Annotated in this window: 43 protein-coding genes; 22 read left to right on the top strand and 21 right to left on the bottom strand. The window is 55.3% G+C overall.

Annotation, left to right across the window (positions count from 1 at the left end):
- Positions 1 to 482: 482 nt before the first annotated feature.
- Both WCO56_06775 and WCO56_06770 read right to left on the bottom strand, forming a co-directional pair.
- Complete coding sequence (locus WCO56_06775; protein ID MEI7729256.1) at positions 483 to 1637, bottom strand: deoxyguanosinetriphosphate triphosphohydrolase; 1155 nt, start codon at positions 1635 to 1637, stop codon at positions 483 to 485.
- 18 nt (positions 1638 to 1655) lie between these two features.
- A complete protein-coding gene (locus WCO56_06770) occupies positions 1656 to 2888 on the bottom strand; it encodes a 4-hydroxy-3-methylbut-2-enyl diphosphate reductase (protein ID MEI7729255.1) in 1233 nt (410 codons plus the stop codon).
- A gap of 198 nt (positions 2889 to 3086) precedes the next feature.
- Between WCO56_06770 and WCO56_06765 the strand changes: the two genes are divergently transcribed.
- Entirely contained in the window at positions 3087 to 4415 is a 1329-nt protein-coding gene (locus WCO56_06765; protein MEI7729254.1) for a Gfo/Idh/MocA family oxidoreductase, read from the top strand.
- Here WCO56_06765 and WCO56_06760 read toward each other — a convergent pair.
- The 6 genes from WCO56_06760 to WCO56_06735 all read right to left on the bottom strand — a co-directional run bounded on the left by WCO56_06760 (position 4376) and on the right by WCO56_06735 (position 11735).
- Positions 4376 to 4537, bottom strand: coding sequence for a hypothetical protein (locus tag WCO56_06760; GenBank protein MEI7729253.1), 162 nt, complete (start codon positions 4535 to 4537; stop codon positions 4376 to 4378). The two genes, WCO56_06765 and WCO56_06760, sit on opposite strands and share 40 nt — an antisense overlap.
- Before the next feature lie 1003 nt (positions 4538 to 5540).
- Positions 5541 to 8954 (bottom strand): sugar-binding protein, encoded by a 3414-nt coding sequence (locus WCO56_06755; GenBank protein MEI7729252.1) that lies wholly within the window; start codon positions 8952 to 8954, stop codon positions 5541 to 5543.
- Between the two features lie 361 nt (positions 8955 to 9315).
- On the bottom strand, positions 9316 to 9684 hold the full coding sequence (locus tag WCO56_06750; GenBank protein ID MEI7729251.1) for a hypothetical protein: 369 nt from the start codon (positions 9682 to 9684) through the stop codon (positions 9316 to 9318).
- A gap of 110 nt (positions 9685 to 9794) precedes the next feature.
- A complete protein-coding gene (locus WCO56_06745) occupies positions 9795 to 10085 on the bottom strand; it encodes a hypothetical protein (GenBank protein ID MEI7729250.1) in 291 nt (96 codons plus the stop codon).
- Positions 10082 to 10660, bottom strand: coding sequence for an RNA polymerase sigma factor (locus WCO56_06740; GenBank protein ID MEI7729249.1), 579 nt, complete (start codon positions 10658 to 10660; stop codon positions 10082 to 10084). The genes WCO56_06745 and WCO56_06740 overlap by 4 nt, the downstream gene beginning before the upstream one ends.
- A 232-nt stretch (positions 10661 to 10892) precedes the next feature.
- Positions 10893 to 11735 carry a hypothetical protein gene (locus WCO56_06735; GenBank protein ID MEI7729248.1) on the bottom strand — a complete coding sequence of 281 codons (843 nt, stop codon included), beginning with the start codon at positions 11733 to 11735 and terminating at the stop codon, positions 10893 to 10895.
- A 198-nt stretch (positions 11736 to 11933) separates the two neighbouring features.
- Here WCO56_06735 and WCO56_06730 point away from each other — a divergent pair, with 198 nt between their 5' ends.
- Positions 11934 to 12581 (top strand): Spy/CpxP family protein refolding chaperone, encoded by a 648-nt coding sequence (locus tag WCO56_06730; GenBank protein ID MEI7729247.1) that lies wholly within the window; start codon positions 11934 to 11936, stop codon positions 12579 to 12581.
- A 25-nt stretch (positions 12582 to 12606) separates the two neighbouring features.
- Here WCO56_06730 and WCO56_06725 read toward each other — a convergent pair whose 3' ends face one another.
- Entirely contained in the window at positions 12607 to 13671 is a 1065-nt protein-coding gene (locus WCO56_06725) for a dipeptide epimerase (GenBank protein MEI7729246.1), read from the bottom strand.
- Between the two features lie 250 nt (positions 13672 to 13921).
- On the opposite strand from WCO56_06725, the gene WCO56_06720 reads away from it, so the two are divergent.
- The 11 genes from WCO56_06720 (at position 13922) to WCO56_06670 (ending at position 26753) form a co-directional block, all read left to right on the top strand.
- Positions 13922 to 19435, top strand: a complete 5514-nt coding sequence (locus WCO56_06720; protein ID MEI7729245.1) for an RHS repeat-associated core domain-containing protein — start codon at positions 13922 to 13924, stop codon at positions 19433 to 19435.
- Entirely contained in the window at positions 19432 to 20481 is a 1050-nt protein-coding gene (locus WCO56_06715) for a hypothetical protein (GenBank protein ID MEI7729244.1), read from the top strand. Before WCO56_06720 ends, WCO56_06715 begins: the two co-directional genes overlap by 4 nt.
- A gap of 6 nt (positions 20482 to 20487) precedes the next feature.
- A complete protein-coding gene (locus tag WCO56_06710; protein ID MEI7729243.1) occupies positions 20488 to 21663 on the top strand; it encodes an RHS repeat-associated core domain-containing protein in 1176 nt (391 codons plus the stop codon).
- A 23-nt stretch (positions 21664 to 21686) separates the two neighbouring features.
- Positions 21687 to 22130, top strand: coding sequence for a hypothetical protein (locus WCO56_06705; protein MEI7729242.1), 444 nt, complete (start codon positions 21687 to 21689; stop codon positions 22128 to 22130).
- 111 nt (positions 22131 to 22241) lie between these two features.
- Positions 22242 to 22766 (top strand): hypothetical protein, encoded by a 525-nt coding sequence (locus WCO56_06700; GenBank protein ID MEI7729241.1) that lies wholly within the window; start codon positions 22242 to 22244, stop codon positions 22764 to 22766.
- Between the two features lie 27 nt (positions 22767 to 22793).
- Positions 22794 to 23183 (top strand): hypothetical protein, encoded by a 390-nt coding sequence (locus WCO56_06695; protein ID MEI7729240.1) that lies wholly within the window; start codon positions 22794 to 22796, stop codon positions 23181 to 23183.
- A gap of 449 nt (positions 23184 to 23632) precedes the next feature.
- Complete coding sequence (locus WCO56_06690) at positions 23633 to 24142, top strand: hypothetical protein (GenBank protein ID MEI7729239.1); 510 nt, start codon at positions 23633 to 23635, stop codon at positions 24140 to 24142.
- Positions 24143 to 24385: 243 nt separating this feature from the next.
- On the top strand, positions 24386 to 24895 hold the full coding sequence (locus WCO56_06685) for a hypothetical protein (protein ID MEI7729238.1): 510 nt from the start codon (positions 24386 to 24388) through the stop codon (positions 24893 to 24895).
- Positions 24896 to 24910: 15 nt separating this feature from the next.
- Positions 24911 to 25447, top strand: coding sequence for a hypothetical protein (locus WCO56_06680; protein MEI7729237.1), 537 nt, complete (start codon positions 24911 to 24913; stop codon positions 25445 to 25447).
- Positions 25447 to 25764: a hypothetical protein gene (locus WCO56_06675; GenBank protein ID MEI7729236.1), complete on the top strand. Its 318-nt coding sequence runs from the start codon at positions 25447 to 25449 to the stop codon at positions 25762 to 25764. The genes WCO56_06680 and WCO56_06675 overlap by 1 nt, the downstream gene beginning before the upstream one ends.
- Before the next feature lie 365 nt (positions 25765 to 26129).
- On the top strand, positions 26130 to 26753 hold the full coding sequence (locus WCO56_06670; protein ID MEI7729235.1) for a DedA family protein: 624 nt from the start codon (positions 26130 to 26132) through the stop codon (positions 26751 to 26753).
- A gap of 7 nt (positions 26754 to 26760) precedes the next feature.
- Here WCO56_06670 and alr read toward each other — a convergent pair whose 3' ends face one another.
- The 5 genes from alr to WCO56_06645 are packed head-to-tail and all read right to left on the bottom strand — an operon-like array spanning position 26761 to position 30643.
- Positions 26761 to 27903 carry an alanine racemase gene (gene alr / locus WCO56_06665; GenBank protein MEI7729234.1) on the bottom strand — a complete coding sequence of 381 codons (1143 nt, stop codon included), beginning with the start codon at positions 27901 to 27903 and terminating at the stop codon, positions 26761 to 26763.
- Positions 27904 to 27909: 6 nt separating this feature from the next.
- The gene (tsaB, locus tag WCO56_06660; GenBank protein MEI7729233.1) at positions 27910 to 28560 is read right to left on the bottom strand and encodes a tRNA (adenosine(37)-N6)-threonylcarbamoyltransferase complex dimerization subunit type 1 TsaB; all 651 of its coding nucleotides are present in this window, start codon (positions 28558 to 28560) and stop codon (positions 27910 to 27912) included.
- Positions 28541 to 28981 (bottom strand): tRNA (adenosine(37)-N6)-threonylcarbamoyltransferase complex ATPase subunit type 1 TsaE, encoded by a 441-nt coding sequence (gene tsaE / locus WCO56_06655; protein MEI7729232.1) that lies wholly within the window; start codon positions 28979 to 28981, stop codon positions 28541 to 28543. Before tsaE ends, tsaB begins: the two co-directional genes overlap by 20 nt.
- Positions 28959 to 29891 carry a thiamine-phosphate kinase gene (thiL, locus tag WCO56_06650; protein MEI7729231.1) on the bottom strand — a complete coding sequence of 311 codons (933 nt, stop codon included), beginning with the start codon at positions 29889 to 29891 and terminating at the stop codon, positions 28959 to 28961. The genes tsaE and thiL overlap by 23 nt, the downstream gene beginning before the upstream one ends.
- On the bottom strand, positions 29888 to 30643 hold the full coding sequence (locus tag WCO56_06645) for a type II CAAX endopeptidase family protein (GenBank protein ID MEI7729230.1): 756 nt from the start codon (positions 30641 to 30643) through the stop codon (positions 29888 to 29890). Before WCO56_06645 ends, thiL begins: the two co-directional genes overlap by 4 nt.
- Before the next feature lie 121 nt (positions 30644 to 30764).
- On the opposite strand from WCO56_06645, the gene WCO56_06640 reads away from it, so the two are divergent.
- The 6 genes from WCO56_06640 to WCO56_06615 all read left to right on the top strand — a co-directional run bounded on the left by WCO56_06640 (position 30765) and on the right by WCO56_06615 (position 38183).
- A complete protein-coding gene (locus tag WCO56_06640; protein ID MEI7729229.1) occupies positions 30765 to 31703 on the top strand; it encodes a glucosamine-6-phosphate isomerase in 939 nt (312 codons plus the stop codon).
- Between the two features lie 125 nt (positions 31704 to 31828).
- On the top strand, positions 31829 to 33412 hold the full coding sequence (locus WCO56_06635; protein MEI7729228.1) for an MBOAT family O-acyltransferase: 1584 nt from the start codon (positions 31829 to 31831) through the stop codon (positions 33410 to 33412).
- Between the two features lie 5 nt (positions 33413 to 33417).
- A complete protein-coding gene (locus WCO56_06630) occupies positions 33418 to 34404 on the top strand; it encodes an SGNH/GDSL hydrolase family protein (GenBank protein MEI7729227.1) in 987 nt (328 codons plus the stop codon).
- A 95-nt stretch (positions 34405 to 34499) separates the two neighbouring features.
- A complete protein-coding gene (locus tag WCO56_06625) occupies positions 34500 to 35351 on the top strand; it encodes a MotA/TolQ/ExbB proton channel family protein (GenBank protein MEI7729226.1) in 852 nt (283 codons plus the stop codon).
- Entirely contained in the window at positions 35341 to 35775 is a 435-nt protein-coding gene (locus WCO56_06620) for a biopolymer transporter ExbD (protein MEI7729225.1), read from the top strand. The genes WCO56_06625 and WCO56_06620 overlap by 11 nt, the downstream gene beginning before the upstream one ends.
- A gap of 8 nt (positions 35776 to 35783) precedes the next feature.
- On the top strand, positions 35784 to 38183 hold the full coding sequence (locus WCO56_06615; GenBank protein MEI7729224.1) for a hypothetical protein: 2400 nt from the start codon (positions 35784 to 35786) through the stop codon (positions 38181 to 38183).
- A 41-nt stretch (positions 38184 to 38224) separates the two neighbouring features.
- Here WCO56_06615 and WCO56_06610 read toward each other — a convergent pair whose 3' ends face one another.
- Positions 38225 to 39391, bottom strand: coding sequence for a 3-dehydroquinate synthase (locus WCO56_06610; GenBank protein ID MEI7729223.1), 1167 nt, complete (start codon positions 39389 to 39391; stop codon positions 38225 to 38227).
- Between the two features lie 264 nt (positions 39392 to 39655).
- Entirely contained in the window at positions 39656 to 39793 is a 138-nt protein-coding gene (locus tag WCO56_06605; GenBank protein MEI7729222.1) for a hypothetical protein, read from the bottom strand.
- An 865-nt stretch (positions 39794 to 40658) separates the two neighbouring features.
- On the opposite strand from WCO56_06605, the gene WCO56_06600 reads away from it, so the two are divergent.
- A complete protein-coding gene (locus tag WCO56_06600) occupies positions 40659 to 41165 on the top strand; it encodes a hypothetical protein (protein ID MEI7729221.1) in 507 nt (168 codons plus the stop codon).
- A 330-nt stretch (positions 41166 to 41495) separates the two neighbouring features.
- The gene (locus WCO56_06595; protein MEI7729220.1) at positions 41496 to 42338 is read left to right on the top strand and encodes an NYN domain-containing protein; all 843 of its coding nucleotides are present in this window, start codon (positions 41496 to 41498) and stop codon (positions 42336 to 42338) included.
- A gap of 20 nt (positions 42339 to 42358) precedes the next feature.
- On the opposite strand, the gene WCO56_06590 is transcribed toward WCO56_06595, so the two are convergent.
- Entirely contained in the window at positions 42359 to 43174 is an 816-nt protein-coding gene (locus WCO56_06590) for a PTS sugar transporter subunit IIA (protein MEI7729219.1), read from the bottom strand.
- A 2-nt stretch (positions 43175 to 43176) separates the two neighbouring features.
- Positions 43177 to 45753: a magnesium-translocating P-type ATPase gene (mgtA, locus tag WCO56_06585; protein MEI7729218.1), complete on the bottom strand. Its 2577-nt coding sequence runs from the start codon at positions 45751 to 45753 to the stop codon at positions 43177 to 43179.
- 8 nt (positions 45754 to 45761) lie between these two features.
- Between mgtA and WCO56_06580 the strand changes: the two genes are divergently transcribed.
- Positions 45762 to 47285 carry a sulfatase gene (locus WCO56_06580; GenBank protein MEI7729217.1) on the top strand — a complete coding sequence of 508 codons (1524 nt, stop codon included), beginning with the start codon at positions 45762 to 45764 and terminating at the stop codon, positions 47283 to 47285.
- A gap of 69 nt (positions 47286 to 47354) precedes the next feature.
- Here WCO56_06580 and lpxA read toward each other — a convergent pair whose 3' ends face one another.
- From lpxA to WCO56_06565, 3 genes are all read right to left on the bottom strand, one after another.
- Complete coding sequence (lpxA, locus tag WCO56_06575) at positions 47355 to 48122, bottom strand: acyl-ACP--UDP-N-acetylglucosamine O-acyltransferase (protein MEI7729216.1); 768 nt, start codon at positions 48120 to 48122, stop codon at positions 47355 to 47357.
- Between the two features lie 15 nt (positions 48123 to 48137).
- Positions 48138 to 49538 carry a UDP-3-O-acyl-N-acetylglucosamine deacetylase gene (lpxC, locus tag WCO56_06570; protein ID MEI7729215.1) on the bottom strand — a complete coding sequence of 467 codons (1401 nt, stop codon included), beginning with the start codon at positions 49536 to 49538 and terminating at the stop codon, positions 48138 to 48140.
- 90 nt (positions 49539 to 49628) lie between these two features.
- Positions 49629 to 51206, bottom strand: a complete 1578-nt coding sequence (locus tag WCO56_06565; GenBank protein ID MEI7729214.1) for a sulfatase-like hydrolase/transferase — start codon at positions 51204 to 51206, stop codon at positions 49629 to 49631.
- Between the last annotated feature and the right edge of the window lie 221 nt (positions 51207 to 51427).

Genomic DNA, 51427 nt, shown 5'->3' with positions numbered 1-51427 from the left:
TTTGGGACGGACAGGGTCTTGTTTGGGACGGACAGGGTCTTGTTTGGGACGGACAGGGTCTTGTTTGGGACGGACAAGGTCTTGTCTAAGCCGGACAAGGTCTTGTCGCTAACCGAAAGGGTTTTGTCCGTAACCGAGAGTGTCTTGTCCACGGCGGACAAGGTCTTGTCCGTGGCATTTTCGGTTGCAAACGGCTTGTTTTAAGTGACTTGGGGATGGTTTTTGGGTCCATGGCAGGTTTTGGCGGGGCCTTCCGGAGCCGATGCTCCCGGCGCAAAGAAGTGTAGCCAGGGCTCCGTCCGCCGGGGGAATCGTGCCGGGATGAAATGCCTTTCTGCCCTGACGTGGTTCGGTGGATGGTTTTGGACGGGTCTCCCTTTGTAAGAGGGCATCACTTTTGATCAAGCAAGCGGGGTTGCCCGGTCAAATTAGACGGCATTCTTTCGGTGCTCGGGACTCGCATTTCGGCTTTTCCACATGCTTCACCACAAACGCAGGCCGAACAGGCGTTGGTGATCCTGGATGGCGTAGCGGTCAGTCATGCCGGCCAGATAATCGCAGACCGCGCGGGGCCAGCCTTCACGCTTGGCCCGGCGTTGCGAGAGTTCGCCGATTTCCTTGGGATGCCGCAGGTAGTATTTGAACAGTTCTTCCAGCATGCGCACGGCGCGCATGTTTGGCTCATGCACCGCCGGGTTAAAATACAGGTTTTGATAGAGGTAATCGCGCAATTCAAGGTTCAGCTTGCGCAGTTCCGCGCTGTATTGCACCAGCGGCTTGGGATACAGGCGCACTTCATCGGCTGACTTGACGCCGGCTTTGAGCAGGAGCTTCTCGGTGGTCTCCACCACGTCATGCACCTGGCGGTCAATGAGGCAGCGGATGATGAAGTAGCGGCGGCATTCGTCCGGCTGATTACCGTGCTGCTTCTTGATGGTGCGGGTGGCTTCCGCCCAGATCTTCACGTCGCGCGCGAGCTTCTTTTCATCGAGCAAGCCGGAATCCAAGCCGTCATCCAGATCATGGCTATAGTAGGTGACTTCATCGGCGAGGTTGGCCACCTGGGCTTCGAGGGAACTGGACTTGGCCTCGAACCCTTTGCGTTTGCTGGGATGATCGTAACTGGTGTAATGCTTGACCAACCCCTCGCGGACTTCCCAACTGAGGTTGAGTCCGGCAAAGCCGGGATATTTCTGCTCCAGCACTTCCACGATGCGCAAGCTCTGGCGGTTATGCTCAAAGCCGCCGTCGTTCTTCATGAGCTTGTTGAGGGCGGTTTCACCGGTGTGGCCGAAGGGGGAATGCCCCAAGTCATGGGCCAGGGCAATGGTTTCCGCCAGGTCTTCATTCAAGCGCAGGGCGCGGGCGATGTTGCGGGAGATGCCGGCGACTTCCATGGTATGCGTCAACCGGGTGCGCAGATGGTCGCCGGTACCGTTCAAAAACACCTGGGTCTTGTATTCCAAGCGGCGAAAGGCGCGGGAGTGAATGACGCGATCCCGGTCCCGCTGGTAGTGGGTGCGCCACTCCGGCGGGTCCTCCGGATATTTGCGGCCACGGGTGTCGGCGCTGAATTGCGCGTAGGGGGCGAGGATTTGACGTTCCCGAGCTTCCAGATCCAAATGAGTGCAAGGCATAACCAGTTTTTCCAAGGTTTAACGGACGGAGGCGATCAAGTCCTGCACGGAAATGCCGCGCAGTTCAAACAACCGCCGGATGGTTTCTTCGATGAGGTTGTTGGGGCACGAGGCCCCGGCGGTGATGCCGATGGTGATGGGTTCACTGGGCATCCAATCGCTGGTTTCCACTTCTTTTTGCAGGTGCAAATTCCAATGGATAATCAATTTGTCGGAAACAATTTTGGCGGCATTCTTGATGAAGTAGGTCGGCAGCATCGCTTCCGCCATTTCCGCCAGATGTGAGGTGTTGGAGGAATTATAGCCGCCGATCACCAGCAACAGGGCCATGGGTTCCTGAAGCATTTTCCCGAGCGCGTCCTGCCGTTCCTGCGTGGCACCGCAAATGGTGTCGAAATATCGGAAGTGGTGAGACAATGCCGCCGAGCCGTGTTTCATTTCCATGGCGGCTTTGAAGCGGCGCTGCACGTCCTCCGTCTCTCCGCGCAACATGGTGGTCTGGTTGGCCACGCCCACGGCTTGCAGATGCAGATCGGGATCGAACCCCGGCGAATACGCGCCCTTGAATTTATCCAGAAACTCCTGACGGTGGCCGCCGTGGAGGATGTAGTTGCAGACGTAATCGGTCTGCGCCAAATCATAAACCACCAGGTAATGGCCGGTGCCGTAGGCGGTGGCCTGGGACGTGGTGGCCTTGGTTTCCTCGTGCTTGGCCTTGCCGTGTATGATGCTGGTCACGGTTTCCTTGGAATATTGCCGCACCCGTTTCCACACGCTCATCACGTCGCCACAGGTGGTATCCACAAAGATGCAGCCTTTTTCCTCCAGCTTGCGCCGCGTGTTGACCTCGGTGCCAAACGCCGGGATGATCACCACATCCCCCGCCTTAAGCATCTCCAACTCCTGATCGTTCGGACGGCTGGAGATGGTGTGAATGCCCATGTTATGGATCTGGTCGTTCACCTCCGGGTTGTGAATGATCTCGCCCAGCAGGTAAATCGGCGTTTGCGACGGAAATGATTTGCGGGCCGCGTAGGCCAGATCAATCGCGCGCTCGACGCCGTAGCAGAAACCGAACTCCTTCGCCAATTTGACAGTGAGCCCCTCGGCAGTGAGCACCGCGCCGTTGGCGCGGATGCGCTCGACGAGTTCGCTGCGATAATGCGAAAGCACCTGGGCCTGCACCACCGCCATGATATCCGGGCGGCGCAGGTTGACCTTTTGTGCTTCATTGGAATGTTCCAAAGCCATAATGAAATACTGTAGCACGCCCTTGCCCGGCGTCGAGTGGAAAGCCAAATCTCAGGAAAAATGCGCGCCGCGCCTCTCGCGGTCCCTGTTTCCACGGTTCCGGTAGCCAGCCCTGCCGTCCGTCATCCCGGATCGTTTCCGATTGACTTTGAAGCGGGGGACCTTAGTTTCGTTGAAAACTAACCGCCGCGATTGATTATGATGAATACATCCGAGACCCCGGTCGCTTCGCTGGCCGCCACCCGGCGCCAGTTCTTGAAAACTTCCACTGCCGCCACGGCCGCGGTGGCGCTTGGCACGCTGGAGACGGCCCGGTTCGCACATGCCGCCGGCAGCGACGTCATCCGCGTGGGGATGATCGGCTGCGGGGGACGCAATTCCGGCGCGGTGGTCCAGGCGCTGAGCGCGGACCCCGGCGCGCGCCTGGTGGCGATGAACGATATCTTCATGGATCGCATCCAGGATAAGTTGAACCGGATCAAACAGCAGAAGCCCACGCAGGTGGAGGTGCCGCAGGACCGCTGCTTCCCCGGCCTGGACGGTTATAAAAAGGTCATCGAGTGTGCGGATGTGGTGTTGATCGCCAACGCGGCCAAGTTCCATCCGTTTCATACCAAAGCGGCCATCGAGGCCGGCAAGCATGTGTTCACGGAGAAGCCGCACGGCATTGATCCGTATGGCATCAAGATGATGAAGGCGGCGTGCGACCTGGCCAAGGAGAAGAAGCTATCGGTCGTCTCCGGCCTGCACAGCCGTTATCATCCCGGCTACCAGGAGATCATCCAGCGCATTCATGACGGCGCGATTGGCGACGTGGTGTCCATCGAGGAGAACTTCCTGCGCGCCCCGTATGGCGTCACGGAACGCAAGGCCGGTTTATCGGAGTTGGAGTATCAGTTCAGCACGCAATATCATTTCACCTGGCTTTCCGGGGATGACGTGGTGCAATCGCTGGTGCATAACCTGGATCGCGCGAGTTGGGTGTTAAAGGAGCAGGCCCCGGTGAAGTGCCACGGGTTGGGCGGGCGTTCAACGATGGTGGAGGAGGTTTACGGCAACGTGTTTGACCATCATTCGGTGGTGTACGAGTTTGCGAGTGGCGTCCGCCTGTACGCCTTGTGCCGGACCACCACGGGCTGTTACAACGAAGATTCGAGCATCCTGCTTGGTTCCAAAGGGCGGGCCTCCATCAAGGCCTGCCGGATCTGGGGCGAGAACGCCTGGCAATGGAAACCGCAAGGCAAGGTAGACGCCTACCAAATCGAGCATGATAGATTGTTCGCCTCGATTCGCTCCGGGGTGCCCATCAACAACGGCGATTACATGGCGCGCAGCACGATGATCGGCATCATGGGGCAAATCTCCTGTTACACCGGCAAGGAAGTCACCTGGGAACAAATCAACCAATCCAACTTTGCCTACGCCCCGAAACCGGAAGAATGCCACGACGGCATGGAGCCGCCGGTGAAACCTGGAGCGAACGGGAGCTATTCGGTGTATATCCCCGGGCAGACGCGGTTGCTGTAGCCGGCGTCGCCCTGGGCGGCATCCCCAACAAGGTCCAGGTCGGCGATATGGGCATTGATGGCCGTATCTTCCCCATGGGCGCGGAACCCAAAGCCTTTGGCGCGGGCGAACTGGCGCTGCAAGACCGTTGTATCCTAACCGTTGGAAGACTGCTTCGCGTAGGCTAATACTGCAACGAATCACTCGCATAGGATACCTCGATTCTTTCATTTCGAAGTAACAATCTATTTCAGGACGGGACCGCTTGGACGGCCTCCCCTTCGGTGGTCATGCTGGCGGAAGGGGTGGATTACCTGCCGAAACTTCGGAAACTGGCCTTGTCGGCGAAAATCACCGGCCCAAAAATTCATGATGCCCGAATTGACGCGTTGTGCCTCCACCATGGGATAAAAGAATTATGGTCGGCGGATCGCGACTTTACCGCCTTTCCACCTTTACGGATCAAAAATCCGTTGATTCAGTAAGGCCGGTCAAAGTCCATGTTATCGGTCCCATCCTGTCCCATTTATCTTTTAGCTTCATACTCCCTGCCGGTCCCTCCCGTCCTCATTTTTGCCATGTCCGGTCCCCTCATTTTTTACCCGCCATTTTTATGCCAATAATTTGTTCTGCTAAACGTTTCCCGCCCGCCTCATGCCGTCATTTGGCGCGGTACTTGCTGGTGACAGCAACCGGAATTGAGGGTGATTGGTGTGGCAGGTATAAAACTACACCAAAATTACACCGTTGCGGTAACATTACGATGTAGTTTGATTGGATAGTTGGGTTCTTCGCTGTTTTCAGTGGAATAGGGGGCCAGCTAAATCCGAAATCCGAGGGCCGAAAACCGAAAGAATACCGAATCCCGAATTCCGAATTCCGAAGCCGAAATCCGATGGCAAGCGCGAGGTTTGCGGTGGGGTCGGTTTTCACGTTGAAACGCGGCGATGTTCGAGTCCGGCGACGGCCAGCGGCGGCGGTGGGTACCCTCATGGATTTGGCGTGTTTTCGGACTTCGGATTTCGGACTTCTTTCGGTTCTCGGATTTCGGATTTCGGCGCCTTCGGATTTATTATGGCGTACTAGTTTTGTACTAGTTTTCCAAAACCGTCCGGTCGCTGAAAATATTGAATCCGAAATACGATGCTACCGCCCAAACACTGCCCGCCCCCACACTGTGCGATCCCCGGAATTACGTGCCGTGCCGTTCCACATGAGCTGCCGCACCCGGGCTTTGCCATCGGCGCTGTCATCCACCGCCAGATCAAAAAGGATTTGCTGGCCATCCTTCGGCGTGAAACCCAGTGCCTTGAACGGAATGGCGACTTCGAGCGTGTAACCCTTGCCGTCCACATCCGCCGCGACGGCCATCTCGCATTGCGGTTGGTCGGTAACCCGGGCGAAGTGGCACTGATTGCGGCCATCCACCTGGCCCGCGCTGAGCAGGATTTGGCGGTCGGAGAAAATCATGGGCCCAGCCTGATCCAATTGTTCGGAGCCGATGAACAGCTCGATGCCGTCGGCACTCCAGATCATGTCGCCCTTGTAGCTGTTCTTCATGGGCGTCGGGTCCGAAACATGCACCAGCAAATAGAGGTTGGCCGCATCCCAACACAGCTTGAAGCTCGCCTCCACCCCACCGGCATCCGCGCCCTGCACCAATCGGCTGGAGGAAATGGTTTCCGCCGGCACCCCCGGCCAGCCGTCCGCCAGTCCATTGATCTTCATCGGTCCATCCGTGCGGTAAATCTTGGCCACCTTGCGCCCGGTGCCGGAAGCGGCAAAGCGCGGGTCATTGAAGGTGAAGGGCGGCCGTTCGCTCAACCATACTTTATAAATGTCGTAATTGCTCTTCATCATCTCGGCGAGCATGACTTTCCACGGCCGATCCGTCGCCGCAATCAGGCCGGTATTGCCGTTTTCACCGTTGAGCTTCTCGAAAAAGCGTCCGGTGAACGACTGATCCACCAGGGTGAACCATTCAATGCCCACGATGTAACCGAGCGCAGCGGCCTGCTCGACGTAATTGCGATAACCCAAGCCGCGCTCCATCTGGCTGGAGACATCTTTGCCGCCACCGGGCAGACCGCTGTCCTTGGGCGAATTGTAATAAAATTCGCTGAGGAACATCGGCTTGCCGCCGGTCCATTGGTAAATGCGGTTGAGAAAATCCTTGTCGAGATAATAGGTGTAATAGTTAAAGGAGATGACATCCATGTATTTGCCGCTGATGCGGCACAACTGTTCGTTGTTGATGGTGCCGGATTGAAACCGGTTGCCAATGAGCATGTGGTGTGCGTCATATTTGTGGAATGTCTCGGTCACCAACTGGAAATACGTTTCCAGGAACAACCCGGTGAATGCCTGAATATCCGCCGCTGCCGCCCGGGTTTTGACCGGCAACCCGCGATCAGCCACTTCCGGGAACGAAGCAAACGTGGTTTCCCACGCCTGATTGAACGCGGCGATGGTTTTGTATTTTTCCTCCAATACCTGGGCCAAGCGCCGCTTGCAAGCGTGCTTGCTGTTCAGCGCCGGGATGGAGCGCGGAAGATCCTCGTACAGCGGCTCGTTCACCAGGAAATAGCCGATGATCAATGGATCATTAGCGCGCGCCGGCAGTTTCTCCGACAGGACCTTTTCGCAGTGCGCACGGAGTTTTTCATCAAAGGGATCAAACGCCCCATGCGCGCCCGGCACTTCCGGGAAGCCTTCCCAGATGCTCAACGGCAGATGCGCCACACTGGGAAACTGCGCTTTCTCGCGCGCCCCGGCATCCGCGCCGCTGAACGCGCCAGCAGAATTGAAGCCCCACTTGCGCACGCGCTCAATCATGCGGGCCGTGTACGCGGCGATGTCGAATGGCTGTCCGTACTTGCGGATCTGGTTGACGAGGTTGAAGGACACCGCATCCGGATTCCAGAAGGAGTTGGGGTGATACGCGGATTTGAATTCACCACCGTGCGGGGGCAGCCATTCGTAAATCTGCTCGCGCCCCTTGATGTAGGTGTAGTCGTCGCTGGGGCCCATGCCGCACACACCCAGGTGAAAGAACGCATTCCCCTCGGGATCCACCAGCACCCAGCGAGGACCGATTTTCTCGACGTGAAAATAGCCGGTCTTTTTCAGACCGTATTTCTCGCGGCTGCCCGGCAGCCCGCCATAAACGTCCCCGGCAGGCGGCTGCAGACTGGCCAGATACGCCGCCTCCGCCGTCACATCCTGTTTCAGGTCCGCCTCGGATTTGACCTTGTCCGGATATTCCATCCGGGTGTTCTGGCCGAATTTATCCACCAGCGGTTTGGCCTGTGCCGCATCACCGCCGGACGGGGCAGCAATGGAAACTTTGACCTGCATGGGGTTGCCGCCAGCCTGGTATGGCGTGGCGAATTGCCAGTTAAAGATTTTCCAGCCCCATTCCCGGTTATCCGTCAGTTGTTGGAAACTATACTGCGGCACGTTGAACGTCAGCGCGGCCCCGTCAAAGTTCCGCAGCGTAAACTGATCCGCCGTGCCCTGGTACAGGAACGGTTTGGGTTGCTTGTCCGCCGGGAACGGGGTTTCGGAGCCACCGATTTTCCAAGTGCCGCCGGTGGCGTAGCTGAAATCAATGTGCATGTCCATCCGGATGCTGCGGACATCGCCGGGGATACTGGCGGGCGTCAAGGTGACGATGCCGGTTTGAGGTTGCAGCGCCAGTTCAATGCGCGCCCCGGCATCAAACTTCAGCGCCACCGTATTGCCGGTGATGATTTTTTCGATGGGCTTGCGCACCTTGTCATAACGGTCGCCGACAAGCACCGGGTAAAAGAGCGTGAAATGCCCCATGCCGCCGGCATCCATCGCCACCCCCTCGTTGGACAACTGGAACGACAGTTTGGTTTTGGGTACCGCCTTGGGAGCGGGTTTAGCGGCCACTACTGGCGCGGTTGCCGGCGCTTCCTTTTCATCGCCAGCCAACACCTTGAAACTGTGGTAACACTCACCGGCACCGGCGCGGGGCAACTCGCAACTGGTCATGTAACCAAACCCCTCGCCATTCCATTTGCGGTTATCCTGCACCTGCTGCCAGCCATGGGGCATGACCAGCGTAAACGGCACCCCTTTGGGCGTGATGATTTTGGTCGGCTCGGGATTGCCTTTGAAGACGAACTGCTCACCGGCAAACGGTTCGGGGAAAGGCTTGGCGGCGGCGCTGCCCACCTGCCATTGGCCACCATCTTTGAAAGACACCGGAATGGTCATCTCCATGCGCAACCCCTTGGCGGTGGCAGGCAGCGCGGTGAAATGTGCCACAATCGTGCCCGCTTCCAGCGTGGCGGTCATTTTCGCCCCGTTCGGATATTGCATGGTGGCCTGGTTCTTTTTCACCGTCACGCCGGTGGGCCGGATCATTTTCTGAGCCGGATCCAGCAGCGATGGATATTCGAGCACGAGTTGGCCCTCCGCAGGCGTGCTGATGCAGATGCCCTGCGGCTCAAGGGTGATCTTCGCATATTGATCCGCAGCGCGGCCTGACTGCCCAAACAGCATTGCCGCAACCACCAACAAACCCATCATAACCCGATTTATTTCCAAATTTTTCATATTGCTCATTCGCCTTGCATGTTTGCAGTCCAACTCTTGACCCTTGGGGTGACGTGGCATGGAAACAACCCCATGCGTTACGCGATAACCAAGGACAAATCAGGGGTGAATGTAAATTTTGTAGGGCGGGATGCAAGGGCAATTCCATGCCGCACAAAGGCGCGCAGGGTTACATCAAGCGTGTTGGTGCGTTGCGAATAATACGAGATGGCAGGGTCTGTGGTTCCGTACCCCCTCCATGAACCCCCACTTTCAGCTTGAACCAAACCGAGCTTGGGGCAGCTCTGGCACTTCCTGAGCTAATCCCGACCGGCTAAAGCTGGGACTTCAAACCTTATTTGGTCCCAGAATCCAGTTTTAAATCCTTGCGGAATTTATCCCCGCGCTTTTGGTTCAACGTCTCAAATTTCGCGGCTTGTTCCGGGGTGAGTTCCGCTTTGACATCGGCGTTTACGCGATTCATCACGCCGGCAAATTTGAAGATGGCCTCATTGCGAGCCTGCAACATTTCCGGGCGGTGTTTTTCCAAAATGCCACGGATTTTTTCGACCTGCGGCGGGGTCAGATGCAGGTCCCGGCGATAGTCCTTCACGGTGCGTTCGGGCCAATGTTCAAAGTTGATGGCTTGCATGAGTAATTTGCCCACCGAGCCGGCAGTCATCACCACCCCGGAAACCAAGCCACACAAGAATATGACAACCATGATCACGATAATCTTCCAACGCTTGCGCGGTTGGGCAAACGGTGCAGGCGGAGGCGCCACCGGCGTTGGAACTTGCGGTAAAGGGGAAACGGGAAGGTTATCAGAGGTGTTCATAAGGCGTGCAGGACATCAAAAAACGGCTCCACTCCGAGGAGGGTATCCCATAGCCCACTGAGCCCGTAATAGTTCAGCGCCACCAGCATCAGCATCACCGTGGCCGCGCCAAAAACCCCGCGGCGGCCAAACAGCATCCATAATTCGGCGGCATCCTCCGCCGGATTGGCCAGCCAGCGTGCCACCACCCGGCCTGAGAAACCATACGGCACCGACGGTATCGGCGGTAGTTTAGAGCCCCGAGATGCCGCCGCCAGTTCCAGCCACACTTGGTCCGCATTTTTCATATCATTTCGTGTTTTTGCAATCGTTCCAGATGTTTGCGCAGCTTGCGCCGGGCCCGGAACGCCCGTACTTTCACCATGGCCTGCCCCCAACCCGTGATCTGGCTGACTTCCGCCACACTGCGCTCTTCCAGGTCCAACAGGCTGATGACCAGCCGATCCGCCGGGACCAGGCATTCCAATATTTTATCCACCACATCGCGTGCGCCCTCGGGATTCGGCGCGGCCTTTTCATCGGCCAAGGTCGCCTCCAGAACCGCCGCTTGGTCTTCACTCAGATCAGCCCAACGCAATTCAGGCCGTGCTTTTTGCGCGCGCAGGATGTTCAGGCAAGTATTTACCGCCACCCGCGCCACCCAATGCTCGAACGGCACTTCCCCGCGATACTGCTCCAACCGCGTGAACACCTTCAGGAAAATTTCCTGGGCCAGGTCTTCTTCCGCGACCCGGGGCGAGCGATGCGACCGCACCACTCGAATGACGAGAGGGTACAAATGCTCGAACAACCGCCGGGCAGCCGCCTCGTCCCGCTGGCGCACCAAGCCAAGGCATACCCCCAAATCAAATCGTTCGTCCATGGTTTGGCGCGGCAGACCGCATGTTCATTAAAGAGTGACCCGCAGGCTTCGCGGATGGTTACAGTTTTTGTTTATACTGATAGTCGGTGGTGGCGTCGAGGTAAGGAGACGACAATTCCGAAATCTAAAATCAGAAATCCGAAATTTTTGTGGTCCGTCTCCTTACTCGACGGCTACGTGGGAGGGGGGAGACCGCCGAACTGAGTTGGATCAAACCAGTACTCTTCTGTCGCTATTTCTGCATCGAAGGCAGTATGGGCAGCATTGGTGGCGATGGAATAGGGCGGCCATTCAGTGTCAGCTTTGGTTTTTTCTGGTTCTCAAGCTCCTGAAACAGAGCCATCGCTATTTGTTCTTCATAAGTCAGTATGCCGGGATTCGGGTTGGCGTTGTACACCGGATTCTGCTCGCTCTTATCAAACTTGAAGTTGATTCCAGCCACAGGGCTGCCGACCGACGCGCCGACCGGCTGATGGACGCCTGGTGCAAAACCGGCACCACCCGCAAAAGGCGTGCCAGCAGTATTGTTCCCATTATTGGCATTGCCAAAAGACCGGGCCGCCATGGCATTGGCGGCAGCGTTCATCGCCGGATTGGGAATCGCAGGGAACGGGGTACTACCCGGCGCTCCGCCGGGGACGGCCGCAGTAGCGGGTGCGCCAGCGGCCGGGCCGGCGGCGGGAGTCACTCCGTCTTTGGAAAGGCTGATGGTCATCTCGCGGCCATTATTGACGATTTTCGCAGTCCCTCCGGCCGGATCAATTTCCTTGACCTCGATTGCTCCGATGGTCTCCCCCTCCTTGAAAATCTTGGATTCAGGCTGTTTCCCCTGCTCCTGAACCAGGAGAATTGCGCGCTTGGTCCCCATGAGTTTCATGGTTCCGGTAATCTTGACCGTGGTGGTGGGCGGCGGCTCCGGCGGGGGTTCCGGTGGCGGAGGCGGGTCTTTGAGTCCGAACATGTTGCGCTGCTTGATGGTATTGAACCGTTCATCAATATCCAAGTTGGCGCTGGCCACACCGGCCACGCCGATCCAAACAGCCACCCAACCCCAGCTTTTCAGAAATCTGTTCACGTTAGTAATATACCGATTTTAAGGTAAAACACCAGTCCCGACAAAAAGTTTTTCGGATTTAAAAAAATGGGCAAGCATTGTCAGTGGCGGCCAGGTGAGATTGTTAAGTCCTTTTGCAGATCTTATTCAGGGGTGCCTCAAACTAAATCGGCTGACGAAAACCCTGTAATATTTTTTAATTCATGTTATATTGCCCCTATGAAAACGTACGACCCAACTAAAATCATTACCCTAGCGTGCATCACCGCCAACTTTCTGTACGCCGCCCCACAGCCCACGCCTTCTCCCCGGCCTGATCCAGCTCCCCAGCGCGGACGGCCCGATCCGTTCGGCGAAAACCTTTTCCCGCCAGACCTGATTATGCAGGCAGCCCCAATGCTGGACCTCACCGAAGACCAAAAACAGCAACTCCAAAGCGAGGTGCGCCAGATGCATGACCAGATGCCGGGATTACAATCACAGCTCAAGGAGGATAACGAAAAACTGGTGGACCTCACCAAAGATGCGCGCCCCAACGAAGCGGTAGTGCTCGCACAGGCCGACAAAGTATCCGAGAGCGAGAGTGCGGTTAAACGCCTGCAACTGGGCATGTTAATACGCCTGAAAAACCTGCTCACACCCGAACAACAAGCCCAGCTCAAGGAACTTAAGACCAAGATGACTGGCGTGCAGGCCAAAATGGCGCGCGCGCAAATGGCCGCCCAACGCGCCCGACAGGAAGGCCGGGATATATCCTCCTTGGAAGACACTCGGTCACAACTAGGCACCCTGATTGGCCAAGGCAAATTCAAAGAAGCCGAAGACCTGCTCGATAAAGTCACCGAACAATTGGAGGCCAAGAAATAGATTCCACGGGACTATCCACCATCAGCTATTTGGAGCAACTTCCGCTTCTCATCCGAACTCGCAGCCCCTTTGGTTGCGCACACCGGGCAAAGGATAGTTGGCCCTGCTCCGCAGTCACCCCTTCAAACGGATCATTGGCAATCAACAGGTTGCCATCCAGATCGAGATAATCCGCCAACTCCGCCAAGTGCGCAGCGGCGCTGATCAATAAACTGGATTCAATCATGCAGCCCAGCATGGTTTTCAGCCCGGCCCGTTGAGCGGCTTGCAGCATTTTCATGGCCCAATAAATTCCCCCGCACTTGACCAGCTTGACATTGACGCCATGAAAACCAGCGGCACACGCGACAATATCCGATTCAAACCGACACGATTCGTCCGCAAACAGCGGCAGCGGGGTACGTGCTTTTAGCCAGGCCAGATCAGCAGTGGCGGCTGTGGCAGGCATGGGTTGCTCGACCAGCAGTATGCGACCATCATCCGCCAGCCATTCCAGATTGTTCAACGCCGCTTCCTTCGTTTGCCACGCCTCGTTCGCGTCCACCATTAGCGGTTTATCAGGCGCGGCAGAGCGCAAGGCCGCCAGGTTTTCGTGATCCCGCTCGCTGCCCAGTTTCAGTTTCAAGATCGGGAACGCCGCCGCATTCAACACTTTCTCACGGATACGCGGGGGGGAGGAAATGCCAATGCTGAAGGCGGTGCGGTGCCGTCCCTCGGAAAAGCCAAGTCCCAGGAGATCATGAACCGGTTTTGCGACCGCCCGCGCGGCGCCATCCCACAATGCCACATCCAGCGCGGCTCTGGCCGCATGATGACCGGGTGCCAACGCGTCAAGATACTCCAAACTGGCGGGAATATCCTGGAATGACAAGCGGGTGGCATCCACGCGGTGCAGAAACTCCACCACCGTATCCACCGTCTCCAGATATCGGTGGGACGGCGCGCTTTCGCCATACCCCTGCAGCCCATCCGGAGCGGTTAATTCGACAAACACCACCGGATGGGCCGTCTTGCCGCCGGAATCCAGATTACTGGCAATGCGCCAGGTATCTGTCAGCCGCAACTCATACCGCCAATACTTCAAATCCATGGCGGAACTGTACGAAGAAAACCGGGAAAAGTCACAAGTTTTTCTCCATCCAACGCTTTTACGGGCGCGTTACGATTTCCATTTTTTCCCTTTGCATCTTAGAAAAGTAATGGTTATAGATCACCCATCCTTAAACGAAAGGCTGTTGAGAAGCAGTTTTAATCACACCATCGTTTTACGTCGCTGTTAGCGACGGCCTAATGGACAAGAGGCTGCCGTTGGCGGAGCAAGACCGGTTGAAAGAAAAACTATGAAAAATAATCGCCGCCGACTCGGGGTCGCTCTGATAATGGCCGTCTCTTCTGTGGTTTTATTGCTTCAAGGGCAAGTCACGCTGCGCACACCCATTCTTACCCCCAGCAACACGGTCAAGCTGTCGGTCATCGGGCCGGCCACCAACATCCGGTACGATATTTACTTTACCAATGCGCTGGCCACTACCAACTGGCCCTTGCTGGTCACCGGCGCTTTGAACCAGGTGGATTTTGAATTGGTGTTGCCGGACACCAATTGGGGTTTCTTCCGGGTGTCCTCCAATTATGTGGCGAATTCCAATCCGCCACCCCAAGTGGCCATGCCGGTGTTCTCGCCCGCCGGGGTGACCAATAACAGCAACGCCATGGTGACGGTTACCTGTCCCACCGATTACGCCTATATCTATTATACCACCGATGAATCCACTCCCACCACCGCCAGCACCTATCTGTCTCCCGGTGGCAAGATTGCCATTGCCCGCCGCACGGTGTTGAAGGCACGGGGAATCCGGGATGGTCTGCTGGATAGCGAGGTAGCCACCGGCAATTTCTTTGTCAACACGCCGCCAGCAGTCTATGGCGGGCCGCAGCAAGTCACCAATGGCGGGGACACCGTGACCCTGCAAGGGGTGGCCGCCGATGACGGCTTGATGAATGCCACGTTGAGCAACTATTGGCGGCAGGTCACCGGGCCGGGCACCGTCACCTTCGACAACGTCAATGCCACCAACCCCGCCGCCACGATGTCCGATGACGGGATCTACACGGTACAACTGGAATCCTATGACGGCTACTGGACCTCCACCGGCACTGTGACCATTGCGCGGAATCCCACCATTTCAGTTTATTGGAATCAGCCGACCTACGCGGCCACCTTCACCGTGCCCACGAATATCCTGCTGCAAGCCACCGCCACCACCGGCAGCGGCGGTATCACCCAAGTTTTGTTTTACGCGGGCAGCACGCTGATTGGGACCGCGACGAACAATAACAGTATGTATTCGCTGGAATGGAAGAACGTCCCGGCGGGCAATCATTCCCTGTCCGCACTGGCCTTTTGCAGTGACCCGACGTATGCCAGCCTATCTTCAACGACGCTGGCAGTGACGGTGAATTTCCCCACCAACATTGGCCAGTTCACCCTTGCGACTACCGACCTGCAAATTCCGGCTCCCGGCTTGCCTATCATCATCAATCGCAGCCACGACCCGCGTTTTGAAAGTACTAATAGTTTTGGTAGGAATGGGCGACTGGATTATGACACCGCCCGAATTGAAAAACGTTTGGATTTGTCCAGTGGCTGGACCGGCACCAGAAGCGGTATCAACTATTGCATGGTGGAAGGGTCGGACCACTGGGTGGTCGTGTCCATGAGCCAAAGCGAGCAATACTATTTCAAACCGCGCTTTATTTTCACCAGCAGCAGTAACGAGTGCAAAACGGCTTCCCAAAGTCCGAGTGGTTACAATTTTCACACTATCCGGCTGGAGTTCCTATCCGCCAACGGGCTCGGCCAGTTGTCGGTGCCGACAGTGGCTGACCTAGGCATGGATGATGACTTGGATGGATGGGCGGGCGTGATAACCCCCAAAGTATTCGTGGATGGCTGGCCAGATACGCTGTACGAGCCGGACTTGTCTGAATTCACGTTCACCGCCACGGATGGCCTCAAGTACAAGTTCAATACCGATGGCACGCTGTACCAGAAAACTGACCGTAACAACAACAGCCTGACCTATGCGCCCGATAGCATCGCCCATAGCAGCGGTCAAACCGTCATGCTTACCCGCTCCAATGGGTTCATCGCTGAAATCTATGATCCCATTGCGATTTCCAGCAACGGCGCACCTGCCTTGAAATACAGCTACGCTGGCAACGGGAACCTGACCAACGTGGCTCGGCTGGTCAATCGCGCCGGTTCCGGCACCTATGTCAATACCGGCTATGCGTACGATGATACCCGGTTCCCATATTCCATTACCCAGGTGATTGATGGCCGGGGCATTACGGTTATCAGCAATACCTATGACAGCAGCGGGCGTTTGCAGCGGCAATACGATGCTTTGGGCAACTACACCAGCTACAGCTATGAGCAGAACGGGCGGCGGCAGGTGGTGACCGATAAGAACCAGCGCACCACCTATCAGGATTACACGGATGCGGGTTTGGTTTCGCGGGTGCAGGATGGCGCGGGGGCGGTAACCTCGTACCAATACGACTCTATGGGGCGCAAACTCGCCCAAATCAATGCGCTGGGGGCCACCAGCCTCTTTGCCTATAGCGATAACGATGATTTGATCGGGGTGACCAATGAGATCGGGGCGTCGGCCAGTGCCACGTATAATAGCTACGGCCAACCGTTGGTGGTGCTGGACAACCTGGGGTACGGAACCACGAACGCGTATGACATCAAAGGCAACCTTACCGCCGTGACGAATGCGCTGAAAATCGTCAGCCGCTATAAATATGACAGCAAAGGCAATCGCTTGACGGAAACCAACGCCTTCGGCTTGACCGAGGCGGCCTGGACCACCAATGGTTACAACTCCTCGGGTTACTTGACCAACGTTACCGACTCTTTGGGCAATCGAAGCACCTACATTCGTGATAACAACGGCAACCGTATCATTGAACGACGCGAGCGCACGCTGCCCAGCGGTAGCAAACAGGCCCTGTGGACCACCAATGTTTTTGATGCCGCCAACCGCATTATTGCGGTAATTGAACCGGACGGGTACCGCAGTGCCACCGTTTATGATGCCGCCGGGAAAGTGGCCTATACCACCAATAAGCTGGCGTTGGTGACCCGTTTTGATTATGACGCACGGGGGTTGCTAACCAACACGGTCTTTGCCTTGGGGACGGCCCAACAAGCCAGTGAATCGGTGGGGTACGACAACGAGGGGAGGCGCACCCGCAGCACCGATCGGGCGGGACGTACTGTTTCCTATGCGTACGACAAGGCCGGGCGACTGACCAAAACCAGCTTTCCCGACGACGCCTACACGGAAAATCGTTATGATCAGGCGGGCCGGTTGGCAACGACGGTGCAATGGTCCCAGCCGCTGCCCTCCAGCATGAGTCCGGCTCCGCGCAATACCCAGGCGACCACCTTCCTGTATGACGCGGCCGGGCGGCGGGTTGGCTTGGTAAACGCCTTGGGGCAGACCAATCTGTTTGCATTCGATGCCAACGGCAACCAAACCAATACGGTGGATGCCTTGGGCCGGGCGGTAACCTATACGTTCGACCGGTTGAATCGCCAAACCAAGGTGACCTACCCGGATACCACCAGCGAGCGGTTCGGGTACGATGGCTTGAACCGGCGCGTGACGGTGACCAATCAGGCGGATGTGGTGGCTCGGTTCGGTTTTGACAAGGTGGGGCGGCTCGTGGCCGTCACCAATGGTTTCGGGGCCAGCGTGAGCCAATGGGCCACCTATGCGTACGATGAGGCGGGGAATCAAACCAACCAAGTGGACGCCCTCGGGCGGATGACCCGGTTTGAGTTCGATGCCCTGGGCCGGAAAATCCGCACGGTGCAGCCGGGTGGCCAGACGGAGGGCTTTGCATTCGATGCCGGAGGCAACCAAATCCGCTATACCAACTTTAACGGCGTTATCCTCACCAACCAGTATGATGCGCTCAACCGCCTGACCAATAAAACCTCGGGCAGTTATTTCGTCCGCTTTACCTATTCCAGCACTGGCCAGCGCGCTACCATGGCTGATGCCAGTGGCAATTACAGTTACCTATATGACTGCCGTGACCGGCTGACCACCAACAGCGGTCCGGTGGGAACTTTGGTCTATGCCTTTGATGAATTTGGACGCCTCACGACGTCGGCCTCGATGACGGCCAATGGCGTGTCGCTCACCTATCAGTACGACGCCCTGAATCGGCTAACCATCGTAGCGGACAGTGTGGCCGGAACCAGCGGCTATGGATTCGACGCCGTGGGCAACCTGCAAAGCCTGCGTTATCCAAATGCCGTCACCAACACCTATAGTTATAGTTCCCTGAACCGGCTGACCAATCTGACGGCCAAAAGCGCCAGCGGAACTTTGGCCAGCTTCGCCTACCAGTTGGGCACGGCGAGCAATCGCACCAACTTGATCGAACTGGTGAACGGCGTGAGCCGCACTTCGGCCTGGCAATATGACGCGCTCTACCGCCTCACCAATGAGACCATTACCGGCACGGCTCCTATTGGCGCAGTGGCGTACCAATACGATGCCGTCGGTAACCGCACCAATCGAACCTCGACGCTCAGCGGTCTGACCAACCAAACCTTGGCTTATGTTACCAACGACTGGTTGGCCAGCGATGTCTATGACAACAACGGTAACACCCGCACCAACGGTGGGAATGTGTACCAGTACGATGTCGAAGGCAGGCTTACCAATGCCACCGTGGGTGGCGTCAGTGCCAGCTACACCTATAATGCCGATGGCACCCGCGTAAGTAAAACCACGGGTGGCACAACCACGCTTTACCTTGTGGATGATCGAAATCCGACTGGTTACGCGCAAGTTCTCGAAGAGTTGACCAGTAGCGGTGGCGTCACAAATTTGGCAATGGTGTACAGTTATGGCCTTGACTTGATCTCGCAGCGCAACCTTTTGACGGGCACCCAGAGCTTTTTTGGTTCTGATGGCAATGGGAATACGCGATACCTTGCTGGAGCCAATGGCGTCATCACCGACACCTATGGGTTTGACGCTTTTGGCACAGTAATCACATCCAGTGGCTCGACCACGAACAATTATCTTTATGCAGGTGAACAGTATGACCCAACTCTTGGGCTGTATTATCTGCGGGCGCGGTATTTGAATGCGGGAATGGGGAGGTTTTGTACAAGGGATGTTTTCGAAGGGTTCCAAAAGAGCCCCCTAAGCCTGCATAAATATCTATATTGCCAAGCAAACCCTATTAATGGAGTTGACCCGTCTGGGCATGAGTTCAATATTATTTCGATTCAGACGGTAACCATGCAGTATGGAGTTCTGGCCGCCCGATTAGCACCGGCAATAGCAGCGGGCGCAAAGTGGGCAAAAAATACCCTTGCCGGTGCCCAACGGGTGGTAAACCTGGCGCAAACCGTCGTTGCTAACGGCGGCGATATTGTCGCGTATGAGGACCAGGTGCAACGTGCTATCCAAGGAGGCGTTCAATTAATAGGAAAAGCTCGGCTTGATCTTGTAGTGCGTTTGCCCGGGCGTGACGTAAACACTTTAATTGAAAGTAAGGGGGTTCCATGGAATCTTTGGGGCACATCTGGATGGCAAGGGTATATCGATCAGCTTGTCAATCAGGCCTCGAAATTCGCTCAGGCAAACCAAGCGGCTAATGGCGCTACGATTGGAGAGCGGGTGATTTCCTTTACAACTCGAATCCCCCCAGGACTTGAAGAAGCAGGGGCCGCACTCAATGGTATTATGCGAACGTACTACAACCAGGTCTTATTTGGAGACCAGGCTTTGCAGCAGTTTTTGAGTCAAGGCTTATGAATATTTTTGAAATTACCGGATGGGATTTATCTACCAGCGCTGCGGGAACAACCAGGCTGTTGGAGTTGTTGAGCCTGCTTTCTGGAGGTGCTGATCGTTTATGTGTGGAAGCACATTTTTTAGATTTTGAAAGCATGGAGGCAGTGGCAGCCAAACTTCCTTCCCCACGTTTCGCCTTGTATGGTTGGGGTAAAATCGCGGATGACTCGTGTTTTTCCAGGAAGGATTTTCGGTTAATTCAATCGGCAAGAATACTTTTTGGGCTGCAGTCATTGACGGTGATTCCAGACGAGCAAATGCCGGGTTACGATTGGCATGGGAATCCGAGCGGCTCTTTTGGCGTGACTTATGCTGAACGTAATCAGGAACCCGTTCAGGTAGGTGCCCAGAAGCCGGATGCGATGATGGTGGCTTTGATTTCAGAGATGGCGGTGAGAGTTGTTGGACCGGTTGCGAAAGTAACAACATCAACGACAATGACCGGTGATTACCGTGAACATGCCTACACAGTTTCTGTTCCCTCCGTCTTGGTGATCCCCTTCGTCCAAGTTCTTAGTCAGCAGCTTGGCCTTCGGAATGGTATCGGCTCGTTTGAATTTTTGGGTACAACGGAATCTATAAAATCTGTTTATGCCAGTGAGTATTATGCTTTCACTGAATTCCCAAATAACTGTTGGAGTTGGAATGGCGGTGTAGGGAAGACGACATTTGCCTTGGAACGTGCTAGTTATTTGCGTCCGGTGTTCAACACAGACGCTATTCAACTTACGGCCATTGCATCCATAATCGATTCATTGGGAAGCCGGATTGCCCGATACAGCGTGATAAGGAAGTACTTGTCTTGGAATTTAACTTCCGGGGCCACCTCGCCGAGGACGCAGGGCAACTTCGCGATGCTCTCAAAGCAGAAGGCTGGATATGCCATTTTACTCGGTTACGAACAATACGCCGATGAGGATCCGCCCGTGAAATTATTTAAGAAGGCCATTGAGCCGATCGTGAAATGCATGGGCGGAGAACTCAAGCGGGTTCAGTACATCAAATAAACATCCATGGCCTTATTTATAGCCTTAGTTGCGGCGTTGCTATTCAGTTCAGATAGTACTTTAGGCAGCTTCGCGCAGCAAATACGTCCTATTACCTATGTCTATGATGGCAACGGGAACCGGGTATCCCTGACCACCAACGGCGTTACCGTGCTGTTCCTGGTGGATGACCGCAATCCGTCCGGTTATGCCCAAGTGCTGGAAGAATTGATTGTCTCCGGCGGCGCAACGAACTTAGCCAAGGTGTACAGTTACGGGTTGGACCTCATTGCCCAGCGGCAAATTGGAAGCGGAACCGTTAGCTTCTACGGCTATGATGGCAACGGAAATACCCGCTACTTAGCCGGTGCCAACGGCATCATTTCCGATACCTACGCCTTTGACGCCTTTGGCACCCTGCTTGCCAGCAGTGGCAGCACCGCCAATAACTACCTTTACACCGGCGAGCAGTATGACCCGAATCTTGGTTTCTATTATCTCCGAGCACGCTACCTGAATCCGGGGATGGGAAGGTTTTGGACAAGGGATATTTATTGGGGTTCGTTTGAAGAACCACTTTCACTTCATAAATATAATTATACCCGAGGAAATCCAGTCAACATGATTGACCCAAGTGGATTGTTCGGTATATTTAAATATTCTCGCGATTTTGGCATTGCGGCGCATCGCATCATTGAGTCTGAATATCAAGCGGAAAATCCTGGGGCGATTGTCGGTCCAACAACTGGTGTGCTCGGCACTGGTTTGAAGCCTGATATATTTGATGGAATCAAGCATACTTATCAGGAAATTAAACCACTATCATTAAGTGGTGTTGCCAAGGGAATGACACAAATTGCAGCGTATGATTTAACATTCACTGCCTTAGGTCTGGGTTATTCGAGAGGAACTTGGCCGGATGGAGTACGTGGGTCCAACGTTGGACTCGATCCTATTGCTTATTTTAATGTCGCTGGGGTAATCTTTTATACGGATATGGTTGATAATCTTGACGATCTCGCCGGTATTACAAGTTTTGCATTAGCTCGGGAGTATATTCGCCGGGGGCTAGTGGGACGGACGCTCACCGGAGCAATGGCAAGAATTCCAGGTCTGATAACAGCCCGTGGTGTCGCAGACACTGGAAGATTAGAAAGCTATATGGGAATTGCCGGACTTTTAGGTATTATGGGTGGTTTTTAAAATCAATAACCTTGAAAACAATTATGAATTCTGAAGTACTACGATTGTTCCATTCAAATGGAAGTCTTCGGATTGAAATTCAACGTCGAAATGGACGAGCGCATGGCATGAACAGGGAATATTATCCCAACGGGCAATTGGCAAGCGAGATTCCATATGAGGATGGATTTCAAAATGGAACGGCCAAGTTTTGGGCAATGGATGGAAGATTTTTAGGAGAATACACTTTAAACTGCGGGTCGGGACTTGCGAAAAAATGGTATGATAACGGTGTTCTTTGTGCGGAGGTAACGCTTGCAAAAGGCCTTCCTCATGGACGTCAAAAAACCTGGTATGAAGATGGCAAGCCTGCCCCCGACAGTTATTGGATCAAGGCAAAAAAGGTTTCTCGAAAAAAGTATTTAAAAGCATGTGAAATTGACCCTGCGCTTCCCCTGTATCCTGAAGAAAACGACAACCCAATATAGGAAGTCAAAGCATCACAGAACAAATTCACGACTCCACGCGCAAGCTCGTAGAATGTGGGATTCCATATTTTGAGTGAATCTGCAAAAAGCATGGGCTTGTGAAATATTCCAATGAGCACTCATCCTTTACAGACAACACAAGTTTTAATAATTTTGCAGCGTTGTCATACGCTGCTGAATCACGGATGGCGCAAACCCGGCGCACTTGAGCCCCCATTTTCACATTTGTTCATAGGCACAAAACCATTCAAGCTCGTGGAAGATTATATGAATCAAATTTCCGAAGCCCAAGCAATTGGTACGGCTGCGTTCGGACCAGTCGCCGATGAATGCAAAGCAGCCATCAGGTGTGCATGTGAGGCTATAAAGTGGCTCAATAAGACTGGTCGCCAAAATCCCATGCCGGAAATTGATGCGGTTTTTAATCTCTTGTATTTGGGAACCGGAGTGTTATGGCATTGCTTGGCTAGTTCCATAAACGAACCTGTCGTTTTGGATGATACAGCCTCTCCGGTTGAAGACTATTCATTATTATTGAGTAAGTGCATGGCTAAACAAATGGGTGGCCCAGGAATTGTGCTGAAGCTATTGGTCATAGATTTGAACGCCCTTATTTGTAACCATCCATCAGAATGAATTCTGAAGTTCTATTTCAACTTGTGAATGAAATCCATACTGACAAAAAAACTCAACAAGATTGCCAGTACAACAATGGCAGAAGTGTTTCCTGAATCTTCGCTTTGTAAGGATAAGACGATACCACCGGGCATTCCGCTATGGGTATTAAACGCAACGGGTGATATCCACTATCATATCATGCTCATGATCTCTCCAAAGGAAGACCGATTCACCTTTGAAATCGCGTGGACCAGAGGTAATGACTATCCTGTTGAGCAAGACAACGAAATCACCAAGCATTTGGTGGTGGAACTGCCACCGCGCGGTGCAGAACGCAAACGTGTCTTTGCGTGGGCTGGGGCCTTGGCACTGGAATCCGGATTTGACCCCGATGAGGACTGGGGGCAAACCGAATTGTATGTGATGCTTGATTGACGGTTTTGCCGCGTTATTGCCTGGTCAACAACAACAATTATGAATTCTGAGTTTCTATGATATTTCAACCAAGTTTTGCCTTTTAAGATTACCCTGCACGCCTTATGCACAAAGCTTATTACATTTTGGCAAACTTGAACAAGCGATTCAAAGTGTCGGCCGCCATCTACAACCTATCGCAGTTGATGCGGAAACTCTTCGGAGTCGGCACGCCAAAACAGTGGGCGGCGATGGGGAAAGCCCTGGTTCTCGTTGGGCGAACCATGTTGGTCGTCGTGGGTGGCCTGTTGCGTATGGGCAAGACAAACCCGCCCGAGCGACAAAGCTCATTATACGAGCGCACACGGTTCAGATTAGCGCGCTGGGTAACGAATGGGACAACCGGAACCCTCGGCCGGATTTCGCCTTCTTTCAAAAAGATCATTATTTCAACAGGCTGCTAGACTCTTATGCGAAAAAAAACAACAGAGCTAATAGATTCCTTTAATAACGCACCATGGTTCCAACGTGTTGGAATGCCCACCAATGCTTCAGTTAAGCAAGTTTTCTCGTGGCGGGAAGCCCTGGATGGATTGCGCTCAAGAAAATGGGAATCGTTTCAGCTTCAGATGAAAAATGTACTTGTGGAACAGGTGAATCGCGCAAATTACGAGCGTTTTACCGAGTGGAACCATAACGTTGGGCAAATAAACAAAGCTTTGGAGGGCGTGCTTGCTGGGCCAATACAAGAGTACGTTGAAAAGAATGATTTAGGAGTGGCAATTACCGACGATTTACGATGGAATTTACTGCATATTTGTTGTGAGTCGGAATACGATGATGTGGTGAAGCCGCTGTATTTTTTGGATAATGTGTGGCCTTGGTATCAGAGCGGTCACTTTCCCTGCGGCTGGGATGGTGTTGAACTAACCGAGCATTTTGATGGGGAGAATTTGGTTGGACGACTCATAATTTTTTGATGATCTCGTTTTGCTCGATGGCACAGTGAACACTAGTGTCGGAAGACACCTCCAAGCAGAGATAGAAAAGCTTGGTTTATCAAGTGGAGATACAATCGACGGAGTTGAAGTTATTGGCCCGCAATAAACACATTATTATGCCAGTCTATCCAGTTGAACAAGTTGTTGAATTGCTGCAACGTACAGCAGCCAAAGGCTTGGCACCTCAGATTCCCCAGCGCATGCCATTACCGAGGTAAAGATATGAGTCCAAGAACCCGATTATTACTCGATCAACTTCGGACATTTCCGTGGTTTCGCCATGTCGGTGAACCCATCATAGGCGCCGTGTTCCAAGTTCCAACGTGGAAACATGCGATGGAGGCTTGTGCTGACACAAAATGGGAATCGGTTGAGTTGCAGGTTCGAAACCGCTTAAATTACGAGGTGAACACGTTAAATTATGACCGTTTCGTTGAATGGAATATCATCACAATTGAAATAAACAAGGAGATCGATGCCATCTGCGACAATTTGTTTAAGGACCTGACAAAAAGGCATGGTCTTGGAAAGCGTTTTCAAGAGTGCGTGTCATGGGACTTAACTGTTTCTTGCCAAGAAATCGAATTCAGTGATGTGTATTCGCCTGTTTTTTTCCTTGAGCAGGTTCTTCCCTGGTATCGGAATGGGCATTTTCCATGTGGATGGAAAGGACCTCAGTTAAAGCCCGGTTGGGAAGGGCCAATGCCAAATGGAACGCTCTGTGTTTTTTGAAGGAGAGAAAACCATATGGCCAAAACCCTATCAAAACAGTTGGACAAGCTCTATACTGGCACGGAAGAATCGCAAATCGACGCCACGCTTGAGCTGGCTCTTTTGTTAGAAAGAACTTTGTTCCCTGGACGGCACGATGCGACGCACCAATTGATCCTTTCAAAAGAGTTAATGAATCTTCAGATTTCACCTCATGAAAAAAACGAAATCGTGCGGAGCATGTGTGCAGAAGTGCTTGGCAATCGGGTTTGCCACGAAGCCCGAATGTCGCTTATCGGAAGCCTTGGGAATTTAATTGAGACCTGCTGTTTGGAAACAATCGTAGAATTTCTCGAAGCCCATGCGGATTCATTAAATGACGAAGACGCCTACACTGTGCTGGTTTCGTTAAATCTATGGCATTATCCAGAGCAATGCATGGTTGAGGTGAAAAATCTGCTCGCCAAACACCATACAGTTAATGTGTTGGAAAAACTAACGGAGCGCCGTAGCGAACGCCTGGAAGAACCAATTAAGCGGGTGGTTGCCACCATCACGAAATTCAACTCATAATGGTAATGTGGGCAGGGTTGGAGGAAATGCAAAAGCGAGGGCTTGACATTGTTTTAGAAAATCTCAAGTCGTTCGGCACTGGAGAAGAGGGCTGTGAGTTAGGTAAAATGTCACCGCACAACGCAGCAAATTTCATCGTACTCATGTATCCATCGGCGTTTACATGGAATCTTTTTGCGTCATGCTTCTACAAAAAATGGAAAAATTTCGTGTTGACGGCGGGGTTGGTAAACCGGAAGGCCGGATTGCCTTGGATTTGCCTTGTGCTCACGATGATTTTGTTAGTACTTAAGCAGATTTTGGAAATGGTTGTTTAATCAAGTGCGTGCCATACATAACATAGCGATGGGAACTTCTTTTTAGCTATCATTGAACATGGTTGTTCTGGTCAGAGCATACCTTGGCCCCCTGCCTGCCAGCAGTGGCAGCACCGCCAATAACTACCTTTACACGGGAGAGCCATATGACCCGAACCTTGGCTTCTACCCCGATGAAGATTGGGGACAAACCGAATTGTATGTGACGCTTGACTGACGGTTTGGCGCGCGGCCTTGTTCGAGTGGAGCATTGCGGAGCAACAAATCGCCAGTGTTATTTGCGTCTTGTGCCACGGTAAGCGGTAAACAAATTGCCTCAAAAAAACATTGCGTCGAGTCAGGGATTCAGACCAATGTATGCGGCCATGTTAACGCAAATTATATCTGAAACGGCGGTTAAAATATTGGACACCACCGGTTACGCCGGGGCCGGCTTCCTGATGGGGTTGGAAAGCATGATCGCGCCCGTGCCGAGCGAAGCAGTGATGCCCTTTGTGGGGTTCCAAGTGGCGGATGGAAAATGGGTGCTCTGGATCGCCATTGCCGTCACCAGCGCAGGCTCGCTCGTTGGGTCCCTGTTGTCCTATCTCATGGGGTATTATGGCGGGAAACCGGTCGTCTTGAAAGTGGGTAAATACCTGCTGCTCAACCAGCATGACTTGGAATGGACCGAACAATTTTTCCACAAACGCCAGGGGACTTGGACGATTTTTCTCAGCCGCTTTATTCCCGTCGTGCGACATTTCATCTCCATCCCTGCCGGCATGGGCAAGATGCCGATTGTGCCGTTCATGCTGGTATCCGTGATTGGCGCCACCATTTGGAACAGTTTTCTGTTGTGGTGCGGGATGCGGTTGCGTGACAACTGGAAAGTGGTGCAAAAGTATTCGCACCAGGCCGACATTGTGATCGTGCTCGGGCTGGTTGCCGCAGTCGCCTGGTGGGTCATGAAGCGCCGCAAAGAGGCCCGGCAAATACTCGGGGCCTAAACCCGATTCACGCCGCGTAGCCGCCCCTGTAAATGCGGGGCACGCGATAGCTGATATTGGTTAGCACCTCCCAAGGGATGCTGCCAGTCCAATGCGCCAGCTCCGTGGCGGTGATGACTTCGCGGCCTTGCTGACCGATCAACACCACTTCATCGCCACTGGCAATTTTCGGCAGATGACTGGCATCCACCACCATTTGATCCATCGTCACCCGGCCCAACACCCGGCATCGTTTGCCGCCGACCAACACTTCCGCACGGTTGCTGCCCGCCCGCATATAACCATCGCCATAGCCGGCGGATACCGTGGCAACCCGCATTTTCTTGGGAGCGGTAAAGGTGTGTCCGTAACTGATCGTAGCGCCCGGCAACACGGTTTTGACCAGGCTCACGCGCGACTTCCAAGCCAAAGCGGGACTAAGATGCTTTTGCAAGACCGAAGAAACCCGGCGGTTCCCTGGCGGCAAAATGCCATACACCAACAACCCGGGCCGCACCACTGTAAATATGGTTTCCGGCTCATGCAACAACGCGCCACTGTTGGCAGCATGTATCCAGGGAATGGTAATGCCCGCCGTTTCCAGCGTGCGCAACACGTCGCCAAACACATCGCGCTGACGCTCGGAAAATTCCAGATCATCCTCGGCGGCGCAAAAGTGCGTCATGAGCCCGACCAATCGCAGGCCGGCCATGCGGGTAATGCGGGTGGCCAGTTCCAACGCATTGCCAGGCGCAATTCCCAAACGGCCCATGCCGGTATCCACCTTCAGGTGAACCTCCACCGTGCGTTTTAATTTGCGGGCGGCCAGCGCAAACCGGTGGGCTTCCTCGAGGGACGAAATGGTGGGCATGACGCCATCCTTGACGGCCAGTTCCGTCTCTTGAGGCAGACAGGAACCAAGCATTAAAATGGGCCAGCCAGCCCCCACCTCGCGCACATGCCGAGCCTCAACCAGGTTGGCGACCCCAAAGACATCCGTGCCGCTTTGCATCAGCAGCGCGGCGATCTGGCGTAACCCATGCCCATAGGCATCCGCCTTCACGACGGTGATGATCTTGACGCCCGTACCCACTCGATGTCGCAGCCACGCCAGGTTACCACGTAACGCGTTTAAATCCACTTCCGCCCAACTCCGATAAATCGCATCCATACTATTTTACCCAATCACGCGCAACGGCGGCGCTTTCACAAAGTCCGTCTGCCGTAAATAAATGGGTTTCAACTCCTCTCCGGTAATAAAGTCGGTGCGCCCCGCCGCCAATTGGGCCAACGTCACCGCGTTGGGATAAACCGCCTGGGTACCAGGAATGATATCCGCCACTTCCGGCCCCAGCACCAACCGCCCCGCCGCATGACGCTGTTTTAATTCCTCCAGACTCGCCAGATGCAACGGTTCCACCTCGCGATATTCCCCTTTTAATAAGGCGTAACTGGCCAGATAAAACTCACCCCGCTGGGCGTCCACCGCGAAATCCACCAGCCCTTCCCTACCCTTCTGAGCGGCCATGAGGACCATGCACTCCACGCTGCTGATGCCGAGGATTTTGACGGGCAGGGCAATACTCCAGCCCTGCGCGAACGAGATACCCAAGCGGATGCCGGTATAACTGCCCGGGCCAATTCCAATGGCCACGCACTCCACCGCCTCGCGCTCGAACCCTGCCTCCCGCAGCACCTGCTCCACGAGTCCAAGCGTGTGCGCGGATTTACCGCCCGTTTCACGGGCTGACGCCGCCGCCCCAGTGTTGGCATCCAACACCGCCACGCTGCGCACGTCCGAGGAAAGTTCAAGCGCCAATATCTTCATAACAAATCTTCCGCACCCCTTCTTCCAAAACCTCGAGACGCACCCGGCGCAAATTAAAACGCGCGGTCCACGCCGAGTCGGCCCACCATTTTTCGATCCACTCCACCACCACCAGCCCGGTGGGCCGGGTCAAATACGTCTCGAGCCCGGCCCCGATGACGTCCTCACGGGAATTCAGGCGATACAGGTCCAGGTGATGCATCGGCAACCGCCCACCAGTATATTCATTGATTAACGCAAACGTGGGCGAGTGGACCCGGGCTGGCGAACCAAGCCCACGCGCCAGGCCGCGCACCAACTGCGTCTTCCCCGCCCCCAAGTCACCGCTCAAACCGATCAATATCGGTGAGGCGATAGCCTGCCCCCAACGTTCACCCAGAGCGACGGTGTCGGCGACACTATGCGAAATGAGTGTATCCATGAGCTTGTAATTCCATCACTCCGCGATGGTTCCGAATTTTTAAACCGGGCCCGGTGGTGATTTTTCCGATGCAACTCAGCTTCAATCCCGGAAAAGCCACCTTCCAGGCGTCACAGAGCGGCACCGCATGTTTGGATGGCAGGGTGAACAGCAATTCAAAATCCTCCCCATCCGACAATGCCGCACTCAGCGCAGTTTTGGCGCCCGGGTGCTGCCGGGTTTGCAATTTTGCGGCCCGGCTGATCGGAATAGCCGGGGCCAGCAGTTCTGCCCCCACCTGGCTGCCGTTAAGAATGTGCCGCAAATCTCCCGCCAATCCGTCGCTGAGATCAATCATGGCGTGAATGGAAAAGTGCTCCTTTAGCCAGCGCGCCTCCGCCAGGCGCGGCTCAAATTCCAAATGCTTTCCCGCCAGTGAACCGCCCAGTTCGCCCGTCACCATGATGGCATCGCCCGGCTTGGCGGTAGAACGTAACAATGCCCCGCCCTTTTCCACCGTGCCGAGCAGCGCCACCGATACCAACAGCCGTTCCGGATTGGTCGTGGTCTCGCCGCCAACAATGGCGACTTGGTACTTTTCCGCCAATGCCGACATGCCCGCGTAAAGCTCACCGAGATAAGCCGAATCATACGTTGTCGGCAGCGCGAGAGTGATGACCGCGTGTTTCGGCACACCGCCCATGGCCGCCACATCGCTGAGACAACGCGCCAACGCTTTATACCCCACCTTCCGCGCCGGGGTAGCGGGAGTAAAATGAATCCCCTCCACCACCGCGTCGGTCTTGAGCAACAGCCAGGCATCGGGCAACCCCAGGTCCACCACGGCACAATCATCCCCCGGCCCGGTCACCACGGAAGCAGTGGCGGGCAGTGAACGCGTCAACTGCGCAATGAGTTCAAATTCATTCATGTCATGGTCGGAAAATACCGGTGTAAGAGCTGCTTTAACTCCGCCATGTATAACAGCGTGGCCAGATTCGCGGCATTGAACAGGGAGTGCAACAGCACCGGTGCCAAAAGATTATCCGTTACCTCGTACAGCCACGTCAATACCATCGCCAGCATGAAAAGCGGAGGCAGCGTCATCAGGTTTCCGTGAATGGCCGCAAAGAGCAGCGTCGTGCTCCAGATCGCCATCCTGGGATAGCCCATGCGCTTGACGGCGTGGTACAAGATGCCGCGGAAAAAGATTTCCTCCACCAGCGGCGCGAGCACCATGGTGGAAAGACACATGAAGGCCACCTCCATGGGTGCCTGGCGGGTCTGCATGATCTGCACCCCCATTTGGAGCTGGGGTTTACCCGATAACGCCTCAATGAGCCTGCTGGAAACCTGCCCCAGCCCCCAAGCCAATGGCAGCACGACGATGAACGCCGCCAACGCCAGACCGGCACAGCGCAGCAGGCTGCCATTCTTCATGCCAAATGCCTCGACTGCGGAACATTGGTTGAGATAGAGAAACCCTACAATGAGCAACAGCCCCGATCCTTGAAAGAAGACCGTGCTGACCACAAACCCCAGGAACCGCTGGCTCTCACTGGCGTTGCTCATGCCACCCGGGACCAGCCATTGCATGAGCAGTGAGCCAAAAAAAATACAGCCGAACAGCCCGGCGAGCAACGCCGGGACCGTCTCCACTTTCCATGGTCGTTCCGTCAACACAACGTGGAAGCATACGCCCTCAACCCCGAACACAAAAGCCAAAACGCGGCCAAATTGGCGCTTTATACGAAAAACGCATTGACTTATTGCCGCAGGATCCTAAATCTGCCATGCATATCTTATGCCACGAAAATTAAGTGCCATCGCCCCCGATTGGTGGGATTACACCACCCTCGATTCGGAACTCATTGACGCCGCCGCCCGCCTGACGCCGCGTGATCTGGAACGGCTTTCCCGCCCCGGCTTCAAGGTCGTATTATACGACACCCTTGAAGATTTTTACCTAGCGGAGGCACTCGAATACATTGAAGCGTGGCGGCGGAGTTCGGACGATAATCCAATCGGTATTTGCGGTCCCATCGGCCCGACCGAACAACTGCCGTTGGTCGCCCGTCTTGTCAATGCTTTGGGTTTGAATATCCGATCCGGCCATTTCTGGGGCATGGACGAGTGGTTTGACCCAGCCACGGGACGCGAGGTGCCGGTCACCCATCCGCTGTCCTTTGAGAAATGCGACCGCGACCTGTGCTTTAACCAGATGGATAAGAAGCTGCGCCCGCCCGATGCGCATCTTCACTTTCCCAAGGCGGATACTGCGCCCTACTGTCAAAGCTGGGCGGCAGGGGTGCGTTGCGCGGTGATGCAAGGTGGCCAGGGGGATGTGAAACACTGGGCGTTCAACGATCCGTTTCCGCGCAAAGGTAAATACAAAGACGCCCCGCCTTCGCCCGAGGAATTTCGCAAACTGGCCACCCGGGTGGTTACCCTGCACCCGCTCACGATCGCCCAAAACGCCCGCACCAGCGGCGGCGGCAACATCTCCAGGATACCCACCATGGCCATCAGTGTCGGACCGTTGGAAACCTGGCAGGCTGAAAAAGTAAGCATCTGGCAAGCCGGAAGCCATGACAACCCGTTTGGTCAACGCCTCACCGCATACATGATCTCCAAACGTTTGGTGGACTCTTGCGTGCCAATGTCCGTGCTGGCGGATCATCCCAACGTGCAGTTCAATTATTATCGCGGAGGACTGGGCACCTGCGCCGTGGAAATGCATTAACACTCCCTGTTTTCGCCAGATAAAATACTGATTATGCTTGTGCCCGGGCTCGCCACGGTTAATCGTTACGCGATTCTGGTCGCCTTGAATGCGTTGGGCGGGTGTAACCGCCGGGCTGTGCCGTTATGTCGTTTATCTCGTGGCAATATGCGCTGTTCTTAACAGCGGTGGTTGGTTTGTACTGGCAGTTGCCGGGGCGGGCTCGGGTACTGCTGATACTGGCCGCCAGTTACTTTTTTTACGGCGTCTGGGATGTCCGGTTTCTGGCCTTGCTGCTTACTTCCACCACGATAGATTACTTCTGCGGCCTGGCAATGGTGCGCCAGCGGCTACCCAACTGGCGGGTATTTCTCACCGCCTCACTCCCCGTGGGCTGGCTGGCGGGTTGCACGCTGGCCGTTGGCAACCAAGGCGCCGTCGCGGCGTGGATATTGGGAGCATCCGCCGTGTTTCCCTTCCTCTTTACCTTGCTGTATCATGTATTATGGCGGCAACCGGAAACCAACCAGCGCAAGGCCTTTTTGGTACTCAGTATTCTCACCAACCTGGTGGTGCTGGGTTTCTTCAAATACTTCAATTTTTTCGCCGCCAATGTTTTGGAATTATGCGGTTGGCTGGGATGGCAACCCGGCTGGGTGCTGCCGCACATTATTCTGCCGGTGGCGATTTCCTTCTACACGTTTCAATCCATTGCGTATTCTGTGGATATCTACCGGGGCAAGGCCGAGCCGGTCCGGGATTTTTTTACGTTCGCCGCCTATCTTTCCTTTTTCCCGCAGCTCGTCTCCGGCCCGATTGAACGTCCCAATGACCTGGTGCCGCAATTCGTGAAACCCAATGCGTTCGACCTCGCCAGCTTTCATCGCGGATTGCGTCTGATTTTGGTGGGGTTGTTCAAAAAAGTTTTTGTGGCGGATAATTGCGCCCTGCTGGCCAATTATGTCTTTACGCCCAACACCGCGTTAAACGCGCCCTGGGCGCTGCTGGGGGTGGTGGCGTTTGCCTTCCAAATTTACTGCGATTTCTCCGGGTACGTGGATATTGCCCGCGGCTCGGCGCGCCTGCTCGGTTTTCATTTAAACATGAATTTCCGGTTTCCCTATTTTGCTCGCGGACCATCCGACTTCTGGCAACGGTGGCATATCACTCTGTCGTCGTGGTTTCGCGATTATGTCTATATTCCACTTGGGGGCAACCGGCTGGGCGAATGGGTGACGCTGCGCAACCTGTGGATCACCATGTTGCTGGCCGGGCTCTGGCATGGCGCGAGCTGGCTGTTCGTGCTGTGGGGTGCCTACCACGCGCTGTTGCTGTCGCTCTACCGTTTGATCCCCCCCCTGCAACGCCTGGAAAGTTCCAGCGAAGGTGCCACCTGGCGGGTGCCACTGAGCATGAGCGTGATGTTTCTCTTTACCTTGGTGGGTTGGGCGTTATTCCGCTGCCAGGATATGGGCGTCCTGCTGGCGTGGTGCCGGGCGCTCACGCACTGGAGCACCAGCGGGGTATTGCCGGCGTTGAAACCATTCTATTGGTTGTTGCTGCATGTGCTGCCACTCCTGGCATTGCAAGCTGCCACTTGGAAGTCGCGCGATGAGGTCGAAGTCGCGCATTGGTACTGGGGCGTGCGCGGTATCGTCTATGCGTTGTTGTTCATGGCGGTGTCGGCCTCGGTTTCCAGCGACGTGGAATTCCTCTACTTCAAGTTTTAACCCGCATGAAATCCTGGATCACCAAATCCTTTCTGGTAGCGCTGGCGCTGTTGCTGACCAGTGAGTTCATCACCCGCGTGTTATTTGCGGAACGGATGTCAGGCCGTTTTGAATACGGGTATCACCCTACGGCGGGATTCGTGGAAAAAATCGGGACTTTATACCTTGTCAAATCTGGCGGACGCCGATTTTTTGATCAGAAACTAAGCATTCAACGCCCGACTGAGACATTTCGCGCCTTTGTCATCGGAGATTCGGTGGCGCGCGGCGGCAACCCCGAGGCGTGCTACGGTGGTCAACTTGCCAAAGAACTGCGACTGCGCGGCTTCCAAGCGGAATCGGCTAATATGGCGCTGCCGGGCTACGGGGGGCATCGCAAATTGGTCGTGCTGCGTCAGGCGCTGAATTATCAGCCCAGCCTGGTGATCCTGCACGTTGGCAACTCCAATGAGTACGAAGATGAGCGCGAATATAAACGCAGCGAGGAATTTAAAACGTGGCATCCCAAAAACTGGCTTATGAAGATTCAAGTGGTGCGCCGGTTATACGAGGTGAAAACAGAAAAGGTGTATTGGCGCTGGTTACCCCAGGCCATCCGTAATCAGCGGCTTGCCTCCGACAAGGACGCCGAGGTGGCGGCCTCCATCAATCCAGAGAAGCTCAAGCAATGGGATGAACGGGTAAAACGCTTTACCAGTGAAAGTGTCGCCCTAGCCCGTGAAAAGCATGTTCCCATTCTATTGGTGAGCCAGGCGACGCGCCTCAAACGTCCGGATGGCACTGCGTATTTGGATGACCAAGGCATGGACCAACTGGCTAATTCCCTGGTCGGTGATGGCGTTTATCATCTCTCCATGAAGGAGGCTCTCATACGAGCGGGGATGACGAATGACTTTATGGACAGTGCCCATATGAATCCTCCGGCACATACAGCAATGGGCAAAGCCATTGCCGACCTGGTGCAGGAAAAACAATTGGTGCCGGCCAAGTGACCCTGATCTCATGCCACCAACGGTGGTCGCAATTATAATGCGTTTTGCATGGACTTGCAGGCGGCCAGCCATTATTAATCCTTTCACGCAAACACATGAAATACACGCATTTATCGCTCTTGACAGTACTGGCCCTTTGTCTTGGCACGGGAAAGCTGGCCGCGGCTGATCCAGTCAACCCCACGCCAACTGTATCCAGCATGCGCTCAAGCCTGTTGGGCAACCCCACTAATAATACTGCGGTTGCCACGAACACCGCAGCCAACAGCAATCTGGCGACCACTAATGCCCCGGGAATGTACACAGCGGGCGGCTGGGGCAAAAAGCTCAAGCAGGGTGGTAACACGGCCATCATTCAAATCCTGATTTCCATGTTCGGCGCGGGTTTCATCTTTGAGCGGTTCAGCCGGTGCCGGCGCAAACACATCGTGCCGGAAGGTCTATCAGACCGCGCGCGCGAACTGTGGAAAGCGGGCAAATATGCCGAGCTGGAAGCCTTGGGTGAAAAGGAACCCAGCATCTTGGCGCGGGGCATCTCGTTCGTGGTCCGGCACCGGCAAAATTCAGCGGCGGACGTCTCCGCCTTGGCCGGCGAGTTTGTGTCGCGGGAACTTTCCTTGCATCATCAAAAGGCGTATCCGCTGGGAGTCGTGGCCACGCTGGAACCGTTGCTGGGATTGCTGGGGATGATCCTGGGCATGATTGAAACCTTTGAAACCGTGGCGCTGGCCGGGTCGCTGGGCGATCCCACTGCGCTGGCCTCCGGCATTGCCGAAGCACTGGTGACGACCGGCTTGGGACTGGCGACCGCCATCCCCTTCCTGGCACTCTACCATTATTTCAAGAGCAAGACCAACGGCTTCGCCACCATTCTGGAAGAAGAGATGACGGACCTGATCACCGAATGGCTGATGACCAAGGAAAAGGAGGGGAAGAATGCGCGTTAAAAAGCAGGAGGAGGAAGCGTTTGAAATCATGCTGATCCCGATGATTGACTGCATGTTGGTCATCATCATTTTCTTCCTCGTCGCCACCACTCTGAAGAACACCGAGCGCGAGCTGCCCCTGCAACTGCCGGAGTCCGCCGCTGCCGTCGGCGTGCAGCAGGCGCCGGAAACCATGGTCATCGGGGTGAACAAGGAAGGCCGCGCATTCCTGGGGACCGATACGCACGTCGAGCCGGTGGACCAACAGGCTTTGCACCAACGGATTCGCGAGGCAGCTTCGGCCAATCCCGCCCAGCGCGTGCGCATTGACTGCGATCGTGATACCCGCTTCGAAGACTTTGTGCATATCGTGGATTTGTGCCAGTTTGAGGGATTGAAGAACATTGGCATTCATACCCGACGCAACCCCAGCGATCCCAAATAACAAATCCCATGAGCGCCCCGCAAACCAACCAACCTGGCACCAATGCCCGCCGCCGTCCGCAATCGCGACCGGTCTATTGGCTGTGGTCCATCGGCTTTCACACCATCGTGCTGGGGTGGCTCATCTTTTTCTCGCCGGTGCGGATCATTGACTTGCAGGCGCGCAAAGCGCAGTTCACGGCCAGTAATTCCAAGATCACTGAAGTCATGGATTACGTGCGGGAACACCAGGCCGATTTGTTAAAGTCGCGCGTGGAAGAGTTGCTGAGTCTCCAGCAGGAATTGAGCAATCTGGAGACTCGCAAGACCGCTGAATTCAGCACGTTCATGCAGGACTTCTCAAAGACTGGCGGAGATAAAATCCAGGAAGCACAGGCGGCAGCGCAGAAAGCCATCGCTGCGGCGCTGGCGGATCAGAAGGCGGCCAAGGCCGCGTTGGCCGAAGCCCACAAAACCGGGGACACCAACGCTTGGGCCCACGCCTCCGCCGCGCAAAAACAGGCGCAGGAAGCCCAGTGGAAGGCGTTGCAAAACATGGATCGCGCGTTGCAGGCAATGGTTTTGGCCGGTGGGGCGATGGATTCCGCGCGCCAGGCACAGAACGCCGCCAATGAACTGCAAGGCCAGGCGGACAAGACCCAAACCGATGCGAGTGATTCCCGGGATAACAGCCAGAGTGCCTCCCGCGATCGTGAGCATCGCAAGGAACCAGTTGCTAAAGCCGAAGCCTCCCTGGCAGCCACACAGGCGGAATCGGAAGATGCCAAGGCGCGCGTCGTAACCAATAAGACCGATGCAGCCCAAGCCCAGGCGGATTTCGAGCAAGCCAAAGCTGCCAGCGACGAAGCCAAGAAGGCGACCGAAACCAAAGGCATGACCAAAGAGGAAACCAAGGTCGCTCGTGCCAAATACGATCAAGCGAACCGCGTGACGCTAATGGCACAACGCAAAGCCGTCGAATCGGCCAGCAAATTGAAGTCCGCCGAGCGCAAAGTGGAGTCATCCGTCCAGAAAATCGAACAGGCCAAAAAACGGCTCGAACAAACCCAGCAGGAACTACAAAAGGCGGAAGAAAAAGCCGAAGCCGCGAACAAGACCGCCGCTGAATTGCAGGCGCTGGCCCACGAGTTGGAAACTAAAGTGCAGCTCGCCCAAACCAAAGCGCAGCAGGCGACCGCCGCCGCACAGGCCGCCATGCGGCAGACGAACGCTCTGGCGTCCATGACACTGACCAATGCGGCGGCCTTAGCCGCTCTGAGCAACCTCAACAATCTGGATCTCGCCGCGTTGTATCAGACGGCGGTGCAGACCGAATCCAGCATGACCGAAGTTTACCGGGAAGTCCGCGCCACGGACCTCGCCATGATCCGGCAGATTCCGTTGGAGAAAGCCAGGAAGCTCACCGATGTCGCCAAGACGGTGCGCCCGGATCTGGCGAATCAACTGCGCCAAAAGGTGCAGCAAGGCGAGGAAGTCAACGCCATGCGCGAGACCGTGCAAACGGCCGCCAACGAAATCAATTCCATGGTGAACGCCGCGTACACAATGCTGGCGACGGCCAAGGGCATTGACCAATCCGGATCCGCCAGCGCCCAGGGGGCCAGCATTTCACTGGAAGCCATTCAGGCGCGCGCCGATCAGGAGCAAACCATGGAGCAACTGGCGGCGGAGGATTCCACCGCCCGGGCCAAGGACTTGACGGGCGCCATGCGGGGCGCGGCCAAGGGCGCAACGGCAGCCGGAGGGGGCAACGACGGCGGCGGGGGCGCTGCTGCGAAAGCCGCCAACGATGAACCAAGCGGCGGCAGAAATCGGCTGCTTGAGCCGCCCATGGTGCCCAAGAATTTGCAGGCCATCCCCTCGCGCAAGGTGACCGGCTTCGGTCAGCCGAACCGCTGGGTTTACGTGGATAGCTGGTACCTCATCGGGCCGTGGGATAACGCCGGCCGCGTCAATATTGAGACCAAATTCCCGCCGGAAACCGTCGTGGACCTCGACGCCGCGTATGTCGGCAAGGATAATCAGCAGGTTCGCTGGCAATTCCATCAGGCGTCCGAACCGCGCATCTTCCCGCCTTTTGAAAAGTTCCATCCCGAGCATTTGTTGCCGACCGCGTCGAAGAGCGCGCATACGCATGATTTGGAATACATCATTTACTACGCCTACACCGAACTGTACTTCGACCAGCCGCGCGATCTCTGGATCGCGGTCGGCAGCGACGATTATTCCAAGCTGTGGATCGAGGATCAACTGGTCTGGGCCAGCGGCAAGCAGCAGAAACAATGGCGCCCGGATGAGGGCTTGCGCCGCGTGCATTTCAAGCAGGGGGTGAACCGCGTGCTGTTCCGCGTCGAAAATGGGTGGAACGTGACGATGTTTTCCCTGTGCCTGTGCATGGGCGAGAAGTGAGTTTTGCTCCGGGCCGCGCCCGCCGCCGCCATCGGTTCACCTCAGGCCGTTGGCGAAGCGTAGCTCGCCAATTCCTGAATCGCCCGCAGAACGATCCCCGTATCCATCGTGTGTACCTCGATCCCCTGCCCTATCCCTGCCAATAACGTGATCGTCAGGCGTCCGCCCAGGTGTTCCCGAAATTCCTCCAGCCCGTTGAGGATGCGATGGCGGCCTTGCGCGTCGGTTTGCTGCAATTCCTCCGCAAACAGCGCAAAGCCCAGCGCGCGCAACAGCGCCAGCACGCGCTCCGCCGCGCCGCGTTCCAACAGGCTGATGTGACTCGCGTACAAGGTATCCAGCGCGATACCGATGGCCACCGCCTCGCCGTGCCGCAGGCGGTACTGCGACAATTGCTCCAGTTGATGCGCCGCCCAATGCCCGAAGTCCAACGGCCGTGCCGAACCCATCTCGAAGGGATCGCCGCTGCCGGCAATGTGCTGCAAGTGCAGCGCCGCGCAGCGCTCCACCAACCACGCCATAGCGGACGGTTCGCACCGGCGCAGCTCCGCCGCCCGCTGCTCCAGCGCTTCGAAAAAGGCGCGATCCCGAATGCAGGCGACCTTGACGGCTTCCGAATACCCGGCGCGCTTGTCGCGCTCGGGCAAGGTCTCCAGAAAATCGAAATCGTTGATCACCGCGGCGGGCGGCGCGAAGGTGCCGAGAAAATTCTTTTTGCCAAAGGCGTTGATGCCGTTCTTGACGCCCACTCCGGAATCCGCCTGGCTCAGCGTCGTCGTCGGCAGCCGCACTAGGCGCACGCCGCGATGCGCCGTTGCGGCGGCGTACCCCACCAGATCCAGCAGCGCCCCGCCGCCCAGGCAGAGGATGCAACTGTGCCGATCCAAATGATGCCGGTCCACCAACGCGTGCAACGTGGCCAAATGGTCGCTTTCCACCTTGATCGCTTCCCCGCCCGGCAGCGTTACCGGCGGGCAAACCAATTGAATGCCAGGCACGGCGGTGAAATACACTTCGATCTCCGCCGTCAGTGTGGGACGGGCCGCCGCGAGGGCCGCATCCAGGCAAACCAGCGTCTTGCCGGTTTCGCCCGAGAACAGCTCCAGCAACACGTCGCGCAACAAGGCATTGCCCGGCGCAAACACCTGGCGTGTGAAGCACACCTGGTGACGCCATTGCACGGTTATGAGTTGTTCCATCCGGGTCATATTCGCCGCCGCCAAGGTGCCGCAGCCACCGTGGCCCGGCAAGTTTAATCCATGATTTCCCGGAGACGGGATGCGCGCCCCAATTCCAACGAAATCCGTACCAAATTACATATCTCCTTGTTTGGCGCGGCGGTAAGGAGTAACCTTACCAAAGAATTGCCAACGGGAACCGAATGGGTTGCCGGTGGGTGGGTGTGGGAACGATGTTGGAAACCGTTTTGCCCGTCCCCCCCATCCCGCGAGGGATGGCATAGAGTAGCAAACTCACCCTCTTTGGAGGGGGAAGGCGATGGCCTGATATTCATAACTGGCTGCGGCGGGGAGCGTATCCTCATACGTGGCGGTGCCGTTGGCGGCCGCGATCCCCTCCGCCACGGGTGAAAAGTCCGTCTCGCCCAGCAAACGACCTTCCTAACCTTCAGAAGCCCATTGTTGCCATACAAACGACCTTCCTAAGCTTAAAAACATCATCCTTGCCATACAGATGACCTTCTTAAGCTTGAAAAGCCCATCCTTGCCGCACGGATGACCTTCTTAAGCTTAAAATGCCCATCCTTGCCATACGGATGACCTTCTTAACCTTAAAAAGCCCATCCTTGCCATGCGGATGACCTTCTTAACCTTAAAAAGCCCATCCTTGCCACACGGATGACCTTCTTAACCTTAAAAAGCCAATTCACACCGCACGGATGACCTTTTTAAGCTTCTGAACCTGATGTGAATTTGCATTATAGGTGTCGCACCGCCCTTCCATTTTGGCATATGAGGTTTATTGACGTGCCTAACCGAATACTGCCGCCAACCCCGGATTATACCCCGTTCCGCCATTCAGACTTTGCTCTGGGGTGCGGTGCGGGATAGCCGTGACCTGTCCATTGACGCAACCACTTTCAGGGTTGCCCGGTCACGTTTGATGGCGTACCCAAGGTGGAATTGGCCCCCACTCCCCCTGCCAATTCGACCTTGGGCTCCGGTGACGCAATCCATACTGGATTGTCCGAGGCCGGTTTGGGAAATCCTGAAAGGATTTCGGCACCGGAGCCTGGGGTTGCGAGGCACGAGCTACCCCAGGAACACCGCCACCCGCGCCCCACAACACTGTAAGTGTTGCGGCCTCGGGCTTGTGAAATCCTGCCCCAGTGGAAGTAGATATTTTCGCATTGACCCGAGGGGCCTTTTTAGGGATGGTCGGCACCATGCTAACAAACTGCAAAACGAAAACAACGAACGAAACGTTCGTTCAATAATACTGTTAGGCATCATGCGTATGCGCTACTTCGCTCTAATCGCCATCATAGCTATCTTCGTCGGTTCAGGATGCAAAGACGCACGTCGCGGGCAGTCGAACGCGAACGAAGCTCCCGTCCCCGACGGTAATGTTATTCTCTTGAGGCGCAGCAATGAGGTGGCTGCTGTCATTCTCCACAATCAAAGAACCAAACCAGAACAGATGGATTTCTCCTGGTATTATCGCGCTGACGGTCGAGGCGCATTTTCTCCAGGCGATTCAGCCGTCTCCACGGGGACTGTCTCGAACGCCAGCAAGATTTCGTTTGCGACCTTCTCGACTGAGTGGTCAATCAATAAAAATGGGATGGGTTGGGTCTATTTTTCCGCTGGCCCGACCGAGTTCGGCAAGACGGCAGACTACGTCATGTGCGTGACTACCGAAACGAATGTGACGGTGATTGATGCAACGGCAGGGAAATGGAAGTATAGAGGCCGTCCCGGCGTGAACATGCGAGCTCTGATAGAATCGCAAATCAAGAAATGATGCCTAACCAATCGCTGCAGCCAACGCCGGATGGCGTTGTCAGTTCCGCATTCGCGGGCCACGCCACTAGTCCGGCATAAACGGGGTCAATCAATAACAAAGCCACGAGCCTTTTCGCATTGAACCAGCATGAAGCACCTTTTCGATGCCGCAATCCATACTGGATTGTCTGAAAGGGTAACCCATCATCCCGCAGGGGCTGTGGCCATCCGCCCAAGGTTGGTTTGCGCTGGGGGATAGCGGCCTGCAATCGAAATTTTACGTTCATCTTTTCCGCCGATTCCTGGTGCATTGCCCCAGCAGGTTGTGGTAAGTTGCACTCACAATAAAATGAGTATTAAAGATACCAACGCCACGATGGCCGTGTTTCTCGATCTGGAAAACATTGCGCTCGGCGCTCTGGACGCCCATTACCCGCTGTTCAACATTCAAAAGGTGCTGGAACGCCTGTTGCTCAAGGGGCATATCGTCGTCAAGAAGGCGTACTGCGATTTCGACCGCTACAAGGCGTTCAAGCGGGACCTGCACGAGGCCGCCTTTGAACTCATCGAAATACCGCACCTGCGGCAGTCGGGTAAAAACTCGGCGGACATCCGCATGGTCGTGGATGCGCTCGACCTCTGCTATACCAAGAGCCACGTGGATACCTTTGTCATCATCAGCGGTGACTCGGACTTTTCGCCGTTGGTCAGCAAACTGCGGGAGAATGCCAAGACGGTGATTGGCGTAGGCGTCAAAAACTCCACCTCCGATCTATTCATCACGAACTGTGATGAATTTATCTATTACGATGATCTGGTGCGCGCTTTGGTCGCGAAGCAGCGCCGCCGTACCACCAGCAGCACCGCCAGCGCCACCGCCAGCGCCAGTGCGAACACGGCAGCCGCTCCCGCGCGGGTGGCGGAAGGCGATGTGAAAGGACCAGACCTGGTCAAGGCCCTCGAAGAAGTGCTGGAAACCTTGGAAGCCGTGGCCGGTGAACGGGGCGAAGATGGCCGGGTCTGGGGCTCCATGATCAAGCAGACGCATAAACGGCGCAACCCCGGATTCAATGAACGCGCCTATGGGTTCCGCTCCTTCAATGACCTGCTCTTAGAGGCGCAAAGGCGCGGCCTGCTGAAGCTGGAAGCGGATGAAAAATCCGGCGGCTACATTGTGCGGACGGCGGAATGACGGGCGGCAATCTACTTTGATTACGCCGGCGCGATCGCCACACACTGGTAGAGAATCCGGCCACCCGGATACGCGGTAATCGCCGTCACAAAGATTTGACGCCCGGCGACCGCAAACGGCGGGTTGCCAGCCAGGCGTTGGGCCAATCCGGTTTCCTTCTCCACCGCGCTCGCAAACTCAGCGTCCTGGGCGAGGGCGAAGATTCCATTGGGTGGCGCCACCAGCACGGAAAAGGTGGCGACCCGGGCAGCGGTGCGCGATGTGGGCGCAGCCATTTCAGACACCGGCGTCAACATGGGAAGTTCAACCGTCTGCGCGTGCTTGACCTCCAACTTGATCATCCGCGCCATGGACTCCGGCCCCGTTTCCCCCAGCACTTCACTCACCCAGTCCAGCAACAGGTTGCGAACCACATTCAAGTCTTCCGCATGAGCAATCGGCCCCATGCCACCGGTTTTCTTGATGGCTTTGACGAGACTGCTGATTTCCTTGAGATAGACGTTCTTTTGCGCGCCCGGAATGTAATACATGAACACCAAATGCACATGTTCATTGTCCGACGCACCGTATTCAATCCCGGCCTTGGTCCAACCGATGGCGCAGAACAGCTCGCCCTCCTCGCGTTTCGCACGGATATGCGGCACCGCCACGCCTTGCCCAATGCCGGTATTATACTCCTGCTCCCGGCGTTGAATTTCCTCGATGGCATCGGTGCCGACTTCGATATTGGGGTTGGCGTCCAAAATGCGGGCCAGGAATTCCAAGGCTGAAACCTTGTTCAAGTCGGGAAGTTCAAACAGGCGGCCATCCTGCAAGGCGGTTAAAATACTACGCATAATCAATCAGCTCCAAAACGACGGATAAACCACATCTTCATCCCGTGGGTGAGCACGCAATAAATGAGGAGGAACCCCGCCAGCCAGGCAAAAAACACCGCCGGCAACGGAGTAAAGCCAAGGAATTTTGCCAATGGCGAGAAGGGCAGCCACAACCCAATCGCCATGATGGCCAGCGTGGTGAACAGCATCGGGAGGCTGGCGCGGCTCTGGATAAAGGGGATCCGTTGCGTCCGGATAATATGCACGATCAGGGTTTGCGTGAGCAACGACTCCACAAACCAGCCAGTGTGGAAGAGCTGTTCCAGATATTGATCCGCTCCGGATAACCCAGGCAAGCGATACGCGTTGCAGCCAAAAAAGAACAGCATCAGGAAGAACGTGGCATAGTCAAAAATGGAACTCATCGGGCCGATGAAAAACATGAAATTCCGGATGCTGCGAATGTTCCACTTGCGGGGCTTGTTCAAGTATTCTTCATCCACGTTATCGAGCGGAATGGCTACCTGAGAACAGTCATAGAGCAGATTATTCACGAGCACTTGGATCGGGGCCATCGGCAGGAACGGCAGGAAATACGCGCCGCCCACCACGCTGAACATGTTTCCGAAGTTGGAACTCGCACCCATCTTGATGTATTTGATGATATTCCCGAAGACCTTGCGGCCCTCAATAATGCCATCCTCCAGCACCAGCAGGCTTTTCTCCAGCAAGATGATATCTGCAGACTCCTTGGCCACATCCACAGCCGTATCCACGGAGATGCCCACGTCCGCCGCCTTCATCGCCAGCACATCATTGATGCCGTCACCCATGAACCCAACCACGTGGCCTTGGGCGCGAAGGACCTTGATCACTTTTTCCTTCTGGTCCGGCGTGAGCCGCGCCAACACGTTGGCTTCCTCCACCATCCGGCCAAAGGACGCTTCATCCAGCGCGGCCAACTGCGGTCCAGTGACAATCCGCGTGATGGGCATCGCGACGTCATTGCAGACCTTCTTGGTCACCAATTCATTGTCGCCCGTGAGAATTTTGACGGCGACGCCGGAACGGGTGAGCGCCTCAATGGCCTTGGCGGAAGAATCCTTGGCCGGATCAAAAAATGCGATATACCCCAGCAGCACCAATTCCGACTCATCCGCCACGGAAAACGTCTGTTTGGAACGATCAAATTCACGGTAGGCGATGGCCAGCACCCGGTACCCTTCGGCGCTTAGGCTCCGGTATTCATCCATGAGATCATCGCGGATAAGTTTGATCAGCGGATTGATTTCATCGTCCACCTGATAATTATCGCAAACGGCGGAAATCTCCTCGACCGCCCCTTTGCAAATCAGCACGTGCCGCCCCTCGTAATCAATCACCACCGACATGCGGCGACGTTTGAAATCGAACGGAATTTCATCCACCTTTCGGCAGTTGCGCTCCACATCGAGATCAGAATACGCCAACACGGCACGATCCAACAAATTGCGCAAACCGGTCTGATAAAAACTGTTCATGTATGCGTAACGCAGCACATCATCGCTCGATCGGTTCGTGACATCCACATGCCGCATCAGGACGACATGATCCTGGGTGAGCGTGCCGGTTTTATCAGTGCAAAGCACATCCATCGCCCCGAAGTTCTGGATGGCGTGGAGATGCTTTACGATCACCTTTTTGCGCGCCATGAGGATCGCACCTTTGGACAGGCAGACGGTAATGATCATCGGCAACATCTCCGGCGTGAGGCCGACCGCAACGGACAAAGCAAACAGCAGCGCTTCAGCCCAGTTGCCTTTGGTCAGGCCAACGATGAGAAACGTCAGCGACACCATCACTACCATGAAGCGAATCATCAGCCAGGTGAAATCGCGTACGCCTTTATCAAAACTGGTGGGTTCGCGTCGGGCCAACATCTTCTCCGCCAGCGCGCCAAAGTACGTGCGCGCACCCGTGGCCAGCACGATTCCGCGCGCGGAACCGCTCAGCACGTTGCTGCCCATGAAACACGCATTGGTAAACTCAAACGGGGCCCGCCCCGCCGGCTGATTGGCGTCCGCACCTTTCTCCACCGGCATGGATTCCCCGGTCAGCGCCGACTGCGACACAAAAAAATCCTTCGCCGAAAGAATTCGCAGATCGGCCGGGATCAAACTCCCTGCCGCCAGCACCACAATGTCACCGGGGACAATCTCCTCCAACGCCACATCCACTTCTTTGCCATCGCGCAGCACCGTCACCGTAATTTTAACCAGCTTTTGCAGTTTTTCCACGGCGCGCGTGGACCGGGCCTCTTGGATATATGAGAGGACCACACTCAGGAACACCATGGCCCCGACCACCACCGTAGAGCGCAGGTCGCCCATGATATAGGATACGGTGGCGATGATGAGCAATTGGATGACCAGCGGATTGCGGCAGCGATGCAGCAGATCGCGCAGTACCGTTTGCCGGGAACCTGCCGCCACCGTGTTGGGACCAACCGCTTCAAGAATCGTGGCGGCGGCTGCCGATGACAATCCGTTGGCAGTGGTACTCAATTGAGTGAGCAGCTCTGCCTCTGCGATTGTGAATTGGGTCGGTTTGGCCGGCATCAGACCTGATGAGACTCCTTAAAAACACGCTCTTCAGCAAGCAAATTCAACGGCAAACCAATCTTTTGTGCGCTGCCTTTTTTCTAGGCATCCGGAAAAATGATATCTATCCTGTCCCCATGTTAAGCCTGCGTCATCTCCGTACCGTGGTTGGCAGCATACTGCTCGCCCTGCCCTTCCTTTGCTTTGCCGCACCACCTAACCTGGTGTTTTTGTTTCCGGACGAATGGCGGGCGCAGGCGTTTGGCTATGCCGGTGATCCCAATGTTCACACCCCTCACCTCGATCAACTGCAAAAGGAAAGTGTGCATTGCGTCAACGCGGTGTCCGCTGTCCCGGTTTGCTGTCCCATGCGCGCGACACTCCTCACCGGCCAGCGACCCCTCACGCATGGCGTGTTTATGAACGATGTGCCGCTTAATCCCGAGGCAGTCACGCTTGGCAAAGTCTTCAAACAGGCGGGATACGCCACTGCCTACATCGGCAAATGGCACGTGGATGGTCATGGCCGCTCGAACTTCATCCCCAAAGAACGCCGCCAGGGTTTCGAGTATTGGAAAGTGCTTGAATGCACCCACAACTACAATAAATCCTTCTATTACGCGGATGGTCCGGAAAAGCTGACTTGGGAGGGTTATGACGCCATCGCTCAAACCCGCGACGCCCAGCAGTATTTGAAGGCGAGCGCCAAAATGAACCAACCGTTCCTGCTCGTGCTAAGTTGGGGGCCGCCGCATGACCCGTATCAAACCGCCCCGGAGAAATACCGCGCGATGTACCGCACGGAACAACTCAAGCTACGCCCCAACGTGCCGGAAGAAATGCAGGCCAAAGCCCGCACCAACCTGTTGGGCTATTACTCGCATTGCACCGCCTTGGATGATTGCGTCGGTGATATTTGGAGTACGCTCAAGGAATTGGGCCTGGAAGAAAACACCATCCTGGTGTTCACCTCAGATCATGGCGACCTGCTGCAATCCCACGCCCAAAGCTTCAAGCAACAGCCCTACGACGAATCCATCCGCGTGCCGTTATTGATTCATTGGCCAAAAGCGCTGGGCCGCCAGTTGAAACAACTCGACGCGCCCGTCAATTCCGAGGACCTTATGCCCACCCTGCTGGGACTCTGCGGCCTGGCCATCCCGAAGACCGTCGAGGGACTCGATTACAGCGGCTATGTGCGCGGCGGGAAAAATCCGGGCGACAACGCGGCGCTGATCTCCTGCGTGGCCCCGTTCGGACAATGGAACCGCAACAAAGGCGGTGTGGAATATCGCGGCATTCGCACCACCTGCTATACCTATGTTCGCAATCTGGATGGCCCCTGGCTATTGTTCGACAACGAACTTGACCCGTATCAGTTAAAGAACCTGGTAAACCTGCCGGAACAAACCGCGCTCCAAGCCCAATTGGAAGCCACCCTCCAGCGCAAACTGCGCGAAACCAAAGACGATTTCCGTCCCGGTGATGATTACATCAAGCAATGGAAGTATCCCCTGGATCGCACCGGCACCGTGCCCTACGCCCCGTAGCCGCTGCCGTAAGGAACCGACCGTGCGATGGTGCTTCAAATGCTAATTTCGCTGATCGAACCAAGCTTCTCACTTACTCAAGCCGCGTTCACTGGTACGCGCAAAATGCACCAAATGCTGAATTTCCGGCAACGGCGGCAGTTCTTTCTCAATTTTTTCCAGTGCGTTGGAAACGGTGAGCCCGTCGCGAAAGATGATTTTGTACGCGAGCTTCAGCGCATTACGGGCTTCCTCGGAAACACCATTACGTTCCAAGCCAATTTTGTTAATGGTGCGGGTCTCCCCCGGATTGCCATCCACCAGCATGAAAGGCGGAACGTCCTGCACAACCTTGGAGCAGCCGCCGATGATGGACATCTTGCCAATGCGGCAGAACTGATGCACCGCCGCAAAGCCGCCCATGACCACATGATCCTCCACGGTGACATGCCCCGCGAGCGAGGCCAGGTTGGACATGATGATCCGGTTGCCCAGGACGACATTATGCGCCAGATGGCAATAGGCGAGAATATGATTATGAGACCCCACCACGGTGATTTCCCCATCACTGGTGGCGCTGTGGATGGTCACGTATTCCCGAAAGGTGTTATGGTCCCCAATCTGGGTGCGGGTGATGCCGCCCTTCCATTTAAGATCCTGGGTCTTGAGGCCGATGCTGGCAAATGGGAAGATTTCATTGTGCTTGCCCAGCACAGTGTGCCCGTCAATGACGACATGGGAATGGAGATGGCAGCCATCGCCAAGTTCGACATGCTCCCCGATGATGCAATAGGGGCCAATAAGGCAATCCGCGCCTACCTTGGCGTGGGGATGAATAATAGCGGTGGGATGAATCATGTTTAAATAGGCAGGTTAACGATCAATCAGCATAAAGGTGACATCCGCTTCGCTGACCGCTTCGCCGTCCACCAGGCAGGTCCCCTTGGCTTTACCGATTTTACCGCGCGCCTTGGTCAGTTCAACGTCAATGGTGAGGATATCGCCGGGGCGGACAGGTTTGCGCCATTTGACGTTTTCCGCCGCCATGAAGTAGGCGAGCTTGCCGGCGTTATCGGCAGTGCGCATCATCAGGATGCCAGCCACTTGCGCCATGGCTTCCAGTTGGAGCACGCCGGGCATGATGGGGTGGCCGGGGAAATGCCCTTCAAAGTAAAGCTCGCCAATGCTGACGTTCTTGACGCCTACCACCCGGTTTCCCTCGATTTTAATGATTTTATCCACCATCAGGAAAGGATACCGGTGCGGTAAAATTTGCATCACCTGGATGACATCCAGCGTCGCGCCATCCTTGACAAGTGCATGCGGTGAACCGGGGTTCTTTTCGGCGGGCGCTGACTCTTTGTCTTTCTTGGGGGCCGGAGCAGGTTTTTCCGGTTCCGCAGGCGGAGGGGGGGGCGCAAAGGTCTGGGCAGCCACCATGGGTTTGAGCATTTGAGTCTGGATGACCTTGGCCAATTCGCAATTGACCTTGTGGCTGGGCTTGACGGCAATGATGTGCGCATGCACGGCACGGCCCACCAGGGAAAGATCGCCGAGAATATCGAGAATTTTGTGGCGTACAAATTCCTCGTTGTAACGCATCGGCTCATTGGTCAGCACGGCATCCTCGCGGATGATTACGGCATTTTCCAGGCCGCCGCCCTTGATAAGACCGTTTTTGAAAAGATATTCAATTTCCTCGAAAAAACAGAAGGTGCGCGCGTGGGCAAGTTCCTTTTCCCAAGTCTCGGGGTTAATCTCAATGGAATAATACTGGGTGAAGCGACCCCCTTTATCCGCGCTGGTGCAACTGATCTTGAGACCGTCATGGGGAAAAGCACTCATGACGGTATCCCCCACCGTCAGCTCAATCGGTGCGGAGAGTTTATAAGGTTCCTTGCGCTCGGGTTGGGCAAGGATGCCGGCATCCTTGATCATGCGCACATACACGCGCGCGCTGCCGTCAGCAATGGGCGGTTCACTGGCATCCAATTCCACAATGGCGTTATCCACGCCGCAGCCGGCAAACGCGGCCAGCACATGCTCGACGGTGTGGATTTTGGCATTACCCTTGGAAACCGTAGTGGAGCGGGTAGTGTCCGCCACTTGATCCACTTTGGCCTCAATTTCAGGTTTGCCATCCAAGTCCACCCGGCGAAAACGAATGCCGGAATTGGCGGGTGCCGGCAGAAAGGTCATGCTGACCTTATTGCCGCTGTGCAGCCCGATGCCTGAGAACGATACCGCATTACGGAGCGTTTGCTGTTGCAACATGCGGAGAAATTAAACAAACCAAGGCAGGTTTGGCAATGCCGAACGCAAACGAACCGGTAAATTACCTCATCCCCCGTGCAATTCCCGAGGCTACTGACTAAATGGCATGTCCTCCCGACTGACAATTTTGTTGGCAAAATCAACCGGTCGTCCCTGAAATTCCGGGGCCAGGGTGCTCAGCGGAAACTTGCCCTGACCATCGCCATACTGCGATTTTAATTGACGACCATCCGCCATCGGATCTTTGAACCTTTTCATCCAAGCATAGGTTTCTTCGTCCAATTTCCTTTGGATGACGGCGTAATTGGGATCGTCATAAAAGTTGGTCAGTTGAAACGGGTCCTTCTTTTTATCGTACAGCCGTTGGATAGGTTGCACTTTCATCTGCCATTGACCGGCATCATCACGCACCAGCATTTCAACTTCGCCAACGGCATACGTATATTCCCGAGTGTAAACCCCGCGCCAGTTTGACGGACTGACGAAAAATAACGGCACGGAACTGACCGCATTATCATCGCCTTTGATAATGGCTTGGGAAAGATTCCGGCCCTCACAGGTGCTTGGGATCGGCAACTTCATCAGGCCAAGGATGGTGGGCATGAGATCAAGCGTGCCCATGGGCAACTGACTGACGCTACTCGGGAGTAATTTGGCCGGCCAGCGCATCAGCAACGGCACGCGTACAGCGGTATTTTCCGGCACATCCTTGCACAGGGTATAACCATAGGACATCAGGTTATCACCATGATCTGAGGTAAAAACGACCAGCGTGTTGGTTTGGAGCCCGCGCTCGACGAGTTTATCCATCAGCCAGCCAAACGCCTTGTCCACGCCCGAACTCATCGCATAATAGCCTTGATAAGCGCGCCGCACCCCAGGGGAGTCTTTGACGCTGGGACGCAGTTTAAGCCGGGCGGGATTGTAGAGTCGCATCAACTCCGGTTCAGTATCGTAGTTGCGCACCCCCGGCTCTTCCTTTTGCCAGCCGATATCATGAGGCGGATGAAAGGAAACAAACAACGCAAACGGCTGATTGGACGGGCACTGATCCAAAAACTGCATGGCCTGACGTGCTTGGCCATACACTTCCCATTCTTTGAAGAACACTTTTTCACCCTGCTCATTCCAATAGTACGCCTGGCCAGGACGGTAATCCACATGACAGTTATCGGTGAGAAAAACTTCATCGAAACCATAACGCATGGGACCAGGCGGCACCGGGCGATCCCGGTCGCCACCGAGCAAATGCCATTTGCCGATGTACCCGGTGTGGTACCCGGCAAATTTGAGCACATGCCCAAAATATTCCCCGTTATCCGCCAGCAACGGGATGTCATTGTGAATGGCTCCGTTGCGAAGCGGATGTTGGCCACTGAACAGCATGCCGCGCATAGGGGTACAAACCGGGCACGAAGAGACCCCATGCTCAAACAACGTGCCGTGCGCGGCCAATTTATCGAGTTGCGGCGTCATGACATCCGGGTTGTCGTAGCACCCCAACGCATCCCGCGATTGTTGGTCGGAGAAAACAAATAGTAAATTTGGCTTCCCTGGGTCGCCACCCTTAGCCAGATCTGCGGCCGTGGCAACCAAAATAGAACAGGGGATCAAAACGGCTGCCAGCCATTGAGGAAAACACCGCCAACATGTAACGTACACTTGCATACTTTGCACATTATAGCCAGTTCCCTTCATTTGTTAACATCATTTTTGCATTTTTTGGCTGGCTGTGAACGCGCATTGAAGGGATGGCCCCACCGAAATATCCGCCACTTATCCGAGAAAACCACGAATATACATCATTCGCATGGTTTCATGGTTGGCATGGTTATCCCCAGCAACGGTGTTAATTTTTGCAACTGTTTTCGGTGATTTTTTTATCCGTG

The sequence above is a fragment of the Verrucomicrobiota bacterium genome, assembly GCA_037139415.1.
Classification (GTDB): Bacteria; Verrucomicrobiota; Verrucomicrobiia; order Limisphaerales; family Fontisphaeraceae; genus JBAXGN01.
The sequence above is the reverse complement of the archived record's forward strand: the minus strand, read 5'-3'. Positions and strand labels throughout refer to the sequence as shown.

What these genes read in the sequence shown, in the direction of transcription:
- WCO56_06690 (MEI7729239.1), top strand. Translation starts at nt 23,633, where the DNA reads ATGCGAAAAAAAACAACAGAGCTAATAGATTCCTTTAATAACGCACCA.
- WCO56_06595 (MEI7729220.1), top strand. Translation starts at nt 41,496, where the DNA reads ATGAGTATTAAAGATACCAACGCCACGATGGCCGTGTTTCTCGATCTG.
- WCO56_06765 (MEI7729254.1), top strand. Translation starts at nt 3,087, where the DNA reads ATGATGAATACATCCGAGACCCCGGTCGCTTCGCTGGCCGCCACCCGG.
- WCO56_06725 (MEI7729246.1), bottom strand. Translation starts at nt 13,671, where the DNA reads ATGGATTTGAAGTATTGGCGGTATGAGTTGCGGCTGACAGATACCTGG.
- WCO56_06590 (MEI7729219.1), bottom strand. Translation starts at nt 43,174, where the DNA reads ATGCGTAGTATTTTAACCGCCTTGCAGGATGGCCGCCTGTTTGAACTT.
- tsaB (MEI7729233.1), bottom strand. Translation starts at nt 28,560, where the DNA reads ATGAAGATATTGGCGCTTGAACTTTCCTCGGACGTGCGCAGCGTGGCG.
- WCO56_06755 (MEI7729252.1), bottom strand. Translation starts at nt 8,954, where the DNA reads ATGATGGGTTTGTTGGTGGTTGCGGCAATGCTGTTTGGGCAGTCAGGC.
- WCO56_06615 (MEI7729224.1), top strand. Translation starts at nt 35,784, where the DNA reads ATGAGCGCCCCGCAAACCAACCAACCTGGCACCAATGCCCGCCGCCGT.
- WCO56_06695 (MEI7729240.1), top strand. Translation starts at nt 22,794, where the DNA reads ATGAAATCCATACTGACAAAAAAACTCAACAAGATTGCCAGTACAACA.
- WCO56_06680 (MEI7729237.1), top strand. Translation starts at nt 24,911, where the DNA reads ATGGCCAAAACCCTATCAAAACAGTTGGACAAGCTCTATACTGGCACG.
- WCO56_06710 (MEI7729243.1), top strand. Translation starts at nt 20,488, where the DNA reads ATGGCCTTATTTATAGCCTTAGTTGCGGCGTTGCTATTCAGTTCAGAT.
- lpxA (MEI7729216.1), bottom strand. Translation starts at nt 48,122, where the DNA reads ATGATTCATCCCACCGCTATTATTCATCCCCACGCCAAGGTAGGCGCG.
- thiL (MEI7729231.1), bottom strand. Translation starts at nt 29,891, where the DNA reads ATGAATGAATTTGAACTCATTGCGCAGTTGACGCGTTCACTGCCCGCC.
- mgtA (MEI7729218.1), bottom strand. Translation starts at nt 45,753, where the DNA reads ATGCCGGCCAAACCGACCCAATTCACAATCGCAGAGGCAGAGCTGCTC.
- WCO56_06610 (MEI7729223.1), bottom strand. Translation starts at nt 39,391, where the DNA reads ATGACCCGGATGGAACAACTCATAACCGTGCAATGGCGTCACCAGGTG.
- WCO56_06730 (MEI7729247.1), top strand. Translation starts at nt 11,934, where the DNA reads ATGAAAACGTACGACCCAACTAAAATCATTACCCTAGCGTGCATCACC.
- WCO56_06640 (MEI7729229.1), top strand. Translation starts at nt 30,765, where the DNA reads ATGCCACGAAAATTAAGTGCCATCGCCCCCGATTGGTGGGATTACACC.
- WCO56_06670 (MEI7729235.1), top strand. Translation starts at nt 26,130, where the DNA reads ATGTTAACGCAAATTATATCTGAAACGGCGGTTAAAATATTGGACACC.
- WCO56_06600 (MEI7729221.1), top strand. Translation starts at nt 40,659, where the DNA reads ATGCGCTACTTCGCTCTAATCGCCATCATAGCTATCTTCGTCGGTTCA.
- WCO56_06635 (MEI7729228.1), top strand. Translation starts at nt 31,829, where the DNA reads ATGTCGTTTATCTCGTGGCAATATGCGCTGTTCTTAACAGCGGTGGTT.
- WCO56_06700 (MEI7729241.1), top strand. Translation starts at nt 22,242, where the DNA reads ATGAGCACTCATCCTTTACAGACAACACAAGTTTTAATAATTTTGCAG.
- WCO56_06630 (MEI7729227.1), top strand. Translation starts at nt 33,418, where the DNA reads ATGAAATCCTGGATCACCAAATCCTTTCTGGTAGCGCTGGCGCTGTTG.
- WCO56_06685 (MEI7729238.1), top strand. Translation starts at nt 24,386, where the DNA reads ATGAGTCCAAGAACCCGATTATTACTCGATCAACTTCGGACATTTCCG.
- WCO56_06770 (MEI7729255.1), bottom strand. Translation starts at nt 2,888, where the DNA reads ATGGCTTTGGAACATTCCAATGAAGCACAAAAGGTCAACCTGCGCCGC.
- WCO56_06775 (MEI7729256.1), bottom strand. Translation starts at nt 1,637, where the DNA reads ATGCCTTGCACTCATTTGGATCTGGAAGCTCGGGAACGTCAAATCCTC.
- WCO56_06625 (MEI7729226.1), top strand. Translation starts at nt 34,500, where the DNA reads ATGAAATACACGCATTTATCGCTCTTGACAGTACTGGCCCTTTGTCTT.
- lpxC (MEI7729215.1), bottom strand. Translation starts at nt 49,538, where the DNA reads ATGTTGCAACAGCAAACGCTCCGTAATGCGGTATCGTTCTCAGGCATC.
- WCO56_06620 (MEI7729225.1), top strand. Translation starts at nt 35,341, where the DNA reads ATGCGCGTTAAAAAGCAGGAGGAGGAAGCGTTTGAAATCATGCTGATC.
- WCO56_06745 (MEI7729250.1), bottom strand. Translation starts at nt 10,085, where the DNA reads ATGAAAAATGCGGACCAAGTGTGGCTGGAACTGGCGGCGGCATCTCGG.
- WCO56_06705 (MEI7729242.1), top strand. Translation starts at nt 21,687, where the DNA reads ATGAATTCTGAAGTACTACGATTGTTCCATTCAAATGGAAGTCTTCGG.
- WCO56_06675 (MEI7729236.1), top strand. Translation starts at nt 25,447, where the DNA reads ATGGTAATGTGGGCAGGGTTGGAGGAAATGCAAAAGCGAGGGCTTGAC.
- WCO56_06740 (MEI7729249.1), bottom strand. Translation starts at nt 10,660, where the DNA reads ATGGACGAACGATTTGATTTGGGGGTATGCCTTGGCTTGGTGCGCCAG.
- tsaE (MEI7729232.1), bottom strand. Translation starts at nt 28,981, where the DNA reads ATGGATACACTCATTTCGCATAGTGTCGCCGACACCGTCGCTCTGGGT.
- WCO56_06565 (MEI7729214.1), bottom strand. Translation starts at nt 51,206, where the DNA reads ATGCAAGTGTACGTTACATGTTGGCGGTGTTTTCCTCAATGGCTGGCA.
- WCO56_06720 (MEI7729245.1), top strand. Translation starts at nt 13,922, where the DNA reads ATGAAAAATAATCGCCGCCGACTCGGGGTCGCTCTGATAATGGCCGTC.
- WCO56_06750 (MEI7729251.1), bottom strand. Translation starts at nt 9,684, where the DNA reads ATGGTTGTCATATTCTTGTGTGGCTTGGTTTCCGGGGTGGTGATGACT.
- WCO56_06580 (MEI7729217.1), top strand. Translation starts at nt 45,762, where the DNA reads ATGAGACTCCTTAAAAACACGCTCTTCAGCAAGCAAATTCAACGGCAA.
- alr (MEI7729234.1), bottom strand. Translation starts at nt 27,903, where the DNA reads ATGGATGCGATTTATCGGAGTTGGGCGGAAGTGGATTTAAACGCGTTA.
- WCO56_06715 (MEI7729244.1), top strand. Translation starts at nt 19,432, where the DNA reads ATGAATATTTTTGAAATTACCGGATGGGATTTATCTACCAGCGCTGCG.